This window comes from Epibacterium ulvae (genome assembly GCF_900102795.1).
In the GTDB taxonomy this organism is placed as follows: Bacteria; Pseudomonadota; Alphaproteobacteria; order Rhodobacterales; family Rhodobacteraceae; genus Epibacterium; species Epibacterium ulvae.
This window is the reverse complement of sequence record NZ_FMWG01000004.1, coordinates 284,351-342,021: the sequence shown is the minus strand read 5'-3', so window position 1 is coordinate 342,021 and position 57,671 is coordinate 284,351. Positions and strand designations below refer to the sequence as shown.

The window sequence follows — 57,671 nt, the reverse complement described above, 5'->3', positions numbered from 1 at the left end:
TATTGATGATCAGGTTGGCCGGATTATGAACACCTTGCGCGAGCTTGGATTGGATGAGAACACCTATATCATCTATTCCGCTGACCACGGCGATTGGCTGGGCGATCATGGGCTCGTTCTAAAGGGGCCGATGTTCTACGACGGGCTGCTTCGTATTCCATTGCTGGTAAAGGGTCCGGGCGTGCCAGAGGGGCAGGTGGTGGATGAACCTGTTTCAAACATTGATGTTGGCCCAACCTTGTTTGATCTTGCCGGGGTTGCCCCACAGCTGTGCCAGCATGGGGAAAGCCTACGCCCTTTTCTGGAAGGGAAAAGCGCCACCCGAGATTACGCAATGAGCGAATGGGAACTCTTGGCGAACCGTGCCGGTATTGCCCTGTCGATGCGTGTCGTGCGGACCAAAACCGATAAGCTATCGATGAATATGGAGACAGGAGAGGGTGAGATGTATGATCTGGTGAACGATCCTGATGAAATGATCAACGTTTTTGAAGACCCGTCTTATGCGGCGCGTCGTGCCGAGTTGGAAGAGTTTTTGGCCCAGAGACCAGATGATATTACGCCAAATCGCGTACCGGTTGGACCTGCGTGACGATGGATTATCAAAATCAACTTCCTTCAATCTGGCACATGGCAGAGCGGGCAAAGCGGCGCATCCCATATTTTGCCTGGGAGTATCTGGACAGTGGCACCGGCATGGAACGGTTGGTTGACCGCAACCGTGTCGCGCTGGATGAAGTCGAGTTATTGCCCCGCGCTTTGGGAGGGCGTTTCACACCTGACCTGAGCACCACACTTTTTGGGCAGACCTATTCTGTGCCGTTTGGCGCTGCTCCGGTTGGCATGTCGGGCCTTATGTGGCCCGGTGCGGAGCTGGCTTTGGCAAAGACAGCACATACCAAGAATATGCCCTATGGTTTAAGCATGGTTGCGAATGAATCCATCGAGGCAACGGCAGCATTGGCCCCTGATCATCTGTGGATGCAGATCTATTGCCCAAAAGAGCCAGAGGTCTTGGACGATCTTATTGCGCGCAGCAAAGCGGCAGGGGTGAAAACACTGATCATTACGGTTGATGTTCCGGTGGGCAGCCGACGTGAACGCCAACTTGCTGCGGGATTGACGGTGCCGCCTAAAATGGATCTCATAACTTTGTGGCGGGTGGTAAAACGTCCGCATTGGGCCTTGGCAACCGCGCGGTATGGGCAGCCGCGTTTCAAAACCATCGAAACGTATTTTCCGCAGGATCAGATGCGCGAAGGGGCCAAACTGATTGGTAACATCGTGGATGGTCGCCCGGACTGGGAGTATTTTGACCGTATCCGAGAAAAGTGGGCGGGAACCCTTGTGATTAAGGGTATTATGCACAGTGTTGATGCCGAAGATGCTATTGAACATGGCGCGGATGCTGTGTGGGTATCCAACCATGGTGGCCGTCAGTTTGATGGTGCTCCTGCGGCTATTACGGTGCTGCCCAAGATTGCTGAAATTGTGGCAAAACGTGTGCCAGTCTTGTTTGACAGTGGTATTCGTGGAGGCCTTGATATTGCGCGTGCCCTCTCGCTGGGAGCGGATTTCTGCTTTGCAGGGCGCGGTTTTCTTTATGCGATTGGCGCATTGGGCGCAGTAGGGGGGGATCATGCCTATGAGGTGTTACGCGGCGACTTGGAAAATAACATGATCCAGTTGGGAGCAAAAACTATCCCTAATCTCAGAACGACAAACGTCTAACGAAAGAGACAGCCTAATGACAAAAAATGTGTTGTTCATTATGTGTGATCAATTGCGGTTTGACTATTTGGGCTGCGCTGGCCACCCAACCATCCGCACACCGAATATTGATGCCCTGGCCAAGCGTGGCGTGCGCTTTAGCCGGTCTTATGTACAATCTCCGATCTGTGGACCTAGCCGGATGAGCACCTATACGGGTCGCTATCCAAGAAGTCATGGATCTGACTATAATAACGTCCCGCTCCGGGTGGGAGAATGGACGCTTGGCGATCATCTGAACAGTTTTGGTGCAAAAGCGGTCTTATGCGGTAAAACCCATGCTCGCGCTGACATTGAAGGGATGGTGCGTCTTGGGATCGATCCCAAAAGCGAAAAAGGCGAGCATATTGCTGAGGCCGGATTCGAAGTTTGGGATCGGCTGGATGGGCTGCACCCAAGCAAAGGAAAGAAACCGAGCCACTATAATGAGTACCTGCGTTCGAAGGGGTTCGAGGGGGAAAACCCTTGGGAAGAGTGGGCCGCATCTGTTGTTGATCATGACGGATCCATCAAAAACGGCTGGTTGAATCAATATGCGGATCGTCCTGCCCGGATCCCCGAAGAACACAGTGAAACGGCCTATTCTACAAACAGGGCCATGTCGTTTATTGAACAGGCAGGTGACACGTCCTGGTGTCTGCACCTTAGCTATATCAAACCCCATTGGCCTATTGTTGCGCCGGCGCCCTACCATAATATGTATGGGCCTCAAGATGTAATCCCAGTGGTGCGATCCGATGAGGAGCAAGGTCACGAACACCCGGTTTATAAAACCAAACGCAGCGTTAGATACTCGACGATATATAAACGACCGGGCGCGCGTGAGAAGATGATTGCCACCTATATGGGGCTGATCACGCAGATCGACGATCACATCGGGCGTTTGACCAAATGGCTGGATGAGAGCGGACGTGCCGAAGACACAATGATCATCTTTACCTCTGATCACGGCGATTATCTGGGGGATCACTGGATGGGGGAGAAACAGTACTTCCACGATCCCTCCGTCAAAGTTCCATTGATTGTGGTAGACCCCTCGCCAGAGGCAAATGAAACTCGTGGAACCGTAGACGATCATCTAAGTGAAGCCATCGATCTGGTACCAACAATTATCGAATACATGGGGGGCGAGCTGCGGGAGAATATTTTGGAAGGTCGCTCCTTACTACCTTTGCTGCGCGGACAAAAGACGCCTTGGCGTGAGTGTGTTTTTGCAGAGGCCGATTACAGCCGGTCGGCAACACGAGCAGCTTTGGGTCGCACACCACAAGAGTGTAAAATGGTCATGGCCTTTGATGGGCGCTGGAAATACATCCACACGCAAGACCTCCCCCCCATGTTGTTTGACCTCAAAGAAGATCCGGATGAGCTGATCGATCTGGGGCAGCGGAATGGGTACGAACAGATCCGGGCAAGCATGGATGCTAAGATACGGGATTGGGCGGTTGGCAGCAAAATGCGGATCACACAGAGTGATGCGTTCATCACAGCAAAGGGGCCTGAATTTACCAAGGGTATTCTGATTGGGTTTTGGGACGAGCCAGAGCTGGAGCAAGCTTTGCAAGAAGTGGCGATATCAAAGACCTGATCTCGTTAAAGTAGCAGCACGGAGTAATGCAAGACCCGTGCTGCGACACGTATCCTGCTGACCCAGCCCAAGCCTGATGGCCACTGCGCTATACCAGAAAATCCTGCGCCAACATGGCCCCCAATTTTCAATGTCAGACAAAGGAAATTTCTGGAGTACAAAAGCCGATTGGCTTTCGAAAGAAAGGCAGCTTAAATGCGCACGCGGATCGGAACTTAATCGTGACAAGTCCAAAGTGCCAAAACTGTGACTTTGATTTTTCACGGCACGTGCTCGCAACATAGTTTTGCTGAGCGGGCTTAGCGGTCATTGCCTAGTGGTTTTGGGGTCTCTACAACACCGCACTTTCGCCACGCCGCTCATCGTTTCGAAAGACGCTGATCTGGCCGACAATACATTGACGATTAAACCGGGCCACCGGATGAGGATCTTCCAAGAGGCCTTGGTTTAGTCAACCGGAAGTTTTGAGATTACACCCTCAGCATCTTCTAGGATCGTGGCAACCAACGTGCATAGCTGGTCGAATTCAGACTTTGAAAGCGATTGAAATAACCGATCGTTCACGTCACGTAAGGTAGGTGCCAAATCATCGATCATGACGAATCCTCGCTCCGATACCCGTAAGAGAACGCTGCGACCATCATCGGGGTTTGGACTCTTCTCTATCAAGTTGACTCGCACGAGTTGATTCACCTCTTGGACAACATGTGGACTGGACACACGAAGTGCCGTCGCAACCTGACCAGTTGTCAAACCAACGTCTCGCTGATGTTGAGCTATATAAAAAAGAATGTTGTACTGCGGCCGTGTGATTCCGAAGTGCCTTGCGAATGTCGCACGCATGGTTTCGACCCGATCAGCCAAAGCTGTGATTTCATACAGAAGTTTGCGGAACTTCGCGTCAGAATCCTCAAACAGTAGTTCCTGTCTTGTCACCGTTTTTGGAAACTGATGATCCATTGGCTTATTTCCCTTCTGTTTCTGCATTTTGTCTATCGCAACGTCAGTCTAGGCGCGTGCACAATAGTGCTCGTCTCGTTCAAGTAAACTTGATTACGTGTGACTAGACGCAATATAGATAATAAACTTACATAATTTTATTATCAAAATACAGCTAACCATAAACACTAACTTCTAGGAACTTCTCATGTACAAAACGATCACAAAAGCTGTTCTCGCACTCCTGCTTTCCTCGACACTTGCTTTCGCTCATGATGGCGAACGCCCAACGGAACACAAAGGCGTTTCCGTGAGTGATAGAAATGCATTGGAGCTTGGGGCCCAAATCCCAGCGATGGAAGGGTTTCAAGTGCGAATTCGCACAGTAACCGTCGAGCCGGGCGGCATTGTAGCCGCACATGACCACTCGACCCGTCCCGGTGCATATTTTGTTGTTCGTGGTGATGGGATTAATGAGTATCGCGCTGATGGCACAAAGGTACTTGTCCCAGCAGGTACTGCTGTACTTGAGGGACGAGAAGTCGACCACTGGATCGTCAACGAAGGCGGTGAGGCAGTGTTTTTCGTATTTGACATCGTACCAGTGGAATAGACGCCCACCAGTGATGGCGACGAGTGAAGTTCGTTGTCATCACGGATCAATTGTAACAGCACAAAGCCTTGGCTGTGACAAACATAAAGGACAAGAGAATGCGAGCTCTCCTTGCAATCGCCACGGTAAGTCAATTCGTGGCATCTTCCCCGGTTGTTGCGTGCGGAACTGATACCGACTGTCACATCGGAGATCGGCACTATCGAGTACGAATGCCTGTAGACCATGCTGTTGACGAGAGGATTGGTGCGATTGTGTTCGCGCATGGTTTCGGGGGATCGGCAAGTGGCATATTGAGAAACCGTAGGATGATTGAACTTGCCGATGAACTCGGAGTCGCGATCATCGCTACAAAGTCAGCGGCGAAGGACTGGTCAATACCCGGCGCGCCTTCGGCAGTCACTCAAGAAGGCGTAGACGAGTTGGCTTACTTTGATACGGTTATCAGAGATGCCACGGAGAAGTTTCTTATCGATGAGAACCGTCTAATGATGTCTGGCTTTTCCGCGGGCGCAATGATGGTTTGGAACTTGGCATGTTATCGAAGCGATATGTTTGCTGCATTTGCGCCCATTGCTGGAACCTTTTGGAGGCCCGAACCCCTAGCATGTGACACGCCGCCAGCAAGCATTGTTCATATTCATGGCGAGAGTGACAAAACCGTTCCTCTGGAGGGTCGACCAGTGCTGGACACGCACCAGGGCAATGTCGCAACTGTGATCGATTGGTATAGTAACTATGGAAGTTACGCACCAACGGCACCGTTTGAAGTTGCCGATCTACGTTGCAAAAATAGTCGTAACGCAGCTGGGAGAATTCTTGGCTTTTGCCTATTTTCAGGTGGCCACTCGTTCAATCCCGATCATGTGGGTGAGGCTTGGAAAATGTTTGAAATATCTGGACAGCTATGAAGGCATTCATTGGGTCGATCGCGGAAGCACACGATTGTTTGCTACATACAGGTGCGTATACTGAGCGCATTGGGAACTTTCTCACGAATTTTATGGGTTAAGATATTGTTTTAATGATAACATTTATGGCATCTTTGGAATTTTGGCTATTGTTCCGTGATCCAAATTGTCTCGGTACCCGAACGTAAATAACGACACTTTGGGACAAGGAACAGGACGAGTCATGTTACCAACATTCAGGGCTGGTGCTGGCCAAAATCATTCCGCTATCAACTGCGTCACCAACCTTTTCAAAGGACGTACCATCTAGTGTTGATGGCGAAGCATAAGCACAGATTGATATTTCAGGCGAGTCGTCGATCACTACCGAGCAAGCATTGCTTTTCGCTCCGTCTGAAGGTCGTACGCCAAACGCCGCTACCGTCAAGATAGAGAGCATCAGAGCACAATCCTCAGTACGTGGAAATTATTGGGAACCCTCTTCCGAAATGAAGAAAAAACCTATGTGGCAACGCTCCTTCAGGACCGCAGCTTTGACCTCTACAAAGAGTTTGATGAAAACGGAGAGAATCCGGCCTTTTGGGCGACTTTACAGCCCCTCAGGATGTTGAGTTTCCTGAAATCTATTTGGGGAATATCATGACAGTCGTTGAGACTTTCAATCCAGCTGATACGGCCAAACCGCGTGCCATTGTTGAATACGAAGTCTGTGACCCACCTGAGCAAAGCACTGAAAGCGCGATTTTCCACCATGCCGGGCATCCCATCCAGCGGATTGATCAGCCCCATCTAAGTGGCCCAATTTGATTGTTGTTTCATGATAGGCCTTCGATCCATCGGGATTATGGTTTCCGTAGTTGGTGGGTGATAGCCCAACGCATTGTGTGGGCGTTTTCCGTTCACACGGATCGTCAAACATTCTCGACTATATTCATCGATAATATTGTGCGTTCGGAGTGCTTTCCTATCATCCGTATGACAATGCAACGTAATCATACAATCGGACGTGATTGCGGGGCTCGGAGCGCAGTCGGACACAGGATCCGGCGTTTAGCCAGAACTGCTCTTTCTTGGGTTGTTTCATTAAGCCCCTCACGTTGCCAAAGCCGTTCGACGCGTTTGTCATTGGCTTGCCAGCCAGCATTTTACAGCACGGTCTGCACGGCATTTTGAACTCTTCAGCTTCGATCGCGCTAGATTAATCAAGCTCGACGACGTGCAGAGCTTAGAAATTTTCCTTGGCTGCCGCCGCAAGGATCAACCGATCCGCAGCCATGCCACCATACTTTTTCTTACAGCGGTAATAGGTTTGTTCAATGACACGGATGTGCCTGATCGCATCCAGATACGGGACATGCCCGGCCCCATTAGACCTTCAACCTACTGCAACGTTAAGATAATCTCTTCCGGTTGTGGTCGCTTCTGTGACATTCTTGGTCTTCCGTTTCCTATACATAGCGGTGGAGCACTTAGATGCGGGAGGATCACAAAGCAGCGGAAAAATCGGATTTCGAACTCATTTTAACCAAAGCTGCGCTTTGTATGTACGTCCGCTTTTAGAGTGCAGCGCATAATAAGGGCCGGGTAGGTTGACACAGGGAGGACAACCTAAAGAACATATTCTGTTCGCTTTACGGACGCCGCGCAGCGGCAGATTCAAGCATGCAGGAAATTTGCACCTCCGGCCTTCAGACTTGCGTCCAGCAAACGTAGACCATTGGAACACTTGCGCCGTAGATCAGGCAACTACAATTGACGCAATCCAAGTTAACGATCTAAATCGCCAACTTATGGACGAATATCGCTGATCGCAAAGCACTTTTTGATGTAAACTGGAACGTACCATTCGGTACGTAGACCCGCTTCCATCACAAAAGAATCCCCAGCTCGAATGATACGCGTGGAGCGATCTGCTAAGTTCGTGACCTCTGCTTCACCTTCTAGGATGTGGCAAAACTCGGTGATGCCATCCATCGTTGCTCGGAAACGGCCGGCATTGCATTCCCAGATGCCAAATTTGGATCCACTTTGTGTATCATTACTGTAAAGCCAAACGCCTTGTTCTGCCTTACCAGAGATCAGATTTGCACTGTCATCCTTGATTGTACGGGGCACTTCTGGAGCACCAAACAAAATAAAGCTGGGTTGCGTCTGGGTGTGAATGAAGTTCTCAGCATTCATGTGGATTATTCCGAATTGTTGAAGGAAAGGGACCGGGCTTTAAAGAAAGCCCGGCCTAGTGAAAGCCAATTCATTACAGGTGAGATCAGCTTTGTATGTAGACCATGTGTGTTTGGGTAAATTCATAGAGCCCATGTTTCCCGTCAGCTCCACCGATGCCTGACTTACGGACACCCGCGTGGTAGCCTTGCATGGCTTCGAAATTGTTGCGGTTGATATAAGTCTCACCGAATTTCAGCTCGCGGCAAGCTTGCATCGCAGAATTGATGTCGCGGGTGTAAATCGATGAGGTCAGGCCAAATTCGCTGTCATTGGCACGGGTGATGGCTTCGTCGATGTCTTTGACTGCGTTGACCGGGAGCACAGGGCCAAAGACCTCTTTCTGCATGATCTCGCTGTCTTGAGCGCAACCTGTTAGAATCGTTGGCTGGAAGTAGTTGCCTTGCCCCAGATCAGCCACTTCACCACCTGTCACAACTGAAGCGCCGACCGCTTTTGCGCGATCAACCATACCTGCAACTTTATCTAGACCGGCTTTGTTGATCATTGGCCCATAAGCCACGCTGAAGTCTTCAGCAGGGTTGCCGAACTTTTGTTCAGACATTTTCTGCGACAGTTTCGCGACCAATTCGTCTTCGACGCTGGCTTCCACATAAACGCGCTCGGCGCAATTGCAGACCTGACCCGAGTTGATGACGCGAGAAGCGACAATCGCTTCTGCCGCCAGATCCAGATCGGCGTCTTTCAGCACAATGGCTGGAGCCTTGCCGCCCAGTTCCAAGTTTACCTTTGTGATGTTTTTTGCCGCGGCGCCCATGATCCGAGAACCTGTTTCCACCGAACCGGTGAAGCTGAGAAGGCCCACATCGGGATTTTCGCAGAGCGCAGCACCTGCGACAGCACCACGGCCATAAACCATGTTAACAACACCTTTGGGCATGTCCGTTTCTGCAAGCAGATCCATAAACATCGCTGCGTTGTTTGGCGTTTCTTCTGAGGGCTTCAGAACGATGGTGTTGCCAGTCAAAAGCGCAGGCGCAAGTTTGCGAGCGATCAAGAAAAACGGGAAGTTCCAAGGTAAGATGCCACCTACAACGCCAATGGCTTGGCGGAATAGGAAGATGCTTTCGTTCGGGTTGTCAGACGTTACGATCTCACCTTCGAGACGACGCGCCCATTCCGCCATGTAGTCGATATAATCGGCAGTGAAGTTCACTTCGACTTCAGCTAGACCCATGGTTTTGCCTTGTTCTGCCACAATAGTTTTGGCGAGTGCAGGCACGTTTTGACGAATCTTCGCTGAGATTTGACGTAGGTAACCCGCACGTTCGATTGGCGCTTTTGCTTCCCAGCCTTTTTGAGCTGTTTTTGCCGCCGCGATAGCATCAGCAACCGCTTCAGGTGACGTTTCTGGAATTTCAGACAAGACCGCACCAGTCGCGGGATTAAGCACAGGAATAATACCCTGCGCCTTTGTATCGACAAATCCGCCGTTGATGAAATTTCGGTGTTGAATCGTCATTCTTTCCTCCCGATTTATTTAAAGTTCTGACTTGCAGAACTAAGCTATTGTAATACGATATTTGATTTCGATTTCGATTCTGTCAACTACTTGCGATGCACAAATAAAAAAGGCGCGGTAAAACCGCGCCTTACACAGGAAGTGAGACCTCTTATCGAGTCTCAAGATAGTCTAGTAGCCGCATGAACCAGATGGCCGTTCCCATCCCAAACATCTTACTGCGCCGGAATGGCACAGTTTTGATCTTTGAAACCGGAAGGGACAAAGCATCGGGGCTCGCACCTAAAACCCGTTCGGAAAGGACGCGGCCAACAACCATCGACATCGCGACACCGCGGCCATTATAACCAAGCCCAGCCAGTAGGCCCGGTTGAGGCTCGTGAAGGTGAGGCAAGTGATCATCAGTGATCGCGATCCGCCCGCCCCATTGATGGGACCATTCAGCGCCTTGTAACTGAGGGTAGATACGCTCTGCGTCTTTTCGCAGCCAATTGAAACCAGACAGAGTTTCCCCTGGTCCTGGGCGCCCCAACCCACCGTAGACCAGCCGATTATCCGGCTCTCGGCGCGCATACATGATGACGCGCCGACTGTCAGAGATCGTATGGCCTTCCGGAAGGATTGAATTGATCACGGCCTCCGGCAGGGGAGCTGTTGCAATCTGGATAGGGGTCAAAGGTACAATGCTTTTTGATAACCCCGGCAGAAGGTCGTCGGAATAGGCGTTGGTTGCCACAACAACCCAATCAGATTGGACAGATCCTGTTGGTGTCTTTGCGACCCACTTTTGTCCATTCTTTGTTAGCGACAGCACGGGGCTTTCGCCAAAAAACTGCGCGCCGCGTTCTGACGCGGCCTTTGCCAACCCTTGTGCGAACATCTTTGGATGAACTGCGCCACCTTTATGCGCAATGACGCCAGACAGATACGCTTTGGTTCCAGCAAGACGATTTAGTTCGTCTCCCTCTACCACTTCGGCGGTGGACCCATGCGCTCGCCAGTTCTCAATGTCTTTAAGCGACGCGTTATGCGCTTTGGTACTATGATTGACGCGTAACCAACCGTTTTGCCGCGCCTGACACTCGATTTGGTAGGTCTGTACCAATTCGAAAAGCTCATCTGCCGAATTCAATGACGCTTCTGTGACTCTCTCGAAATAGGTATCGCCAAGCAGGCGATGCAGACGTTGTGGCGAATTGAATGGCAGCAATGGGTTGACCTGTCCTCCGGTCCGTCCCGAGGCACCCCAGGCCACATCGGCAGCATCCAGAACGACAACTTTTGTACCTGCCGCGGCCAAGTTCAGCGCAGTTCTTAATCCCGTGAACCCGGCCCCGATAATTGTGACATCGGCCGTTATCGCATCCTCTAAAGGTGCGTGAGGTCCATCGGGCGGCGCCGTTGCCTGCCATAACGATTGTGGGACCATTGGTGCAGGCGGAGTATTTTGAATCATATTAGTCTCATATTGCAGAACGCAACTATTAATATGTGGGACTACATGCTGGTTAGTCAAGCCACCGATTAACTCGGTCGCCAACCTATGATCTTGGACACTTCCTCTGCAGCCGCGATCACCTGTTCAGATTTCGCAATGACTTCAGCAGAGGTCGCAGCCTGCTCGAGTGACCAAAGAGACATGCAGGCGACCACATCGTCTTGTTCGTTGAAAATAGGCGCAGCGATACCAGTGACTTGCAACACCTCTTCTTTGACTGCACGCCCGTAGCCGTTGGTTTTGGTCGCCCAGAGTTCTCTTTTGAGTTCCTCTGGAGAGGTCAGTGTGAATTCGGTGAATTTCTCATATTCCAGTTGCTCAAGCAGATCGTGTCTTTTCTGTTCTGACATAAACGCAAGAAAGACCTTTCCTGCTGCGGTGCTATGCAAAGGAGCATGATCTCCGGAGTGTGCGGCATAACGGACGGGGACATAATCTGCCGTGCGCAAGTAAAGAATTGTCTGACCATCCAAGATCGACAGCGCCGCATTCATTTTTGTCATTTCGCTTAAGCGGTTCATTGGTTCAGCAGCGACTTGCTGCAAGTCGATTCTCCGCCAAGCAGACCGCGCCCATTGATGTAACCTCGCCCCGGTTCGATAAGTTCTAGAGGGTTTGTCGTAAGAAATAAGTTCTTCCCCCAGCAGGACCGCAAGAATGCGGTGGCAAGAACTCTTCACAAAGCCTGTGCGATCCACAATCTCTGAAAAAGCAAGGGGTTGGCGCGCTTCAGACAAAACATCCATCACGATAGCGCATTTTGTGACAATCGAACTTTCTGTGGGTCGGCCCATAATTTCCTGCCTTCAACTACTGCATTGTAGAACTATCGATACCTTTGCTCATTGGCAAGAATGCTAGCTTTTCCAGAAAAAATAAATTTATTGACGCCACTTCGTACATCTTAATACTATCGTTATGCAGAACATTTGTTCTGATATACAATAGATTATATAAGCTGCGCCTTGCAGCAGTGACCTAACAGGAGATGAAACATGAAAAAGTTGATGACAGCGCTGGTCACAGGAACCGCCCTAAGCGCATCTATGGTGCCTGCGCAGGCAATGGATGAGATTACGATCGCATACTTCCTCGAATGGCCGCTTCCTATGATGGAAGCGAAAGCGTCCGGCGCATACGATGAAGCGCTCGGCATGAAAGTGAACTGGGTTAGCTTCGACACGGGTACGGCGATGAGCGCGGCCATGGCATCTGGCGATGTTCAGATCGCGGTAAGCCAGGGCATTCCACCATTTGTTGTTGCGGCGTCTTCTGGTCAGGATTTGCAAGTCGTGGATGTGGCTGTAACCTATTCCGAAAACGACAACTGTGTTGTCTCCAGCGGTTTGGAAATCGACAAAACCAACGCTTCTGAATTGGCTGGTAAAAAAGTCGCTATTCCGCTCGGCACAGCCGCTCACTATGGTTTCCTTCGTCAGATGGATCACTTCGGTGTAGAGATTTCAAGCTTAGAAGTTGTCGATATGGCGCCACCAGAAGGTGCTGTAGCACTGGCACAGGGCGCGATTGATTTTGCATGTGGTTACGGCGGTGGCCTGACCCGTATGAAAGACTACGGAAACGTACTTCTGACTGGTGCTGAAAAGGAAGATCTCGGTATTCTCGTATTTGACGTCACGTCCACCCCTTCTGCTTTTGCTGCACAAAACCCAGACGTGGTTGCAACCTTCCTAAAGGTAACGGCAGAAGCGAATGCCCGCTGGACCTCAGGCGAAGGTGGCGAAGAAATGCTCGCCGTTCTTGCGAAAGAATCCGGTTTGGATCTGGAAGCGGCGCGTGACGCGATCAGCACCATGGGCTTCCCTAGTTTGGAAGAACAGCTCTCCGCAAAATGGATGGACGGCGGCATCCAGTCCTTCATGAAAGGTGTGGCAGACGTCTTCGTAAATGCGGGTAGCATTGGTGCTTCGCAGCCAAGCTATGAAACCAACGTGAACATCGAGACCATGCGGATCGCCAACGAAGGCTGATTTGTCTTACCAGCAGAGCCGACTGATCCGGCTCTGCTAACTCTCATTCATAGACTTTATTCGATACCTTTTAGGGTCTGCATCTATCTTTTCTGGGAGAAGATATGAAGGGACCATCGATCCAGAATATCTAGTTGTGTATTGACTTGCCAAATTGCGGGTGGACCTGTCTCGTATTCGTGTCGCCGCAGATGCTCGCTTAGGCCACTTTCCGTTCGAAGGCGACTGGGCTTTTCGAACCCAATGCTGAATGACGGCGGTGTGGATTGTAGAAGCTGTTGGCGTATTCGAAGATAGCGATTTCAACATCCCGCTGCGTTTGCCATGACTCTGGCCAGATCAGTTCTGCCTTAATCGTTTTGAAGAACGTCTCGACGGCGGAGTTGTCATAACAATTGCCTTTGCCGCTCATCGACACCTTGAACCCGTGCTGGCGCAATATTTTCTGGTAATCATGCGAGTAATATTGCACCCCACGATCCGTGCGGTGGATGCAGCCCTTGGGCGGTTGCTGTAGCGCGATAGCCATCTTCGAAGCCCGGATCGCGAGATCACGCTTCATCCTTTTGCTGACAGCCCAGCCAATGACACGCCGAGAGTGTAGATCAAGGATCACAGCAAGATAAAGCCATCCCTCACGCGTCCAGACGTAGCTGATATCGCCCGCCCATTTCTGGTTTGGCAGCTCTGCATGGAAGTCTCGGTTCAATAAGTTAGGTGCGATGTTGAAGGTATGGTTGCTGTCGGTTGTCACCTTGTATTTCTTGGAGCGTTCGACACGGATACCATTCTTACGCATCAATCGGCCGACGCGCCGATGGCCGATGTTCAGACCCAATTCCTCGGTCATCCGTGGGCGGCCGTAGCTGCCCAGCCAATCAAAGACAGCGATCTGACATGGTGGTCCTAGCGCACATCAAGGAACAGTTTAACCAATATAGGTCATCATGTCCTTCCTTGTGATGCAACAAAGTAGCAGGTTTGTCGCTACTCTAATTAGAGTGCATGGAGTATTGTAATGTGCATTATGTTAAATTGTTTGAATCGGAGTTGGTATAGAACTCTGTCGAAGTTGACGCCACGCGTGTCGACGTGACACCCCGGATTCTATAACCCGCTCCGCTCCATTACCAACCGCTAATAATATGTCACAACTGGCTCATCTTCCAACGAAAGCAAGCAACACGGCCGTCACGCTGACCTCCTGAATGAACGCCAGATAAGCCAGGTGATGCTGTCGACTGGCCCATTTTTCCTGCAAAAAAGCCGAGAGTTCCTCAAATGCGCTGTCTTTTGCCTATTGACCTCACGCTGCCGCAGAATCTCGGCGGCTGCGAGTGTGGCGGATCTGGGTTGCTGCATCTGCGGATTGATGCACCGGGGTCCAGGCCGAGGGTGAATCAAACGCTCGCAAGCATAGCAGAAGTAAAAAGCGCCTGTGGTGAACGCTTCACTTTGGGGTGGATGAAAAATACTGGGATTCAGCGGGGTCGAGATCACGACAAGCAACGTCGGCGACGCCCCAACACTGCCCGACCTGTTGGCGCAAATTCCACCGGATCAAAAGATCGCCCCGACCACCGGCATTGGGGCCTATGACACGCGCAGATGCCATTATTCCTCCGCGTAAGAATGCGCAGCTTTGGCAAGCCAGCGACAGCTGGCGCTGTTGCGCCAAACTAAGCCTTAAGAGCCTGCAAATATCTAGAGCAGGCTTTGTGGCGAAAACTAACCGGTTATCACCGTCCAAGCCACGCAGAGAAAAAGGTGAACTGCGTCAAACTTCTTGGCCTTTTTTGGTCAGTCCCAATCGCCGCGAGCGGTCATCTGTTTCCTCGAAACTTTGCTCAATCAACCCGTCATTGCGCACTTGGAGCAGTAGCAGCGATGTGGCTTGCCTTGTGATGCCAATGTGATCAGCGATACCACTCGGTGTACAGATGTGTTTCAAGCCGACTCCCGACAGAGCACACGAGTCAAGACGTGAGACCCCTAGTGGGGCTAGATTCATGTCTAACCGGGCTTTCATAAGGTTTGAAAGACGCCTCAATCGATAGCCAAGCCGTTGATGCAAGGCGTATGCGCCATGGATATAAATTTTCGACATCATTTTTGAATATAAAATAAGTATCTGTAATCGTTTAACTAATGTGGGTGATCTTTGGCTTTTGTGCGCAGGTCTTACCAAACATTGAGGCGAGTGTAACTGCCATTAGTTGCGAATGTAAATAATTTCTTGACGTAACTAATCTCTCTAGAGATAGTTGCGTATGATAACTATATGACCTGGAAACCAGGCACTCCCCTCGCTTGAAACCAACAGTTGGAGTACTGAAGATGAAAAGAGTGATGAGAACAGCGGCACTTGTGACGGCCGTTCTAGCAGCGCCTCTTGCGCAAGCAGACACGCTTTCTATGGCTTATTTCATGGGGACCAATCACCCGATGGCAAAAGCCTTCCTGACACCTTTCAGTGAAATGGTTGAAACGGAAACTGGTGGGTCTTTGAAGGTGCAGCATTTTCCGGGGGGTGCATTGAATGCCAGCCCTCCTGCGCAATATTCTGTTCTGCTGGATGGGGTAGCGGATGTTGTGTTTATGTTACCAAACTTTTCAAACCGTTTGTTTCAGAAGACATCTGTGATAGGCCTTCCGAACCTATGCGAGACGGCAGAAGAATGTACAAATGCGGTACGTTCCGCCCGCGATGAACTCGAAGCGGAATTCAAAGGCAAGGTCTTAGGTTTCTGGACGAATTCGCCACCTGTCTTGATCACACGTGACAAAGCGGTGCGTTCGGTTGAGGACGTGAAAGGCATGAAAATTCGCGTTTCTGACCCGACCGCAATTCCATTTGTCGAAGCGCTTGGCGCCTCCACAGTTGCAATCCCGGTGACCGAAGTGAACCAAGCTCTTGCAAATGGGATTGCAGACGGCGTGATGATTGATCCATCAGGCATTCTGTCGTTCAAACTGGACGAGCCCGGAGAGTTTGTAACCACTTGGTTCCCAGGCGGGCCGTCTACTTTCGTCGTATTGATGAATCAAGATGTCTATGATGGTCTGAGCGATGACGAGCGCGCAGCGATCGATAAGATCGCGGATTCGGATCTGTCAATGAAGGCGGCCAAGACATATGCGGCCATCGGTCAAAAGGCTCTGAAGCATGCGACAGAAAAAGGTCTTGAAGTGATCACCCTGTCTGATGACGAGCGCAGCAAGATGGATGCAATCGTTGCAGAGGTTATGGAGGCGGTGAAAGCCAACCCAGCGGGTGACACAACCATTGGTGATGTGATCGCCAAACTGGGCAAGGACTAAGCCCATGTCAGGCCACGATACGGAAAAACTGCCGCTTGCAGGCATAATGAACAAACTGGGTGCTATCGCCTGCTTCATTGGAGGTCTGGGCATCTTTTTCATGATGGTCCTGACTGTCGTCAGCGTCTTCTGGAGGTATGTTCTGAACGATGCCTTGTTTGGTATCGAAGACTTGCAGGTGCTGGGAGCTTCTGTGGTCGTGGCCTGCGCAATCTTTTACGGGGCCCTCCATGGGGCCCACGTAACAATCGAACTCATAGAACGGCACGTATCGGCACGCTTTCTGCGTTATTCGGATATTGCTGTGCACTTTCTCTCTTTTGCCATTCTGGCAACGGCGGTCCGTGCCCTGGTCAAAAAGGGTGGCTGCGGATTGGAGTGTGGTGCAATTACGTCGAACCTCGGGATCGAGCATACGCCGTTCTATTATATCCTTGCCGTCGCCTGCGCCCTAACTGCGCTTTTCTTTGCGCTGCGCACACTACAATTTCTCTTAGGAAAAGGCGCTTGATCATGGATCTTATTACGCTTGCTATACTCGGGTTCGTGTCGCTTCTGATCCTGCTTTACTTACGAATGCCTGTAGGCATCGCCATGATGTTGGTGGGAACGGTTGGAATTTATATGGTTCGTCCGGCTGCTGCTTTGCCAAAACTCGCGGGAGAGATTTTCTCTGAGGCCACGTCTTATCCCCTAACAATCATTCCCCTGTTCGTGCTTATGGGTAATTTGGCCGGGGTGTCTGGGATGAGCCGAGAAATCTATGGCGCAGCCCATGCCTGGCTTGGGCGCTTTCGTGGTGGGTTGGCCTCTGCAGCGGTTGTGGGCTGTGCTGGTTTTTCTGCTTTGTCAGGATCGTCTTTGGCCTCGGCGATGACGATGGGACGTGTGTCGCTGCCTGAAATGAAACGGTTTAACTATCATGATGGGCTGGCGACAGGTGCGATTGCAGCGGGCGGCACGCTTGGGATTTTGATCCCTCCCTCTGCTGGGTTCGTTGTCTATGCGATCCTGACGGAAGAAAGCATTGGACGGCTATTTCTCGCGGGTGTTGTGCCAGGGCTATTGCTGACCCTGCTTTTCATTGCCGCAATTTGGATTACCGTCACGCTTGACCGCTCGAAGGCACCTGCGACAGATGACACGATGAGCGCCTTGGAAAAATGGAAGGCTCTTTGGGCTTCATCTACCATTGTCGGGATCATATTCCTGACCATTGGTGGAATCTATACCGGTGTGTTCTCCGCAACCGAAGCCGCCGGGTTTGGAGCGTTTCTGGCCTTTCTGGTGACTGTCTATCGCCGCAGAATGACTCGCGAGAACATTGTGCAGGTTTTTGGCCAAACTTTACGCGCTACAGGCACGGTTTACTTGATCCTGTTTGGTGCGTTTGTGTTCAAAACCTTTGTAGGGTTCACAGGTGTTACCTATGCGCTGTCGCTATGGGTAAACGAACTCGGTTTGACAGGCACGCAGGTCGTAATCGCATTTCTCTTAATGTTCATCATTCTGGGTATGTTCCTGGATGGGTTTGCGATGCTGGTGCTGACTATCCCGTTGGTGCAACCTATCCTTGAGCCTTTGGGTGTAGATATGATCCTGTTTGGCGTCCTTGCTGTGATCGCCCTTGAGATGGGTTTGATATCACCACCTGTTGGGATGAATGTGTTTATCGTAAAAAGTATTGCACCCGACGTACCAATCAATCAAATTTTCCGCGGGATCTGGCCATTCTGGATTGCGATGTTTGCGACGCTAATCATCTTGTTGGTCTTTCCGTCCCTCGCGCTTTATTTGCCCAATTCAATGTTTGGAAGCTAAAGATTTTTCAAAATGGGAGTGACGTTTTGATTTGCCAGAAGTGCCTGCATTTGAACTGCTGATTGTTCAGCGTCCAGATGCAGGAGAGATCATCATGAATACTATGGGTGATCATCGCGCAATGTTCGATGCTATTTAAGGTGGTTTGGTCAACAAATCAGTCGCCGCTGCAACTGGTGTTGCCAAAATGGACGGTTCATCTTGCGGCAACTGGATCACGATTACGATGTATATGTGCGTCTACTTCCGCTTGGCCTGATTGCTGCGATGTTAGTTGAGGTTCTGGAAACGGGTATGGCACATTTTGATAACAGGCAAGACTATGCAAAAAAGGCTTACCGCAATCCATAAAACCATGATGCGGTCGAACCAAAAACATCCTCAACGTCTGCTTGAGGAACGAGCGTGCGATAGTTTTCCATCAGCACATCGTAGTTTGCATTTAGTGAATCCACAGGAAAGTTAGAACCGACCATGCAGCGCTTAGGAGAGAACTGCGAAAGGATCGTTTCAACAATCGGTGCAACGCTTTGCGCGTTCCAGTGCGGCTCAAACATGCCAAGTCCGGACAGTTTGCACGCCACATTCGGCAGCTCAGACAGGTAGGACAGCTGCTGCGCCCAATAGCTCAAGCCTTCTGGGCTGCGATCATGTGGGGATCCCGCGTGGCACAGAGCAACCTGAGTATCAGTTGCGCGGGCCATCACCGCTGCGGTTTGCTGCATCAGCTCAGGAAGCAATTGTAGATCAAAGCTCAACCCGCGCTTTGCCAAACCTTGCAATCGCGCTAAGAACATAGGGTTGTCTAGCAACGCATTGGTGCCCGTCACCGCGTCTTCGCCGGGGGCACGTCCGATAATTTGGCGCACGCCGCGCACTGTTGGTAAATCCTGAAGCGCGTCCAACTGCGCTTCGGCGTCTGGCGCCGTGAGATCACAAAACGCAACCTGTACCATCGGCCAGTCTGGATTGGCGTCGGCAACCGATTGTACCCACTGCGCCTCGGCCAATGGATCGGCAGAGCCAACCTGAATATGAACGGATCCTTCAAACCCTTGCGCTTTGGCATCCCGTGTAAATTCTTCCAGTAAGTAATCGCGTTGAATTGGCGCTGGGTCGCCAAAAAATCGCGGCTCGCCTTTTGCCATCAACCATGGGTAATGGACGGCGTTCAGATCCCAAAGGTGGTGATGCGCATCAATTTTCATATCGTTGAAATCCCCGTTGTGCGTTCCAAAATATCGACACCCTGTGATTTCCAAAAATGTAGCAGATCTATGAATACCCAGTTCTCTTTCAGCTTATCTCCTTCGCGCCGATAGATGTCGATGACGCGGAACTCGCCGGGCTTTTCCGTGGCCGGCATGCCCATGAACCCACCTGTGGGCACTGCAGTGAAATTGGGCCAGCCAAAGAATCCTCCGTAGTGGCCTTCGGCAATTCGGCAGATATGCCCGGTTCCTGATCGATCTTTGAACCCGGAACGAAACGGACCTGCATGCTGTCGCGCGTATCGCGGAATGGTGTAGGTTGCGCCAATGCCGGTCGGTCCCCACCACAGCATGTCGGGGTGCCATGTGCGCGCCAGCTCTTCCTCCAATGGCAGACCCGATTGCCATTGGCCAAGATCTGAGACCATCGCATTGATAATCGCCAGCGTTTTCTCAGCTTCGTGCTGAGGCTGGTTATCAAACATCAATCCATCATGGGTGGCAGGACCAGGCTGCACCAATTGTGCTGCAGTTTGTACCGGGAACGGCAGCAATCCCGCCTGCTCCATCAGATGTGGCAGATCGAAATACATAGCCGTTTCGACAATCTTATCGCCGTCAACCCGGTGAAACGCACAAAACCGGAGAAAAGCCAGTTTGCCCGTGGCAGGAATGCCCAGCCACGGTTGATCAAACAAGCCCATCAAATGGCCCATGGTCACCACCCAAGTACCCCCGGGTGTTTCATACATGTTTTCGCCGGACATAAACACGTCCAAGCGGTGTGTCAGTCCCGTGAAGCTTGCCTTTAAGGGGCGCCAAAACTGTTCCGATACCGTCTGAATATCGCGAATCTCGTTGAACGGATGATACCCGCGCCAGTGAATATTCTGCGCACAAGACGCTTTACAAACGGCGTCCACGTCTTTGAGTTGAGCCTGATCCATTTGCTGGATAAAGGCCCGCACAATTTTTTTGCTTTCCTGAACGGACACCTATTTTTCCTTTCGTCTCAGCACCTAGCCCTCCACCAGATATGCTGGAGACTCATCTTTTCCAGACTATTTTTGCATACGTATGCAAAAATGTCTTGCCTGAAGTGTTGCTAGCACATTAGCATTTTGCAAACGTATGCAAAAATACCGTCAGGGAGACGACATGGCTGAAATTCAACTGCGCAACGTGGGAAAGCGTTGGGGATCTTTTGTTGGTGTCGAAAACTTTGATCTGACGATTGCAGATAAAGAGTTTCTGGTTCTGCTTGGCCCATCCGGTTGCGGCAAGACAACGACGATGCGGATGATTGCCGGGCTTGAGGATGTGACCGAAGGTGAGATCTTAATCGATGGCACTACCGTAAATGATCTGGAACCTAAAGACCGCGATGTGGCGATGGTGTTCCAGTCTTATGCGCTTTATCCCAATATGAACGTTTATGAGAACATTCGCTTTCCACTCAAAGTGCGCGGGATCGACCCAGCCACGCACGATGCCAAAGTACGCCGTGCCTCAGCCATGGTTGAGCTGGACGAATTTTTGCACCGCAAACCCGCTGAACTGTCTGGCGGTCAGCGACAGCGTGTGGCCCTGGCACGTGCGATTGTCCGTGAGCCAAATGTGTTCTTGATGGATGAACCGCTGTCGAATCTTGATGCCAAGCTTCGCGTATCTACGCGTGCGCAAATTAAGAACCTGAGCCATGAACTGGCGGTTACCACGATCTATGTGACCCACGATCAGATTGAAGCGATGACATTGGCGGATCGTGTGGTTGTCATGAAAGGTGGCGTGGTTCAGCAAGTGGGGTCTCCGACTGAAATCTATGATCGCCCCGCCAATGCTTTTGTGGCCAGCTTCATCGGTTCACCCGCCATGAATTTGATGAAGGGGACCGTTAGTGCCGGAACCTTTATCGCAGAACATGTTGAAATCACCGGATTGAACGCGCCAGATGGGCCGCTCACGCTGGGCTTCCGCGCCGAGGATGCATCTTTGGCGGGAGAAGCGCAGGGGCAGATCAATGCTCCAATTTACACGCTGGAACTTTTGGGCGATGCCACCATGGTGTCGGTCCGTGTTGGCGAAGCGCTGGTGTCGGTTAAAGCGGATAAAACCTTCCGTGCGGCCATTGGCGACACTGTTTCGATCCGTATTCCGAGTGAGATTTGCCATCTCTTCAACGCAGAGGATGGCGCGCGATTGGGGGGTTAACACCCCAAACAAAAGTCTTCGTGTGTACAGCGAAGGCCAACCGGGTCATTTGTGCAAATTTTGATCCAGAACAGGGAGACAGAAATGTCTATTCAAAAAGTTTCAATGATAAGCGCTGCAGCTATTCTGATGGGTACAACCGCCTTTGCAGGCTGTGGAATTTCAAATGGTAATGTCAGCATCCTTGGCAACGAATTTGCAGCAATCCAAGCTGTTACCGATGGCGCAAAGGCCTGCGCAGACGATGGTGTTACCGTTGAAAGCAACCTGAACAAAGATTATCGCGAACTCCAGGTTGCCGCCTTAACAGCAAATCCCGCGCAATACAGTGCTGTCACCACCACAAACGCCGCAATCGTACCTCTGCTGAGCGACAATCTGATCCGGCCGCTGGACGATTTGATCGCGAAGCACGGCCAGCACCTGAGCAAAAACCAATTGATCACGGTTGATGGTAAAGTCATGGCGATTGCCTTTATGGCAAACGCGCAGCACCTGTTTGTACGCGATGATATTCTTGAAAAGGTCGGCCTGGACGCGCCTGAAACCTATGAAGAAGTCATTGCTGCGGGCAAGGCCATCAAAGACGCAGGCCTGATGGACCATCCCTTTGCCACCACCAGCCAAACGGGTTGGAACCTGGGCGAAGAATTCGTAAATATGTACTTGGGCCACGGTGGTCAATTCTTCAAATCGGGCACTGCTGAACCTACAGTTAACAACGAAGCCGGTGTTGCAGCGCTGAATACATTAAAAGCGCTGACCGAACTGTCCAACCCCGACTATTTGACCTTTGATTCCAATGCGGTTCAAGCGTCATGGGAAGCAGGTGAGATCGCAATGGCACATCTCTGGGGCTCACGCGGGACTGGAATTCTGGACGATGAAGGATCGTCCGAAGATATCGTCAGCAACACCTCGTTGATTGCATCCCCAACTGTTGGAGGCGGTGACATTCCTGCATCAACCCTATGGTGGGATGGGTTTGCGATTGCGAGTAACGCCAGCGATGAAGACGCTGAAGCCAGCTTTGTTGCGATGCTGAACGGCATCAGCACCGAAGTGGTCAAGGCCAATAACGACGCAGCGGTTTGGCTCGTCGAAGGTTATGAGCCCGCGCCTGCGTCTGCCGGTGTGTTCGCAACAGCCGCAGGCAAAACAAAACCTTACCCAATGATCCCTTTCATGGGGCTGATGCACACCGCATTGGGAGATGAGCTGACAGACTTCCTGCAAGGGAAAGAGACTGCGGAACAGGCGTTGGCAGATGTTGAAGCGTCATACATCGCTGCTGCGAAAGAAAAAGGCTTCCTGAACTAAGCGAAGCTCAACGGGCAAAGCGCCACAGCGTGCTTTGTCCAATTCACACGCGAACCGGACGGATCTTTCATGCGACATAAAACCTTCTTTTGGTTTATTCTGCCCAGTCTGGCAGCAATGATCCTTTTTATTGCGCTGCCCCTTGTGTCGGTGGTGGTGCAGTCCCTGCACATCGAACATGAGCAGGTCATTGTCGTGACCGAAAACTGTGGTCCGTTTGGTTGTACTGAAGAAAGCTCAGTCGATACCGAGGCCACTGCGCAACTGCGTGCAGAACAACCCTTGGGCCGGTTTGCTGGTCTTAGCACCTATTTTGATCGTGGCCATCTGGCGACCGCCGAAATCGCCGAGGCCTGGCGCAACCGTGATGGGTTTGGCGGTTTTCTGTCAGAACTTTACAATCTGCCTTTCTACAAGGCGCTGGCCTTTACGTTGACCTATACGTTCCTAGTCACGCCTTTGGTGATCCTGCTGGGGCTGCTGATCGCACTGGGGGTCAACCGCCTGCCCAGCCTGCTCAAAGGTCCCACGATTTTTGTATCCTTGTTGCCGATGATCATCACGCCGCTGATTGGCTCGCTGATCCTATTCTGGATGATAGACGCACAAGGGGTCATTGGTAAAACACTGCAATGGGTGTTTGACGATCCAGAATTGTCCCTCAAAGCTTCACCAGCTCTGACGTGGATCACCCTGATGGTATATGGGGTCTGGAGTTCTGCGCCTTTTGCCTTTGTGGTATTTTACGCAGGCCTACAGACTGTCAACTCAGATTCCCTAGAAGCCGCTATGATTGATGGCGCCACCCGCTGGCAGCAAATACGCTATGTGGTAATCCCACATCTGATGCCGCTGGTGGTCTTTATCTCACTGATCCAGCTGATGGATAACTTCCGCGTCTTTGAAGCCATCGTCGGCTTTTCGGCACAGGCCAATGCGACCTCGCTCTCTTACATCATCTACGCTGACATGCGCAGTGACCTCACCCGGTTCAATTCAGCTGCCGCGACCTCGGTCCTGACCGTGATTGGTGTTGCCATCCTGTTAACCCCGGTTCTGCTGCGCACCTGGCGCGATTTCAAAGGAAAGGCTGTCTGATGTCCTCTGCACTCGACCGGTCACCCCGTTCTGTCATTATCCTCTCCTCTGCTTTTGTGCTGCTTTGGGTTGCTGTCGCCTCTTTTCCCTTCATTTGGACCCTTTGGGGCTCGTTCAAAGTGCAGGGGGATTTCTTCTCCAAAGCCGATTGGCGCAATGCTTTGTGGGGCACCCGCACTTTGATCGAAACCGGCAGCACATTCACGGGGGCCGGCTATGATGGAGCCTGGGTGCAGGAAGAGTTCTGGCGCGCGGCCATCAATACGCTGATCGTTGTGTTTTTTACCGTAATCATTTCGCTGACTTTTGGCACACTTGGCGGTTATGCGCTGGCGCGGTCTGGGCGCAAATATGCTTTTGGGCTGTTGATGATCGCCCTCGTATTCCGTGCCATGCCACATATCACCTTGGTATCTGGCTATCTGCTGCCGTTCTTTGAATGGAACCTGTGGGGGCATTTGCCGACCTCGATCATTGTGCTGGTGGCGATCAATCAACCCTTTACACTATGGATGCTGCACTCGTTCTTTTTGAATATTCCAAAAGATCTGGACGAAAGTGCCAAGGTTGACGGCTGCACCCAATTTCAAGCCTTCCGCCATGTGATCATCCCCGTGATGTGGCCTGGTGTGATCACCACTGGTTTGTTCAGCTTCTTGTTGGCCTATAACGACTTTGCCGTTACATCGATGCTGCTAAGCGAAGAAAACCGCACCATGGTTCCAGCGATCGCAGGCTTCCTTGGCTCCACGCTGGAAGAGGGCAATGTTATGTTCGCCGTCGCCGCCGTGGTCTCGGCTACTGCTCCGTTGTTTGTGTTGGTTATGTTCTTCCAGCGCCAGATTGTGTCTGGCCTGACCGCCGGAGCCGTCAAAGGATGAGCGCAAATGCACGACATGGCGCGATAGCTCGCCATCCAGCCCTGAACAGGATGCCGCGGGATTTTCTGACCTAAAAGGGAAACCTTCTTCCCCATTGTTAGAAAGTCCGCAACACCTGAAAGGAATAACGACATGAAAGGCTCACGCCCTGAACAGGCCGTCCTGACCAAGGATACCGACCTAAGCAAAACAGACGAAACTCGCGCCGTGATCGAAAACATGGTCGATGGGTTGAACGACCACCGCATCACTGACATTGGCGAATTCTTCTCGCAAGGATTTCGCTGGATGGGCAATCAGGGCTGCGGTACCAAAACCGGGCTGAAAGAGTTTCAGGACAATTGGCAACGCCCCTTTCAGGCGGCGTTTTCCGACAAGGTATGCATCGACGAAGCCCGGCTTTATATGGGCGAATGGGCGGCTGCCTTTGGCCGCCAGGAAGCCACCCACACGGGCGAGTTTCTGGGTATAGCCCCCACCGGCAAGCGGGTTGAAATTCGCTATATGGACTTTTGGAAAGTGGTCGACGGCAAGATCGTCGACAATTGGGTGAACGTCGATTTCGCCCATGTTGCGGCCCAGCTGGGTGTCGACCTTTTCAACGGCCAGGGCTGGGAAGCATTTGACCGCGGAGAGAAATCGCCTCCGCGCCCCGACAACTAAGGATCCTTGCAATGACCATCGATTATCTCAAACGCGGTAAATCCGACGCTGATCGCGCCGAGGACGATGCCAAGACCCGCGCCGTGGTGGAAGCCACACTGAAAGACATTGAAACCCGCGGCGACGCAGCGGTTCGTGAATTGTCGGAGAAATTCGACAGCTATTCGCCTGCCTCTTTCCGACTGAGCCAGCAAGAAATAGATGATCTCATTGCACAGCTGTCTGAGCGTGAGCTAGCTGATATCAAATTTGCACAGGAGCAAGTGCGCAACTTTGCACAGGCGCAACGGGACTCGATGCTGGATATCGAAGTGGAAACTATGCCGGGTGTGATCCTTGGTCATAAAAACATCCCCGTACAATCGGTAGGCTGTTATGTGCCGGGTGGTAAATTCCCTATGGTCGCCTCGGCACATATGTCAGTGGCCACTGCATCAGTTGCTGGTGTCCCCCGCATCATCGCCTGCACGCCCCCGTTCAAGGGTAAACCTAACCCCGCGGTGATTGCAGCTATGCATCTGGGTGGCGCACATGAGATATACGTCATGGGCGGCATTCAGGCGATTGGCGCTATGGCACTGGGGACAGAAACCATTGATCCCGTGCACATGCTGGTTGGCCCCGGCAACGCCTTTGTAGCTGAAGCAAAACGTCAGCTGTTTGGCCGTGTGGGTATCGATCTCTTTGCGGGCCCCACCGAAACCATGGTCATCGCAGATGAAACCGCGGCTGACGGCGAACTCTGTGCGACCGATCTGCTAGGGCAAGCGGAACATGGCTACAATAGCCCATGCGTTCTGCTGACCAACTCCAAGAAACTCGCCGAGGACACTCTCTCAGAAATCGATCGTATTCTCGGCATTTTGCCGACGGCTGACACCGCGCGCGTCAGTTGGGAGGAATACGGCGAGATTATCGTTTGTGACACTTATGATGAGATGCTGCAGGTTGCAGATGATATTGCCTCAGAGCACGTTCAGGTCATGACCGACCGGGATGATTGGTTCTTGGAACATATGACCTGTTATGGCGCGTTGTTCCTTGGGCCGCGTACGAATGTCTCAAACGGGGACAAGGTGATCGGTACCAACCATACACTACCAACCAAGAAGGCAGGACGATACACGGGTGGTCTGTGGGTTGGTAAGTATCTGAAGACCCACAGCTATCAAAAAGTCACAACGGATGAAGCAGCAACGCTGATTGGCGAATACGGCTCTCGCCTGTGTATGCTTGAAGGTTTTGTTGGTCACGCAGAACAGTGCAACGTTCGGGTCCGGCGCTATGGGGGGATCAATGTCCCCTACGGCACCGGTGCGCCTTACCGTGACCCCTTAGATTAACATAAGTTGAGAGCCCTATTAGGGGCTCTCCTTTCCTCTAATCGACCGAACTCTATGGATCAACACAGCCAACATAAAACCCTGATCGCCCCTCTCCAGGCAGCGATGTATGACTTTGCCGAAAGCCCGGTTCGTGCGGCTTTGGAGCGGATTTTTACCGGTGATGCGATTGCTCATCTGTGTCACCCATTCGGTGATTTGACCGGTCCAAAAGCACTGTATGAAACGGCTTATAAACCATTATTTGCAGCCCTGCCCGATCTGGAGCGGCGGGACTACATCGTCATGTCTGGCCCCGACGAACAGGGCAATGATTGGGTTGGCTGTTGCGGCTACTACACCGGCGTATTCACGGCACCCTGGCTGAACATTCCCCCCACAGGCCATCAAGTCGCTATGCGGTTTCACGAATTCTTTCGGTTCGAAGATAATCGCATTGTTGAAATGCAAGCCATCTGGGACATTCCCGAAATGATGATGCAGGCCAAGGCTTGGCCATTGGCTCCATCGCTAGGGCGAGAATGGCTTGCGCCGGCGCCTGCCCCCCAAAACGGCCTGATTACAGGCCCGCGTGACGTTGAACAAAGCACAACATCTTGTGGTCTGATCATCGACATGCTGAACCACCTGATCCGCCATCCGGCCCAGGGCGGTCCCGAGGTGATGGAACTTGACAAGTTCTGGCATCCTCGAATGAACTGGTATGGTCCAGCAGGGATTGGCACGGCGCGCGGCATTTCTGGGTTTCGCAATTGGCACCAAATACCGTTTTTGAACGCTATGCCAGATCGTGGCCAATTCCCAGACGAAAGCACCCATCACTTTTTTGGCGATGGCCCTTATGCTGCGGTTACGGGTTGGCCCAACATGGTTCAAACTCTATCCCAAGCAGGCTGGCTGGGACTGCCACCTACGAACCAGAAAATTTCTCTACGGTCGCTCGATTTCTGGCGTGTCGAGGGTGGTAGAATTCGGGAAAACTGGGTGCTTGTGGATCTCTTACACGTGTATGATCAACTGGGCATCGATGTCTTTACCCGCCTCAATGAATTCAACAAGGCTCGCACGATTGTGCCCTTGTCTTTACCAGATGGCCTGAAATGATGACAAATCTGCCGCGCACCCCTTCGTTTGACTTAACCGGGAAGAAAGCGTTGGTCACCGGCGCCTCATCTGGCATTGGGCTTGGGTGTGCCATTGCCTTAGCCGAAACAGGTGCTCATGTGGTCTGTGCCGCGCGCGGAGCCGAGCGACTAAATGCGGCGGTGGAAGCTATGAAAGCTGAGGGCTGGAGCGTCAGTGCCCTGCCGTTAGATCAAGGCGATATAACCGCTGTGGCAAATGTAATGGCGCGCGAGGCCTTTGATGTGGTTGTCAATTCCGCAGGCGTTGCCCGCCACAGTGCCGCCGTGGACACCACGCTTGACGATTTTGACACCGTGATGCATGTGAATCTGCGCTCGGCTTATTTTCTATCCGCTGAAGCTGCCAAAACGATGATGGCTGCGGGTAAGCCCGGATCAATCATCCATATCTCCAGCCAGATGGGTCATACAGGTGGTGTTGATCGGGCGCTATATTGCGCCTCAAAACACGGGCTAGAGGGCATGATCAAATCCATGGCGATGGAATGGGGCAAATCCCGCATTCGTATCAACTCGATCTGCCCAACCTTCATCCGCACGCCTTTTACAGAAGCGACATTCGACAATCCTGAACGGCTGGCGTGGATCCTGAGCAAAATCAAACTGGACCGTGTCGGTGAAGTCGAAGACATCATGGGGGCCGTGCAGTTTCTGGCCTCGGATGCCTCAGCCATGGTAACAGGAACCTCTATGTTGATAGATGGGGGTTGGACAGCCGGTTGATGGCAGCAAAGATCACATCCCTACAGGTCGCTCAAAAGGCTGGGGTCAGCCAGTCTGCCGTATCGCGCGTGTTTACACCGGGTGCGTCGGTTTCGCAGAAAACTGCCGACAAAGTACGCGCTGCAGCGCGTGAACTGGGCTATCGGCCCAACGTGTTGGCGCGCGCCATGGTCAAAGGTAAAAGCCGGATCATCGGGCTTGTAGTCGCCTATTTGGAAAACTTCTTTTACCCAGAAACGCTGGAGCTCCTGTCAAATGCTTTGCAGGAACAGGGCTATCACGTGCTTGTTTTCATGACCAAGCAGACCGCCGACAACATTGATGATGTGATGGAAGAGATTCTGGATTATCAGGTGGATGGCATTGTCATGGCCTCGGTTGCCATGTCATCTGACATTTCCGCGCGATGCCAGCAAGCTGGAGTGCCAGTGGTTCTTTTCAACCGGGGCCAAGATATCGAAGGCATCACCGCGGTGTCGTCAGACAACCATGCAGGTGGGCGCACAGTGGCCGAATTTCTCATCGCGGGAGAGCATCAACGGATCGCCTATATTGCGGGCTGGGAAGGTGCATCCACTCAACGCGACCGCGAAGCCGGGTTTCGTGCGGGCCTTGCAGCGGCGGGGCATAAGCTTCATGCCTATGCCGTGGGAGACTTCAATACTGAACTGGCCCGACAAGCTGCGCGCGACTTGTTTGATAAACCTGCCAACCTGCGGCCCGATGCGGTGTTCGTCGCCAACGACCACATGGCGTTTGCCGTGATGGATGTATTGCGGTTTGAGCTGAACCTGCAGGTGCCAGAGGATGTATCGGTCATCGGCTATGACGATGTGCCTCCTGCTGCATGGCTTGCGTATAACCTAACCACAATGCGTCAACGCGCCAATCTGATGGTGGCAGAGACAGTAGACGCATTGATGGATCTCATTTCAACCCCAGATACGGCCATGCCCAGGCGTGTGGCTATAGACAGCCCTTTGGTTGTGCGCACCTCTGCGCGCATGCCGAAAGGATGGAATACCAAAGGATCTACCAATGAAGGGTTTTAACCCCAAATTCCGCGACTTCCCCGACTATATCGTTGGGATCACCAAAGAAATCTGGGAAGATCGCGGCCTTGCAACCCTGCACGAATACTACGCACCAGATATCGTCGTACGTATGCCGGGATCGGTATCGACTGGTAATAAAGGGGTGATCGGCGCCACTATGGCGACGCTGGCAGAATTTTCCGACCGCACCCTCTTTGGTGAAGATGTAATCTGGTCAGGGACACCCGAAGACGGGATGCTAAGCTCGCACCGGATTCTATCAACTGCGACCCACACAGGCGACGGTGCCTTTGGGAAAGCCACAGGTGCCAAACTAACCTATCGCATTTTGGCGGACTGCCATGCCATCGACAATGCCATCAACGACGAATGGCTGATCCGTGACAATTCCGCTGTGGTGCGGCAGATGGGCTGGGACGCAAAAGAGTTTGCGCGTGATCAGATCCTTCGCGAGGGTGGGCCCGAAGCCTGCATCAAACCGCTGACACCTGCCAATGATCTTGAAGGTCCCTACAAAGGGCGCGGCAATGATAACGAATGGGGTGCGCGCTACGCTGAGGTGCTCAATCGGATCATGACAGCGGATCTTGCTGTGATCCCAGAAGCATATGATCGCGCCGTCCAAAGCGAATATCCAGGCGGTGAAACCGGCCACAGCTGGCAGCCAGTAGATACTTTCTGGATGAGCCTGCGCGCCGCCTTTCCAAATGCTGAATTCACCATCGAACATCAGATTGGACGCGATGATCCCATGATGCCGCCTCGCGCTGCGATCCGCTGGAGCCTGAAGGGCAAACACGAAGGCTGGGGCGCCTTTGGTGCGCCGACCGGTGCCGATGTGTATGTGCTGGGCATCAGCCATGCCGAATACGGCGCGCTGGTTGCGGGTGAGCCGAAGATCCGCCGCGAATACACCCTGTTTGATGAAATCGCAGTGTGGAAACAAATCCTCTTGCAGACCGAGACGTTTTGACATGTCGACCTGCACCCCAAAGCCCGTCGCGCGCGTCGGGCTGTATGAAACGCAAGCGATGCGCCGCTATCACGCGCATCGTCAAAGCCTGCGCGCGCGCAGGCTTAACCTGCATCCGCCGGGGATGATGTGACGTTTCCAAACTTGGACCCAACACATCATTTCTACGCTTAGGACAAACACCATGACCACATCTTCCATTTCCTCTCGCATCGTTCGCTATGGCGAACTGCGCCCCTGCAAAACCGCCTTTATCGACGCCCACACGCCGGGCAGCGATCAAAAGGAAAACTTTACCATTATCGGTGGAGGTGTCTCTGAAAGCCCCGACCAGCACGTACATCTGACCGATAAGATCGGTTTTAACATTGGTGCCGCAGGCCAGCCTCCGAAATGCCGAAACTCCCTGCACAGCCACACCACAGCCGAGGTGTTCTTTGTTCTTAAAGGCCGCTGGCGTTTTTTCTGGGGTCGTTATGGCGATGCGGGAGAATTTGTGGCCGAAGAAGGCGATATTTTCAACATCCCCACCGGGATTTTCCGGGGTTTTGAAAACATCGGCACTGACTATGGTATGATCATGGCCATTCTGGGCGGTGATGACGCAGGGGGCGGTGTCACTTGGGCGCCGCAAGTGATTGAAGAAGCACAATCCCACGGCCTGATGCTGGGCGAAAACGGTGTGCTTTATGACAGTAAAAAAGGTCAGAAGCTGCCCCATAACGTTGGTCCCATGCCGTTGTTGAGCGAAGAGCAGTTGAAAGCTTTTCCTGAGACCCCGGTTGAAGACGTGGTGCCCTACTATGTTGCGCGCTACTGGGACATGATGGCGATGGCTGGGAAAAAGCCTGCCAAAGTGATCGGCGCTGATGCTATGCTGCGTGACAAACCGGGATTTGAGGTCGACTTCCTGACACGTGGCTCCCTTGGTGCTGAGATGATCACAGCGATCCAACCGACTGTGTTGATGCCCATGCGCGGCCATTGGCATCTACGTTGGGACGGGGGATCCGAAATTCTCAACCCTGGCGACACCAGTCTAATCCACGCAGCCGAGGCCTATAGCCTTGAACCGGCAATGACTGGTGAATGCAGCCTGTACCGTGTAACTGCAACTGACGACGTCCCCGGCATGACCTGGACCGGCAACTGACCAAGCGGAGAGCCCAGATGACAAAAATCAAGACAACCCATGTGGGCTCTCTGCCCCGCACGCAGGACGTGGTGGATTTCATTTTTGCGCGCGAGAATGCGCAGCCCTATGACATGGGCGCCTCTGACAGCTGCATGACAGCTGCGGTTGCAGCAACCGTCCGCAAACAGGCCGAGGTTGGCGTAGACATTATCAGCGACGGCGAGACTTCAAAAATCTCATACGCGACCTACGTCAAAGACCGCTATACAGGGTTTTCCGGTGATAGCCCGCGCAATGCGCCCGCGGATTTGAAGATGTTTCCAAGCTTCCTGAAACGTCTGGCTGACGGCGGCGGCACCCCGCAATATGCCCGCCCCATGTGCACGGGCGAGGTGCGCTCCAAAGGGCAAGATGATCTGAACAAGGACATCAACAATCTGAAATCCGCCATGGCGGATCAGGGTCTGGAGCATGGTTTTATGAATGCGGCCTCACCAGGGGTGGTTTCGCTCTTCCTTCAAAACGACTTCTACCCAACGCGCGATGCTTATCTGGCCGCATTGGCGGATGCGATGAAGGAAGAATATGAAACCATCGTTGACGCAGGTCTGGATTTGCAACTGGATTGTCCTGATCTGGCTTTGTCTCGACATATGTTGTTCAACGATTTGTCGGAAGCCGAGTTCTTGAAGATTGCCGATATGCACGTTGAGGCGCTGAACCATGCGCTGCAAAATGTACCGGCTGAAAAAGTGCGCGTGCATATCTGCTGGGGCAACTACGAAGGCCCGCATTGCTGCGACATTCCAATGGACAGCGTGTTTACGACATTGATGAATACGAAGGCACAGTACCTGCTGTTTGAGACTTCAAACCCACGCCACGCGCATGAATGGACAGTGTTCCGGGATCGCAAAAGCCAAATCCCCGACGACAAGATACTGGTGCCCGGAGTTGTCGACACTACTACTAATTTTGTTGAGCACCCCGATCTGGTCGCACAGCGCATTGAACGCTTTTCAGGAATTGTCGGCGCAGACCGCGTGGTCGCGGGCAGTGATTGTGGTTTTGGCACGTTTGCCGGTTTTGGCGCGGTTGACCCAGACATCGCTTATGCCAAGCTGAAATCCCTGTCAGAGGGCGCAGCCCTAGCCTCCAAACGCCTATGATGCCCCTCCTTCTGTTGCCGGGCATGATGTGTGACGCACGGCTGTTTTCCCCCCAGATCGCCTCGTTGTCGGGGCGTGTGCCTCTTGTGTCCTATCCGCTGGTTGGGCACGACAGTGTTGCAGGGCTGGCAGCGCAGATCCTAGCCACCGCACCGCCGCAGTTCGCCCTCGCAGGTTTGTCGATGGGGGGAATAGTGGCCATGGAGATACTGCGGCAAGCGCCTGAGCGCGTAGAAAAACTGGCCCTGCTCGATACCAACCCATTGGCTGAAAAGGAAGAGATCAAAGCCCGTCGCGACCCACAGATGCAAGCCGCGCGAAACGGTGATCTACGCCGTGTTATGCGTGATGAGATGAAGCCCAACTATCTGGCAGAGGGCCCCAATATGGGAAGCATTCTGGATCTGTGTATGGCTATGGCAATGGATCTGGGCCCTAAAGTTTTCTTGTCCCAGTCGATCGCTTTGCGAGACCGGCCAGATCAATGCGACACCCTGCGCGCCTTTGAACGCCCCGCGCTTGTCCTCTGCGGGCGCGACGACACGCTGTGCCCGATCGAACGTCATCACTTGATGCATGATCTTCTGCCCAATAGCACATTGCATATTATTGACGGCGCAGGCCATTTGCCGACGCTTGAACAACCGGAACAAATAACCGCCGCGCTGCTGCGCTGGCTTGAGAGCTGACATGACCCCATCCTTGATGAAACTGCTTCAATCTGTCGATACCCCCACTGTCTGCAATGCTATCGAAGTGGCGCAGGGCAAACGCGGGTTCAATGATTTCACCCGTGGCACCATGCTGTGTTCTGCCCCTGATGAAGGGGCGATCGTTGGCTATGCACGCACCGCAAAAATTGCTGCGGTTCATGCGCCAACTGAACCTGCTGATGTTATCAAGGCGCGGCGCATGTCCTATTATAAACACATGGCAGAAGGCCCGCGCCCGGCAGTGACTGTGATCGAAGATCTCGATTTTCCGGATTGCATCGGTGCGTTTTGGGGTGAGATCAATACAACCATTCATAAGGGATTTGGGATCTCTGGAACCCTGACCAATGGTGTGATGCGCGATTTGGGAGATGTCCCTGAGGGCTATCCGGTGATTGCAGGCTCGATCGGTCCAAGCCACGGATTTGTACATGTAAAAGAAATTGGCACAGCGGTTGAAATCTTTGGCATGACAGTTCGGGATGGCGACCTTGTGCATGCTGACCAACATGGTGCCATTGTGGTGCCTGATGATGTGATCCCAGCGTTAGAAGCCGCCATCACAAAACTATTAGACACAGAAAGCATCATTTTAGATGTCGCTCGGGAAGAGGGCTTTGACTTTGCAAGCTTCGAAAAGGCCTGGGGCAAGTTTGAACAAGCGCGCACATGACAGACCGATTGATATCTGGTCGTGGAGGATCCTGATTAGCATCGGGTTCCGTTGCCCCAGATCGCCCGGTTTTCTGAACAAAAGCCTAGAGTGTACAACGATCCATGCGACGGCCACATGGATCGTAAATCCCATATGACTTTTTTGAATAGAGGTCTTGTGGCATCACGCTGCGACAACATTAGGGAAAGTAACTAGGACATGAGTGCAGTCGATAAAATTGTGCTGTGATCAAGGCTGACACGGTGTTCGACGATCTTGGTCTCAAGGTTGCAACGGCCGACGCCGTAACGGCAATACCAGCAGGCAGATCAGCGCCTTGACCTCACCAATGAGATGACGCGGCTTGAAATCAATCATGACTGTCGCTCTCACGACAGATCAAGTTCCAAAGTGCCCTCATGCAGTAATCTATGCAACAGAGCCTTAGAAACTACTTATAAACAAAATTTATCTGAATTTTCGACAAACTCGATCTAATTTTTCTAGTGTTATTCCTTTTACATTTCTCACCCTTGAGGCAGCTTTTATGGACGCGACACAGAATATTGCAAGATCCGATAGTCGAACATCTTCAGTGGGCAGCGCCGTGGATTCTCCAAATCCAAGTACCGCGCCTCGTCTTTCGCTGGAATTGCCAGCGGCACCGCTTCCTCCATCCGCCGATCTCGCTCCTGTGACGTATCAACAGCTTCAAGCTGAAGCCGCTGCTGCTGATCAGGCTCAGGGTCAAACGCAAAGTTTGTCGCCTTTGCCTCAGCAGGCTCAAGATGTTCAAAATGCTGTTCAGGCTGAAACCGCGGAACTTCAACCGCTTGATGAAACTGAAGCGCAGGAAGAGATTGTTTCTGAAAGCGATGCAGGTGAGCAAGAGACCGTCAGTGAACCAACGAATAACACACCTGCTGGCCTATCCGTTGCCGAACGGCGCACGCAGCTTGAAAAAGCGATTAAGGGTGCCAACCCAAACGTTTTTGAAGGGGCCCAAAAAACAACATCCGAGTTGCGATCTGTTTTTGAGGGCACTGCTGCGAGCCAAAAATCAGAAGTGCCTGCGACACCGCTGCATTCTGTGACTGATCGGCGCACAACGTTTCAGGATGCTGGTCCTTCAAACAATGAAAATGTTCTCCGGGAACCGCAAAAAACAGCGTCGGAATTGAAGTCGGTTTTTGAAGCTGGCGATGGAGCAACCGGCGCGAAAAGTGAGGATGCGTCTGCCAGTGCCAGCGTGCCAGAAAGACGTGTGCGTTTTCAGGATAATGTGCAAACAAACGGTGGTGCTGTGGTGCAAGAGCAGCAAAAACCTGTTTCAGAATTGCACAGTGTGTTTTCACGACAAGACCAAACACGCCCGGCATCCGTTGAAAGTACCACCCCAGCCGTGAGAGATGAAGCTGCGCAGGCGGCGCCAACTAATGAGGCTCAGGCCACACGGGCTGAGCCCTCACAAGCGGCCCCGACAGATGAGATCCGGCCAGCTGGCAATCAAGCGGTGCAAACGCAAACGGCAGAAGATACTGAGCCAGAGACAGATACATCTGAAATACAGCCTCAATCGGGTTTGCGTCGCAGCCCTAGTTATACAGAACGTCTAAATGTAGCAAAGTCTGATGAGGGCTCGGCTGAATTGCCGGCGAGTAAGACACGCGCTCCAGATGAGATGACCAAGCCGCTTGTAAAAGATGCAGATATCGCGCCGATGTCGTTACCTGTCCAAAAGGCGGCGGATAAGTTAGATTCTGTTATCGTGTGGGCGCGTCCCGACGATACGCATCAATATCATATGAAGCAGGGTCGTCCCGCTGCAGACACCCGTATCATTAGTGCTGCGGAATCGACTGCTGGGCCAACGAAGGCTTTGTTTCTGACTGACCCTACTTTGGGCTCTGGAACCGTTCCGATTGAACAGCAGAAAGCCAACATTGGTGCATCAACCGGCGAAGGAGCCGGGACGGTACAGGTACAGATTGATCTGGAGCGGCTGACAGATCTTGAAAAAGAGTCTGAGATTAAATTGGCGCAAGGAAGTTCTCTTAAGGTGGAAGAGAATGTTGAGAAACCGCCGATCACCTTTACAGCAACTTACCCCAATCGCAAAGACGATGTTACGTTTGTTGCTAAGCATGATCAAAACACGGGCCAATATCGTCTGTACGAGAAGGCGACTGAAGCATCGCTTTTGCGTGATGACAAACCGATCATGGCATTGACCAATATTCCCGGTGATTATCAGGCGCTTTCTCATAAAGACGCAGCATTTTCTGGGCCTGGTTTGTTATCGGCCTCTCCTCACAGTGATCACATGAAAACGGATGAGAGTGGCCGACAGGAAATTTCGCTACAAAATGCAAAAGGTGAGCAAGAAAGCTTTAGCCTTGAACGCCCACGACCATTTGTGACACGCCATGCTGGACCGGCGACTGTCACGACTCTTGAAACAGAGGCTCGGGATGCACGTACAGCACATGCAGAACACTTGGGCAGTACGACAGTTGGGACGCCTGCGCAGAAAAATCTGACAGAATTTGAAGTCCATGTAGGGCAAACTTTATCTAAAGCTGCAGAACAGATTTCCGAAGACGGAAATGAGTTAGGGTTCAAGGCTTTTGTTCCTGATGGGCAAATGGATAGTGCGAATGAAGCCAGTAAAACGGCGTATTTTCCCATTGCGGCAACTATCCCGTCCGATCGTGTCGCTGCATTTGCCGGTGAATTTGTGCCGCAGGTTTCAGAAAATGGTGCCTATTTGCTTGAAATTCCAGATTTGGAGGCGCTCAAACGATTTGATGCAGCTGCCAAAGAAGCTGGTTTTGAGACCAATATGATCAACCCTGCTTGGTTGAATGCAGCAGGTGAAGCGGTCGCTACCAAAAATGATGATATCTTGGTTGATGTTGCGCCCGCTGACCTTGGCATGGATACAAATGATGTCACCATGCAGCATATTGAACGGCTTGATCTTGCATTGGCGCGTGTGGATGGCGCGATCCGACAGAACGATTTTGTTCGAAAACCTGAGGCGGATTTGCCCGTGGTTGTGGATGGTATCGACACCGAACCAGGTGAACGTACCTTTCGCGACGAAAAGATTTCTGAACTTACCAAGAATGCCGAAGATCTTGAACGTGCTCTACCTGCACTTGAGACTGTGGCACGTGCTGCGTTACACGCTTCTAAAAATACGGATATTGGCACAGCGATGTTGGGAAAGCTGGACCGCATACACGCCATTCTCACGGATGTGGTATTGGACAAGATGCTGTCGTCAGAAGTTCCCAAGATGCGTGAAGTTGGTCAAAAAATTGATGCGCAGATAGCCACCTATGAGAAAGAGATACGTGCCAATATGCGGGATGTCAGCGAAGATATCACGCAAATGCAGGACAAAGGGTATACTCTTGCCACCGAAGGCAAGACAAACCAGCGTGCGCGTCGTGCCGCCCAGGCAAATCTGCGTAACAACGAGCCCCTGCAGCAAACCGAAGGGCGTAAATCGACGCAACAAAAAGCAATGCGGCTTAGAAATCTGGCGACTGGTTTCCTCAACTTTGAACAGGGTCAGCACAAGCCAGTGCTGACCGTTGAGCTAATTCGCGAAACAGATGCGACTGAACAAAAACGCAGCCGGTTACGAGGATTGAAAAATCGGATGAAACCGAACATTCAGTTTGGCCAACAGGGTGTGAAGACCCGGCAGCCAACACAAGCGGAGCTTGGCCAGCTGCTCAAGGATCAGCTGGTGGAACTGGGGTTCAAAGCAGAGGCTGAAGAGATTCCCGATGACGGGGTACTGACGTCTGTTTCGGATGCACAAGATCTCCTAACTCGCATCGAAAAGCTGGGCAAAAACCTGTTGGGTGCGGGTGTTGCTGCTGCAGGGTTGAGCACTGCTGTAGATGATAAGAAAAAGAAAGAAACCGAAGAGCTAGATCAGAAAAAGCAATATCAGGCAGCTCATGCCGCAATGGAGATTTTAGGTCTTGCACGTTATGGAAAACTGTTGCGTGCATCTGACAAACAGGTCCGTGATCTTGTTCAGGCCAAATTGCCTCAGACCGAAATAAAAGCGATTTTACAGAAGGCGATCGAGCACAAAGTTGCGCCAGATTTGTTGCCGGCAGACACTAAATTGGACGATATGTCCAAACATAAGGCTGAGGAGATTTTGAAACAGCTGGTTGTCAATATGACTGACAAGATGCTGGAAGACAAAACCTTGGGTGTGAAGGTCGATGAACTTGAATTGAAGAAGGATTATACCACGCAAAAACGGGGTAAGGTGCTTTGGCATCGTCGCATTAAAGCTCAGCAAGCTAAGCAGGAAGAGACACCTGCGCAGACTGCACAGCGTCAAGAGAACCGTGCGATCCTTGCTTTGCAAAAACTGGGCTCCCGTATGAAAACGGTAGAGCGCAATGCAAAAATTCGTGCTCCTCAAAATGATGCGGAAAAACTGCAAAAGCTCTCTGAGCAGATTGATCAACAGGTACAAAAGGGTCTGAATATCCCGTTCAAGCGCTGGCCGGCGGATCTTCAGCAACGCGCACGTGATATCATTCCTGCTGCGCTGATACCTGACACTGAAATTGGTGGGTTCTTTGATAGAAACGTCCCACGTGACGGGGATACGGGGGCACTCCGTGAACAATCGGAGTGGCCTGAAACATTGAAGCAATTTGTTGCTCAAACAAATGTATCGGCTGATGATTTGCAGACTTTGCTCCAAGATGTCGCTGTTGAAGAGAAAGATGGAGAGATCCAACCTCGCAGTAAGAACATACCGCGTGAGGAATGGCCGCGTGAACTTCGTGTAGCTGCGGATAAAGCGATGCCAATTCCTGGGGCAGCTACAAAAGCGCGCATTGGACTGCGGGCCGCATATAACGCCACGTTTAAGCCAGTGGATTCTGATGCACGCGTTCGTGGTCTTGTTCAAGGCGCTGCGGGCAATGTCGCGAATAGTTCAGCGCTCACCGGTCAAACCGTAAATGTTGTTGCCACCAATCTGGGCCAGAACGCTGATACTTCGTCACTGACATATGCACGTCGTGGTGCCCAACTCGCAGGTGCTGGACCTGCTGCTGCGACGCGCAATTTCAACGTGGCTGAAAAGTATCAAAATGCTGGTCTTGAAGTTCGCAACGTTGCGCAAGCCGAAGCGCGGGATAAAGCCACAGATCTTGAACGGGAATATCAAAACATCGAAGGTACCGTGGCTAAAGAGCGTTCGAAAGTTATGCATTTTTTGAGCGAACGCTTGCTGGACAAGGCAGAAGGGCGAGCCAAGGAAAAAGTGTCTAAGACCATGGCACCTATCAACAATGTTGTAGGCAATGTTGGCGCAATACAAGGCGTTCAACTCGCAATCCGCGGGGTTATAAGAACCAGCAACAATCAGCAGGCCACAGCAGGCATTCTTGAAGATCTGAATGCGGCCCGCCAAGCGTTTGCTGAATCAGGTGCAGGAGCGTTGGTGAATCAAGCTATTCCTGGTGCATTGGGGACGGTATCAGCCTTGGCATCTACTCTCCAGCTCGTTCAGGATGCCCATACGCTTTACAAGACCACGGAATATCGCAACCAAATGCAGGACGGGTATGAGAAAGCTGCAGATCTGGTCGCTCCTGACGAAAAGATGCCGGAGTCTGTAGAGAATGCCAAATACGCTGCGTCGCAAACTTTGGATCGTAAAAAACAAGTCTATGATGGTGTTTCGACTCTTTTGGATACTATTCGGGATGTCTCCGCTACAGTTGGGTTTGTAAGCACAGCGGCTACACCCGGTGGGGCGCCTGCTGCCTTTGTAACGACTATTCTGGCCTACAACGTGGTGAGCGGTACAAACAGTTTGATTAAAACCGGGCTTGAGGCCAATCGCCAACACAGTAAGGACCAGGTCCGTCATGCGCTGCAAAACTATATGAGTGAAAATATCACAGACAAGCAGATGACCCGGTTGCAGAACAAATATAACCTGCCTCCCAACAGCGAACCTGAGAAACAGAAAGAAGCTGTTGTGAAGATGATTATTCAGCGCGAACCTGCATTGGTGGTGGATCAGTTGCTGCAAGATCTCAGGGCTGAAATTCCGCGTGCAACTGCACAGCAAATTAAGGATCGTGTTGAAGCGCAGGAAGAATTGGCAAAATTGCAAGCAAAGCCAGAGAAAACCGCAGAGGACACCGCAAAGATCAAGGAACATGAAACGACCCTACTGGTGGATGCAGGGCGCTGGTTGGGCAAGCCGGTTGCGACCTTCTTGAAAGACGCACTTGGTGTTCCTGCTGAGCATCTCATGGCCATTGTCGATGCCAAGCAAACAAAGGACATGGATAAACACAGCGTTGAATTGCTGATGAGCCAGATTTCGAAACGCATCAAAGCCACAAACTAAATTCTCGGATCCCCCGCCAATTTTGATCTGGCGGGGGCGACTTGACGGTCAAAAATAAGATGAGTGGTCATGACCAAATCAACCCAAGCCGACACTTATACGGATCAAGACCTTATTGAGTTGTGCAACGCAGGTCATTTCGATGAGGTCAAGCGTATTGCTCAATCACATGAGGTCGATCATGAACGAGCCTTTGTGCATCTTATTCTCGGCTATTCTCATGCGGCGACAAATGACCTGAATGCCGCGATTGTATCATATGAAACTGCTGTACATATTCAGCCCGATTATGTTGATGCTTTGAACAATCTTGGTCTCCTGCTTATTGATGTAGGGCGTCCGGCTGATGCGGTTTTAAAGTTTCATCAGGCGCTACAGTATAAGCAGAGTGAGGACATCCTATTTGCGAATATGGCAGTTGCGCTTTGCGCGGTTGAAGAGACGGATGGTTTGGGTGAAGCCAGCGGTTCTTTGGCCCGCCTTATGCAGCAATCTTCTTTGTTTCGTCCTGCTGATGTCAGTTTTGCAGTAGCAAAGATCGCGAAACAGTCTCAAGTTCTGCAACGCTATATTCGAGCTATAAAATCAGGATTTGGTCTGAATTTAGAAGAGGTTTTGCAGGATCTCGGAACAGAAGAGCTGCTGCTAAATTTCATGAAGATCTGCCCTATTCCGGATCTGGAGATTGAAGCGTTGTTGCGGCAGTTGCGCATGCAGTTGTTATTCTCTGATATTCCAAATGCTCTGTCTGAAGTGATGTTTCGCACGGTTGAAGCTATCGCGCTGCAATGTGATGTAAATGAATATGTTTACTTTGAAACGCCCGAAGAGACAGCCCGGCTGACTGAACTTGTAGCAACGATCGATGAAGTGGGAAGTTGTTCAACTTGGCAACTTCATATCTGCGCAAGTTACCGTTCATTGCACTCCCTTGGTTGGGGATCTGAGATTGCTGTGCAGCATGCCGACTGTGAGGTGGTGAAACGGCATGTCCTGCATTTTGAGCACGAGCAGCGCTTATTGCAAGATATACCCTTTACTGGCGAGTTGGAGAATGAAGTTTCCCAAAAAGTTTCAGCGCAGTATGAAGAGAACCCCTACCCTCGTTGGATCAGTACCTATCTACAACCCAACGCATTAACTTTGCCACAAGTCTTTTCCAATCTGGCTATACAAGTACCTTATCTGAATGTGCGGGATGGATCTGCGTTGAAGGTTCTTATCGCAGGGTGCGGCACCGGTCAGCAATCGATCAGCGCTGCGAAAAAATATGCAAACAGTCAGATCACAGCAATAGATATAAGCCGACGCAGTCTTGGCTACGCTATGCGTAAAACAGAAGAATTTGGCATTGATACGATTACTTACAGACATGCAGATATTTTGGATCTCACCAATTTTGAAGAGAGATTTGATGTAATTGAATGTGTTGGTGTTCTGCATCATATGGAAAATCCAGCGCTTGGATGGTCTGTCTTGCGGGAGCTTTTGGTTGAAAATGGACTTATGCGGATTGGGTTATACAGCCGCACTGCACGGTCGGCGATTCATCAAGCCTGGGATAAGATTGAGGGCCAGCGCAAGAACTATAGTAACACGGAGATCGTAAAGTATCGCGACGATCTTGCACGGAGCGAAACGCTGCATGCAAAAGAACTATTTTCTTTCTTAGATGCATATTCCACAAGCGAACTTCGTGATCTTATCTTCAATGTTCACGAACATAATTTCTCTATAGATGAGATCCAATCCATTCTTACTCGATTGAAGCTGGAATTTTGCGGTTTCGAAATTCAAAAAGACACAGTGAAGAGTGATTTTATAAATAGAAATAATAACTTGGAATCTTGGAAGGCATTCGAGGCAGAGAACCCCAATACTTTTTCCGCAATGTATCAATTCTGGTGCCAGGCAAAATCTTAGCAACAGTGTTTCTCGTGGGTGTGTGTGTTTCCCCGAAAATTTAGGGGTGTCTGAAGGTAGAATTTTCTCGAAGATGGAAGAGGAAATTCTGATGAAGAAATCGAAATACAGCGACGCGCAGATTATGGGAATCCTGAAGCAGGCAGAAGGGGGCGTACCGGTTGCCAATCTGGGCCAAGAGCATGGGACGATTGTCTGAGATCAGTCCCTATTAGGTTCCAATAGGGGCCATTTGATAAGAGAGAGTTCTTGGTTCATCGCAACCACTGAGGAGTGGACGATGAGAAAGATAACCAAGAATTCTGGCGAGAAAATCATCAAAGACACAAAGCGGGCGACCCGCAAGCCGCATTCTTCGGGAGAGAAGATGGGGCGCGTCTTGGATGGTTTGTTGGGTGGTTAAGACAGTATTGCTCTGAGCTTTGCGGTCGTGAGGGCGTTTCCTACAAATGCTGAAAAGACTTCATGGAAGCTGACAAGCGGCGTTTATACAGATCACGGTAGTCAGTGTTGTTCTCGTAACTATCAGAAGCTTCTGCGCGAGCATTGCTTCCGGGTATCGACGAGTGGAGCAAGGGATTGCTACAGTAACAACGCGATGGAAACGTGCTTCAAAACCATCAAGGTTGAGCTGCTGGGGCAACGGTTCTGAAATCCATGATGTAGGCCGAGGTTGGAAGAGTCCTTTGGCGTTCGAAAAAGTCGCTCAAGTGAGCAACCGAAGTCGCATCAAATCGCGAGGCGGTCATGTTGTTTATCTCCGACGCTTTTTCTCAAGCGCAAATAGAATACGGGCCATACCCTTTGCGACAGTCGTGTCAGTTATGTATTTTCCGATTTTGGCCACTCGATAAAAATCATGTGCTACCGACGGCAAGTTCACACATTCCGCGCCATGTGATTTAAATTTTTGGACCAGTTTAAGGATGCCCTTCCCTTTCACCTTCATAACAACATATGGCGCAGCACCTTCATAATAAATGACTGCCACAAGGTGCGAATTTGAAAAAACCACATGGGTCACTTCGTTCATTGATGGCATTTCGGCATCTTCACGCGCGATTTGTTTGCGGGTTGACTTGATCATTGGATCACCCTCTTGGCCCTTGTGCTCCCTTTTGACTTCGTCCTTGGTCATCTTCATTTGTTTCATGAACATGGCTGTCTGCGCTTTGAAATCCAGAAATGCGAGTACAACCTGCGTTGATAATATAACGGCTACTGTTGTTAATATGATTGGTATTGCGAACTCTATGATGCACCGCTCTCCGCAATAGCTTGCTTGCACCATGTTAGGTATATTTCGCTTTATCATGAAATATAGGATAAGGCCGCATACTATAAAATAACTGAGTGATCGGCCGAAGTTATAGAGAGTGTTTTTTGAGAACATCCCTTTAAGCCCATTGACGGGATTGAATTTCTCAAATTTTGGTTGGAGTGCTTTTGGTGCGAAGTTAAATTTGTTCAAAAGAAGAGTAACAAATGTGACGAGAATAGCTAAAACAATAGTAAGCGCCATCGTATATGTAAAGGGCCCGGGCGCAGCCTCTAGGATGGCAGTTTTATTTTCTTCAAGACTAAGGTGTATGCCATCAAGGGACGCGTCAAATACGTCAGATAAAGCCCGGCTGGTTCCGTTCCACATAGCGTATATGCCCAAGAAACCGGTGATTAATATCAAAGCTTCAAGGATATTTTTTCTAGGAGCAACTTGGCCCTTTTCTCGTGCGTCGTCGAGCTTTTTCTGAGTTGGTTCTTCTGTCTTCTCACCGCTCATAAGATAAAACATCCTCTAAGTGATTGGTTGCATCCATGAACATTTCAACTAAGCGCGGGAACGCAACATCCAAATAAAAAATCAGCAAGATCGCGGCGACTGCAGATTTAATCGGCATGCCAAATGTAAGGGCGCTTAAAGTTGGTGCGGAGCGTGCGATGTAAGCGATCACAATATCAGTTAAAACCATAAAAAAGGAAATTGGTAAAACAAAGGAAACTGCGGAGAAGATTAATACACCCGCGAGATTTATAAATATGGGAGCGGCCCCTATTTGTAGGTCTGGAAGCGTTTCAGCAAGAGGCCAGATTTCAGCACTCGAAAATAGCACAGTGGCGATGATTTTTGTGCCTCCTACAGCAAAGAAAAAACCGCTAAATAGTTGTAACAAGAGCTGTGCAGTTGGCATCGTTTGTACGCCAAAAATTACGTCCATCCCCATCGCTTGTGTGCTACCACGCTGGGTGTCGATGAGAACACCCGCCAATTCCAAGCTACGGACCGGCAGCCACATCAATACCCCTAGCAGTAACCCAAGTAAGATTTCTTTAAATATTAATGCTACAAATACCTGAGCTTTCTCCGGATCAGTTTGGAATTCAATATAAACTTTAGGCGCGAGCAAAAAGCTTAGGGACAGAATGACACCAAGTCTAACCGTGCGCGTCATCGCTGATTTTCCGAAGAACGGAGATAAATACAAAAAGGCTTGGATTCTTGCGACAATCAAAACAACAGACATTAAAAGCAAAGTCAGGTCGTCGATGTTTTGAAATGCAGTAAGCACGTTTTTTAACCCGGAAACCCGATGCGGAACAGAATTTGATCATAAAAACGCATTAATTCTGCCGACATCCATGAGCTTGTTAGAGCGATCATCGCAATAACCGTCACAAGTTTCGCTGCAAAGCCAAGAGTCTGCTCCTGTAGTTGGATCATTGTCTGCAATAGCGCCACTATAAGGCCGACTGCAGTGGCCGCGGCAATGATTGGCATTGAAAGATAAAAGACGAGCAAGATCGCACTTTTACCAAGATATAGGACTTCACTTGGTGGCATTTTTTCCTCATGCATAACTTAGGATTAGGCCATGCAACAGACGCGCCCATCCATCTACGGAGACAAATAGAAGAATTTTCAAAGGCAAGGATACTAGCATGGGGGGGACCATCATCGCACCCATTGCAAGAAGCACGTTTGATACAACCATATCAATCACGACGAATGGCAAGAACATCATAAATGCGATCTGAAATGCGCGAGTTAGCTCAGATGTTACATGCGCGGGAAGTAGAATAAAGATGTTTTCGCGGTGAATAGAATCGTGCAGGTTTTCTGGCCAAATTTTCCGCGCAGCGTCCATAAAAAAACTAACTTCGTCCTCATCGGCAAACTTCTTCATGTATTCGACAAATCCATTTGAGATCACCTCAAACGTAGCAACGGTAGTTTCCCAATCACGCAATACGAGCTCGCGACTGGATAGTTCAGAGAAAATTCCCTCTAGAACTGGGACAATGATAAATATTGTTAGTGTTAGTGTAATTGAATTGAGAACCAAACCAGAGGGAGCTTGTTGCACGCCCATGGCGTTTCTCAAAAGCATTAGAACGATTGAAATTTTCGTAAATGCGGTGGCCATCACAGTGAAGAAAGGTAAAAAACCTAACGCAGAAACAGCCAGAATAGTTGGTAGAAAGGAGGGGAGATCGTCAAGCACGTCATTCTCCGGACGGCCATTGTTCGACCTGGACACCTATGCGATGACCTATCTGAATAAGGCGTCCTGTACCGTATTTTTTCCCATTTACCTTGATTTCTACTTCTCCATTTAAATCTATATTACTGTCAAGGAAATATCCTTGGGTGACCCGTGCGAATTCCATCATCGAAACTTCTTCAGCGGCCAGGGTAAAGGTAAATTGTACCGGTAGATTTAACATTTCCTCGGGTACAGGTGCTGGCGAGGGTGTTTCCGCTTCCTCATATTCCTGTTCGCCTTCGTATGTTTCTAGATACTCTTCAGTCATCGATCATGGGCTCATCTGTTAATGGGTGAAACTGTCCATCTTGGTTCAAGACGCCTGCTACGCTTTCGCCATAGGCAAGCAATTGAGATGCAATAGTATCTGGATGGGCATTTGGCAGAAAGACAATATCGCCAGCTTCTAGACTCGTTAGTGTGTCGGACTGGAAGTTTAGTGATGCTAATTCAATTTTAGCATTCACAGGTAAAGACCAACAAAGCTCTTGAGAGGGTAGCTCTGTGGGGATGCTATACCTTTCGAATACATCGACTTGACACATCAATATAGACATTTCCCCCGATCCGGTTGCACCACTATGATGCAGATAAAAGCTGAGGGAATCTTCTTTGTGCTCTTGAAGGGCAATAGGTGAAAATTCAAACCTTACATTTTGTGCTACTGCCCAATCTTCCTGTGCGACACGATGCGCCAATGCCAAGCAGCTCCATTTTCCAGTTGCCGCTATGTTCGGTTCTTCGCGCCATCCCGGCAATATTGCATCACATAATATTTCCAAACAGGTTTGGTCCAACGATATTTCAAATGATCCAATGTCGCAGTCTAATCTGAATGTGATTGCCATTTCCGGCAATGCCAGGCCTGCGCGGGGTATAAAGTATGCGGGTTCTGCGGACGTATCGGGGGATATGGAAAATGGGATTTCGCCTGAAAACCTTAATAGGTTGTTGAAAAGAGTGCTGTTCGCCTGATCAATACTCTTTAGGGTGGAGACATCAATCATCAGAAAAATCCGTTGGAAGATGGTGAGAATGAATCCATGAATTCATCTTGTTCGGCATCTTGCAGGCGGTTCATTTCTAATCTGCGTTCATTCTCCATCAAGCGATTTAATTCTGTCACCTTGTTTAACTTCGCCTGAGCCTGAACGCGTTTTGCACGTGTCTGGCTCGCTTCCTTTTCCGTGGCTTCCAGTAGCCTTTGAGCAGCTTGATAGCTCGCCGCAAGTTCTTGTGCTTTTTGTTCGGCTTTCTTTAATTGACCTTCTATGCCGGCGATATCGATAGCACGCAGTTCTGTTTCCAAAAGCTCGTTCAACAAATCAATTTCCAATGTCCGAATTTCTTCGGCATATGCGTTCATCGCAGCAAACGCTTCCTGCGTCCTGTTGCGCGCCACAGCACAGGTAATTTGAATTTCCCGTTCTTCTTCCTTCAAGGCATTCAGTTTGCGATCACGTACCGCAATGATGGGTGAGAAATTATGCATGGCCCACCGCCTGAAACAAATCGGCTAGCGTGTTGGTATAAGTACTGTGTTCATCTGTACGTTGACGTAGGAATGCATCCACGGCTGATTTGCGGCTGATCGCTTCATCAGCTTCTGGATCTGAGCCGTGTGCATATTCACCCATGCGGATCAGCAGTTCATTCTCTTTGTATTTCGCCAATACACGACGCAGTTTGAGCATCGCATCTTGTTGAGATCGGTCGGTAATCGCGTTGAATATTCGACTGGCGCTAGCCGCGACATCAATTGCGGGATAGTGCCCAGATGCTGCAAGGTCACGTGACAAAATGATATGCCCATCCAAGAGGGAGCGTGTTTCATCTGCGACGGGCTCGTTCATATCATCACCTTCGACCAAAACGGTGTACAAAGCCGTAATGGATCCGCTTTCCGTGCGACCACCGCGTTCCAGAAGGCCTGGAAGTTTCTCGAAAACCGAGGGTGGGAAGCCGCGTCGTGTTGGCGGCTCGCCCGAACTTAAGCCGATTTGTCGTTGAGCGCGGGCAAAACGTGTCAAACTATCCATCAACAAAAGGACATTCTTGCCTTGATCGCGAAAATACTCGGCGATCGTGGTTGCGGTATATGCTGCTTTCACCTGTTCAATTGCGGGCCTGTCAGACGTAGCGATGACGAGCGCAGATTTCGCCATCCCTTCTGCGCCTAGGCTGTGTTCAACAAATTCACGCACTTCACGTCCACGTTCGCCAATCAGTGCGATCACACAGACATCACAGGCCGCAAATTTGACCAACATGGACATGAGTGTGGATTTACCACCGCCCGCCGATGCAAAGATACCCATACGTTGTCCGACACCACAGGTCAGGCAGGAGTCTATTGCGCGAATGCCCAAAGGAAGTGGTTCGGTAATGACAGGCCGCGTCATTGGATTTGGAGGGGCCCGCATGGCTGGATATTGTTCAGTGATTCCAGTTAAGGGTTTTCCATCAATTGGGTTCCCGACTGCATCAATAACGCGGCCGATCAAGCCTTCGCCAACGCCAATACTGAATTCAGGTTGATGTGAGGTAATGCCGGACCTATGGGAAACACCATCAAGCACACCATATGGTGCCAAAATGGTTTCCTCGCCCGAAAACCCGACGACTTCAGCCATCAAATTCTGATGACCCGGACGTGAGATCGAACAGATTTCTCCGATACTAAAGTTTCCGCGAGCACGTATCTGTGGTCCAGCAGCAAAGCTTACGCGCCCACTTTTTCGAAACATGGCCGTAGCGACGTGCTCAGGTGTCTCATTGGTCAAAATCCATGTCCTCCTGGCTGAGCGCAGCCTGAACAAGTGCTTCTGTTTGCAAAGTGATATTCAGATCAATGATTTCGGATGCAGTGAATATTTTGCACTCTGATTCCAGTAACTGCGGATCGACTTCCACCAAAAAGTTGCCCTGATGCTGTGGAGCCAACAAAGCGCCAAAGGCTTCGCGGATATCAGCGTCTTTTCCAGGGGCGCAGGTCACTGTGATTTCTGCTTCTTTTTTAAGTTCATCAATCACAGGTCCAAGGCTTGCTTTAATAAGCGCGTCTGCATCGACCGCAGTCAGCAGGTTTTGCACAACGCGCTGTAGAATGACCTGAAAGCGTTGCTCTAACTGATTGATAGATATGTTATACGCTTCGCTTGCATCCCACAGCATATTCAACGCTTCGATGTAGGCGTCTACATATGCGTTGCGTTGAGCTTCCAGAATTTGCACCTGCAGATGAGTAATCTTCTCATTACAGATATTCTCAGTTTGCTTGAGGATATCATTTGATGCACGAATCTGATCAATTTGGGCCCGTTTCATTATCGGTGTGTCATCCAACATCACACCTTCAACCACCTCAATCTTAAGCATGATTTTTAGCTAGATTAGGAGAGATTGCGATAGCGATTTCAATCAATGCGCGAAAATTGTCTTTGTCTGTGGCGTCCCAACTGTCCAACGTATCGATCTTTAAGGTCGAGGCAGGAAACCGAGAAGTGAAATGTGATACATAGCTATGTGGAAGTAACCCTAAGAGGCATGCTTTCAAATAGAGTGTGTAATGGTCAAGAGCATCGTTCTCCAATTCTTCAAAAGAGTTCATAGTCGAGATGGAGGGGACCGTCTTATCAAAGCAGTACTTTACGACATCTCTGGAGCCACAATAGTCAGACACTCGTCTTAGATAGTCTCCTCTCAAAGAACTTTTTATCGCTTGTGCTTGAGTCAAAATACAGACAACTTTTGCCATCTGTTCAAGACCAGTCTGGTCTAATCCAAGAAGGAAGATTTCGACACTGTTGGTTATTTCGTCCAGTTCTTCGAGCTCAGGAAGTTGCTGTTTGATAATTTGAGCGATATCGTTTTGGATTTCTGGAACTTCCAGAAACACCTCTAACATATCGTGGGATACTATACCTACCATCTGGGCTATATGTTCGGTCAAAACATATTCCAAAGGGGTTTCATTGTATGGATCAGGTATCACGTCATGCTACCCTTTTACCACGTGTTTTCAATATGAGAATAAATGCTCCCATTCCGCAAACAGTAAGGAAAAGGGCAACGATTGAGCCAAGTAATGCTTTGATCCAGACTTCGCTGTCGGGGTGAACTAAGATGCCGCCAACGTTCACCACCGGTGGATTAGAACTTGCAACATCTGCCATGGTTGAGACAATTACCCCAACTCTGTCATATTCAACTTCGGGATGAGAGAGAGCAACTAACTGCTTGATTTGTGGAACAAACTCACGTGTCATTATGCCTTCTTGGACTTGAAGTAAGACAGATACGCTTGGTGGAATTGGTTCATCAAATGGGCTGTCAGAGCGGTTCTCTCCAATATGGACATCAGCCTTCACCACTCCGGGAATAGAGCTCAGCGAGGCGGATAGTTCTTGTGATCGCGCATAGTTGAAACGCGCCCATTCTTGCATTGGGCTCGCGACAAGGCCATCGTCATTAAAAAGTTCACCGACGGTATTGTACTTCTTATTTGGCAAACCTTTGCTGTTCAAAAGCTCGACGGCTTCACCAAACATGCGTTCTTTGACCATAATCGCGATGCCATCCTTGCCGGTTTTCTTGGTTGCAGGAATACCTGCCATCAGTAAAGCAGCTGTTACCTCGTTGGCCGCAACTTCATCGAGATTTGTATATAATTCGACCTTACAACCCGCGACTGTAAGGAGCAGACACATCAGGAAAAGAGATCTTACCATAGAACGAAAAAGGAGTGACACGTGCGAGAGCACCTTATTTTTATTGAGCAGACAACAACTGTTGAATGCCTTGAGTGGTTTTGCTCACGGCCTTCATCGCCATTTCAAGTTTCGCTTTTTGGGCGTTATCGATGACTTTCTCTCGAACATAATCTCTATTGGAGTTCGTGAGTTCCAAGACCTGACGTTTTACTTTTTCCACCAATGCTTTGTCTTCGGGGAGGTTGAATGTGTTGTCCCATCGTTCAAACTGCGCCTTGACATGATCGGGCACGCTCATCAACGGGCTATCGTCTGCTAAGCCAACTTCAAAACTCTTACGAATTCGGTTTTCATGGCTTTCAATGCTCTCACCGATGCGCTCAAAAACGTCGGAAACACTTTCTTTTTTGGCTGTAGGATTCCCGGATACAGATTCAATTTCCATATCGATTGCCTTTAACCTTCAATGTCTTGCAAGATCGTGCGGACAGCATAATGTGCACTTTCCGATGTAATCGCGTTCGTTGCCAAATAGTGGTTTCCCAGTTGGCGGATACGCGCGGTTTGACCATCGGCCTGAAGAAGCAGTAGGTGAAATGCGAGAGCTTCGTCGCGATTCTTCTCAGCGCTCAACGCTGGGGATGCTTCAAGGAAAGCGATTGCTTCTTTCACCTTTCCGCTGGAAAAAAGGTGAATAGACTGCATGAGGAAGCCTCCTGCATTGTCTGCGCATTCTGTTTGAATAAACTCTAAAGTCTTTTGAACCTTGTCCCCTAATCCATAGACAACCGCGTGCGCGCCAAGCTGGCTTAATACAAAGATATCATCCAGGGATATGTACTTACGATCACTCATTGTAGTTTCAATTCCTCAGTCTTACCGTGTCTACGGACTTCAAGTAGGTTACTATGTTTTATAGTTACGAGTTCCACACCGGGGGCTAGTTCTTGCCCGGCGCGTATTTTCTTCCCATCAGAAAGCGCAACGTAAGGATGTTGACCAGTCCAAACCCCGATCACGTTTTCCAGCATTGCGAGCTGCTGTTCTTTTGCGGCACCTGTGAACTGAACATCTCGTACGCCGGAAACATCGGCCATCAAGGCCATTTTCAAACGCTCTTGCATGCTTTGATCGTCGGCAAGACCTGAGACTTGGATGACCCCGCGATCAATTTTATCGATCGACGCGTCGGCTTTCATGGCATCAACAACAATGCTGGCAGCGCTCATGATTTCTTGGTCAAGAGTTACCTTAAGTTGGGTTCGCGCTTCTGTGCTTCGAGTTAACCGTTCTAAGATTGCCTTTTCTTCCATATTGCGTACATTAAATTCTGCGCGCAAAATGCCATTATCACTTATTATATTTTCTGGTTTAAAGCCACTTGTTTTGAAGGCGTGTTCGAATTGTTTGGAATCTATTTCCGCCCATGAATATGGATCATCAGAAAGTGTTTTTTCGGTGCTAACAGCAGCCGAGAGAGAACTCGCATGAGCTTCCTGTACTGGCATTGCATGCATAAATGTAAATGCGAGGTATCCCAATATTGCTGCGCTTAAACAAACGCCTGCAATTCGTGCATGCTTTAGTGTCTTCATAAAGGAATATTTTGACTTTTCTCCTTCAATGGTCAATTTATCAGAAATCGAGATATATTTATCGCTCGTTAAAAAAATTTCGACAGGGCCGATAATTAAGGAGCCTCTAAAATTCCACTTAGCACGATCATCCCCAACTAATGGACTTATCTTTTTCGATAAAGAAAACCCTCCTGTGCATCCGGTCGCCATTTGTAGAATGACGTCCTGATCACGGCGTTCCAACAGAAAGTGGTAGGGTGCTACGCCATCGTCCATCAGAGTAACATCTACATCAAAACCACTACCAAAGGTCGTCAGATCTTGATCGATAGAGATGATTTGATCATCTCTATCGTGGCGCTTCACAGTCGCGAGTAACATTAGTTTAGGCCATCACATTTGAGGCTTTATTTGTATTTTCTACAATGTTTTCAAATACATTTAGAACTTCCTGAATGGATTGTATCGCAAGCATAAGTCGCTCATCGTCTTCGGAGGGCAAGTTAGGTCCATTGTGGATCCGCTGCAATTGAGACTTTCTCATTTTCAAATAAGCTTCTAACCCATTCACGCCGCCAAGCTTCTCCTCATTGAGAATTTCGACCAGTCCAACATCTTTTCCGTGATATAGTTCTTCGTTCATGGGTATCCCGCAATTTCACTTTTTCAACATTTTATGATTAGAAGGTTTCTAATTCACGCTAGGATTAGTTAACTTTTATGTCAACGACATTTTAATCACTTTTTTACGACGCCCGCGCATGATTGATGCGTGCATAGTATACAATTAAGTCTTTCATCAAGCATTGTATAGAATATAGCACAACTAGATATACGTCATAAGCACCAATTTGCTCATGAGTTTCTGCTCAGTGATTGGCTATTGCTTCCTACGTGATTAATTTTCCGTCAAAAACTCTTACTAAGTTTATAATAGATCTACACGTAGAGAATCAATTTCTGATGAGAGAAATTTGTTTCCCTAACGTCAATGGAAATTACTTTCCCTTAGGTCAACTACATTAACTTCGAATAATTCAATGCAAGATTCTGACCATTTGGAAATTTGAGTGTTGAGATGATTTACGTTTACATCACTTAGGCGTGCTTAATTTTTGTGCAATGATCTGTTGCCTTAAGATTGAGACTTAAAAAATTTCAATCTTGATGGCTTTCCGGCATAATAAATGCTGTCGGGTAAACTACGGTTTGTGGTGACACTTCCTGATAGGCCAAGACTGGTACATAGTGCCCATGTTCATGTAAGACGTTCCTCAACGGCCGACGAATGTCTTGTTGAGTCAGGATAACGGGATCTGTACCACGCTTGAAAGAATCCCCGTAGAGAGACTTCACTTGCTTGGAGATTGATTTTGATATCTCACTATCGACGATCAAATAGGTTTCGTCTCCAGAGTTTCGAAAGCCCTCACGTATGAAACTCTCCAGAGTCGGAGCGATAACGACAGCAGGAAGGAAGCCATTGGGGGCAAACCGGTTCGTAATGAAATCACCAATGGACACGCGCACATGCTGCAGAACTTGCTGTGGATCCGGTTTTTTGGGCCCCCATTGAAGGATCGCTTCGAAAATACGGTCCTGGCTCGTGATAGGAATACGTTCCTGAACAAATATCTTTATGACTGCGCTGATTTGATTCACAGACAGATTATCTTTGAGATCAGCGACAAGCGCGGGGTTCGCTTTGCTAAAATCATTCAAGATCTTCGTTGTGGCCTCAAACCCAACAAGCATATCAAGATTCACCGAAACGGACCGTTTTACCTCCATGAAAAAGATTTCGAGGTAATCCCAATGCTTTATGCGCTCTTCGCGAATTCGACCAGCTTCTTCGGCGGATATAAGAACACCCTCCTCAAAACCGAAATGCTTTTTATAGGGTATACCCAGCGCATCAATATAAGACACATTTGCCCGCACAAAGACGACGCTTGTATCCAATTCGATTGTGGAGACTTCATCATTGTTTATGATGATTTTGGCGGCGGTTTCAGAAAAGTTGTCGACTTCAAATGCCCAAACCCCCATTGGGATACCAAAATCGCGCTCAAGTGAGTCGCGGACATTATAGAGCATCTCGGTAAAACGAGTGGCCTCATCCTCAAAGACACAAACAGGTAGGCGTATTCTGAGAGTAGGATTCGTTCCACTTCGACTTTTGATGTCATCACAAAGCTGTTTGTTCTGAGTTAGCGCACTCGACCAACTATGGGCGTTCAGGTCGAATTCTCGCTGTTTTTTCCTTTGGTTCCAATACACACCCCCAGCCATTCCAATGCCTACAGCCATGAATATGAATGTTGGGAAACCTGGGATTAGCCCGAAGGCGGCGATAACAAAGCCAGCAATAATAACCGTGCGGCTGTTCTCGGTGACCTGTTCCGCAATCTCTGTGCCAAGATCCACACCTTTTGGGTTTGTGACGCGAGTGACCAAGGTGCCTGCTGAAACGGAGATTAGCAAAGCAGGAATCTGAGCGACCAAACCATCGCCGATGGTCAGGATAGAATACAGCCCAAGAGCTTCACTGAAGGAATATCCCAATTGGAACATCCCAATTGAAACGCCGCCGATAAGGTTGATGGCTGTAATGATTAAACTCGCCATGGCGTCGCCTTTGACGAATTTCATAGCGCCGTCCATAGCGCCAAATAGTTTTGCCTCACGCTCGACCAGTTCGCGTGCCACTTTCGCGTCGACTTGATCCAGATTGCCAGCGCGGACATCTGCATCAACACTCATTTGCTTGCCTGGCATACCGTCAAGAGTGAAGCGAGCGCCAACTTCAGCGACACGGTCTGCGCCTTTAGTGATGACCATGAATTGCACAACGGTGATGATCATAAAGATCACCAAGCCCACGACGAGATTTCCGCCGACTACGACATTGCCGAACGTTTCGACGACTTGCCCGGCATCGCCTTCAATAAGAATCAAGCGTGTTGTCGAGATCGAGATTGCGAGTCGGAAAAGAGTGGTAACCAGCAAAAGTGATGGGAATGTCGAGAATTGTACTGGATTATGAAGCTGTAGTGACATGAGCATGATCATAATAGACATGCTCACATTTAAAGTGATCATCACGTCCATCAGGATCGGCGGCAATGGAAGAATGATCATGATCAAAATCGTTGCAAAAACGATGATCAGCAACAGATCCCGCTGGGTCGCGAGTCTATTCAGAAAACCGACAATAGCGGACACACAAGCCCCCTCACTTAGTTATTTTCCAGACCATCCCGGTCCAAGTTGATTGGAGCTGCTTGATTTGGACCCGCTGAGGGTCCGCGTATTACGCCCGTCTTTGCCCGCTCTGAATTTTCTGCCGCCTCGATCGCATTCCCAACGGTGTCCAGATATTTCGTTGGTCCAAGTGCCAAGAAGGTACGGCTGCGCTCGTCATAGCGATGAGAAAACTTATCTTGAAATATCCCAAGCGCCTTAAGCATTCGTATCGTTTCCGAGCCGCTAAAATCTGATAAGGAATAAATGCGTGTTTCAACATCAGTCTGTGGCGAAATATTGAGCTGAGCGCCGTCAAAGTACCAAACAAAATCAAATTCATTAGCTAAGAAATCGAGAAATTCGATGCGCGATAAAGGGGTCGTCAAGCCCCCCTCAAGGTCTCCTGAGATTCCCTCTTCAACAGCTAGGCCTATGCGTAGGTTACGTGTGTAGAAGTCTAAAATTGTATCCAGAGAAGATCTCTGAGTTGTAAATGGGTAGGGCGTCTCATCAATTGGCGACTCCAAATTTGTTTGCGCCCATGCCCAGCTTTCAACGACACAAAAGGAAGCGAAAATGGTTAAAAGCAGATTTTTCAGTTTATTCATCAGTACTTAAATCCAGCCACTCCGGTGGGAATTCCCGACAGCCAGGCGCCTTTACCGGGCTGTGTTGTCGGGTTTGAAAGGATATATTTGAGGTTATCCACATGCGTATCGATGCGCTCGCGAATATTCAGCTTGGGATCATCAGTGAGATGAGCAGTCACAATAACTACAATCTCTTCTTGTTGTGACTGTGTATTGTCGGTTCCGAATAGGCTGTTTACAACCCGGGACACACGACTCTCCTTCGCTGATCTTAGATCTGCAGATGAGGAATTACGTGACAGACCAGCGATAACAAATGACTGTTTGTCCAGCAGATCAACCTTTGTGCTAAATTCGCGCGTGTTTAAATTTGGAAAACTATCTCCAGAAATCTCTGAGGTGTTTTCCTGAATGGTTGAAAGAGTACTATCAATAGAAAGGCGTAGCTTGTTACCCGCGACAAAGTCTGGTGTAAAGGTCAGCTCTGTTCCAATGAATCTAAAGTCTACTCCGAAAGTTGGAGTGTCATCGTTCTGAACTTCATTGATGAATTGTGGAATAGGAATCTGCGACCCCACCGCGAAACGCGCGGGTTCTCTCGTGACGGTGGTCAAAACAGTCTCTTGAACCAAGGTCGCGATGTTTTCATCCACCAAGAGGTCAACGGTTGCGTTGATCTGGCTCGATCCGCTGCCCTGATCGGTTAGATTCAGTTGACCGCGATTGCTCGTCTCTAGGAACAAACCGTTTGTCGCGAATGTTGCATCCCAGTCCACGCCGAAATCTTCAATTTTTGAGCGGCTTACCTCAAGAACACGCACGCCGATACGCACTTTGTTTGAGCCGGTAACGCTGAGTTCATCAATAACAAGAGTGTCTGGTTGGGCGGCTTGAATGGTTTCAATCGCACGTTGACGTACCTGATCGCTCGAGACAGCACCTGAGACATATAAACTGCCTGTGGAAGAAGAGATTGAAATATCCTCACCAGGAAATCTCTGCCCCAGTGTTCGGCGCATTTCTGACAGGCTGTGAATAATTCGTATCACATACGTAGTGCGTTCTCCGCCACCAAGACCTGTCGCGATTAACGTGGTCCGCCCGGGTGTTTTCCCAAAAAGAAACACCTCATTCCCCGGAGAGATTGTGGCATCAGCGATGGCAGGATCAGCCACAAAAACCGTTCCAATATCATTGGCAGAGGGGAGCAATATGC

At 50.1% G+C, this 57,671-nt stretch carries 54 protein-coding genes and 5 pseudogenes (2 of these 59 running past the window's edge); 32 read left to right on the top strand and 27 right to left on the bottom strand.

What is annotated here, in order from left to right; translation table 11 throughout:
* The 3 genes in view from BLP79_RS08720 to BLP79_RS08710 are tightly spaced (at most 16 nt apart) and all read left to right on the top strand, a layout consistent with a single transcriptional unit that may run on beyond the window.
* On the top strand, positions 1-592 hold the 3' end of the coding sequence (locus tag BLP79_RS08720; RefSeq protein ID WP_090218161.1) for a sulfatase-like hydrolase/transferase. The gene continues 938 nt to the left of window position 1, outside the view; 592 of the gene's 1,530 nt are visible here — the last part of the coding sequence; its start codon lies beyond the left edge, outside the window; its stop codon occupies positions 590-592.
* Positions 593-594: 2 nt separating this feature from the next.
* Entirely contained in the window at positions 595-1,731 is a 1,137-nt protein-coding gene (locus BLP79_RS08715) for an alpha-hydroxy acid oxidase (protein ID WP_090218159.1), read from the top strand.
* A 16-nt stretch (positions 1,732-1,747) separates the two neighbouring features.
* The gene (locus tag BLP79_RS08710) at positions 1,748-3,358 is read left to right on the top strand and encodes an alkaline phosphatase family protein (protein WP_090218158.1); all 1,611 of its coding nucleotides are present in this window, start codon (positions 1,748-1,750) and stop codon (positions 3,356-3,358) included.
* A gap of 447 nt (positions 3,359-3,805) precedes the next feature.
* Here BLP79_RS08710 and BLP79_RS08705 read toward each other — a convergent pair whose 3' ends face one another.
* Entirely contained in the window at positions 3,806-4,318 is a 513-nt protein-coding gene (locus tag BLP79_RS08705) for a MarR family winged helix-turn-helix transcriptional regulator (RefSeq protein ID WP_157843979.1), read from the bottom strand.
* A gap of 187 nt (positions 4,319-4,505) precedes the next feature.
* On the opposite strand from BLP79_RS08705, the gene BLP79_RS08700 reads away from it, so the two are divergent.
* The 3 genes from BLP79_RS08700 (at position 4,506) to BLP79_RS19670 (ending at position 6,628) form a co-directional block, all read left to right on the top strand.
* The gene (locus tag BLP79_RS08700) at positions 4,506-4,910 is read left to right on the top strand and encodes a cupin domain-containing protein (protein WP_090218155.1); all 405 of its coding nucleotides are present in this window, start codon (positions 4,506-4,508) and stop codon (positions 4,908-4,910) included.
* Between the two features lie 308 nt (positions 4,911-5,218).
* Positions 5,219-5,821 (top strand): CE1 family esterase, encoded by a 603-nt coding sequence (locus tag BLP79_RS08695; RefSeq protein ID WP_408607941.1) that lies wholly within the window; start codon positions 5,219-5,221, stop codon positions 5,819-5,821.
* Positions 5,822-6,460: 639 nt separating this feature from the next.
* Entirely contained in the window at positions 6,461-6,628 is a 168-nt protein-coding gene (locus BLP79_RS19670; protein ID WP_157843978.1) for a hypothetical protein, read from the top strand.
* Between the two features lie 93 nt (positions 6,629-6,721).
* Here BLP79_RS19670 and BLP79_RS08680 read toward each other — a convergent pair.
* The 5 genes and pseudogenes from BLP79_RS08680 to BLP79_RS08660 all read right to left on the bottom strand — a co-directional run.
* A pseudogene (locus BLP79_RS08680) lies at positions 6,722-7,201 on the bottom strand (IS3 family transposase); the annotation flags it as partial.
* Between the two features lie 408 nt (positions 7,202-7,609).
* Positions 7,610-8,002, bottom strand: a complete 393-nt coding sequence (locus tag BLP79_RS08675; protein WP_090218148.1) for a cupin domain-containing protein — start codon at positions 8,000-8,002, stop codon at positions 7,610-7,612.
* An 85-nt stretch (positions 8,003-8,087) separates the two neighbouring features.
* Positions 8,088-9,524: an aldehyde dehydrogenase gene (aldA, locus tag BLP79_RS08670; protein ID WP_090218146.1), complete on the bottom strand. Its 1,437-nt coding sequence runs from the start codon at positions 9,522-9,524 to the stop codon at positions 8,088-8,090.
* Between the two features lie 151 nt (positions 9,525-9,675).
* Positions 9,676-10,980 (bottom strand): NAD(P)/FAD-dependent oxidoreductase, encoded by a 1,305-nt coding sequence (locus tag BLP79_RS08665; RefSeq protein ID WP_198511992.1) that lies wholly within the window; start codon positions 10,978-10,980, stop codon positions 9,676-9,678.
* Between the two features lie 68 nt (positions 10,981-11,048).
* Positions 11,049-11,816 (bottom strand): IclR family transcriptional regulator, encoded by a 768-nt coding sequence (locus BLP79_RS08660; RefSeq protein WP_198511991.1) that lies wholly within the window; start codon positions 11,814-11,816, stop codon positions 11,049-11,051.
* 201 nt (positions 11,817-12,017) lie between these two features.
* Here BLP79_RS08660 and BLP79_RS08655 point away from each other — a divergent pair, with 201 nt between their 5' ends.
* Positions 12,018-13,013, top strand: coding sequence for a taurine ABC transporter substrate-binding protein (locus tag BLP79_RS08655; RefSeq protein WP_090218142.1), 996 nt, complete (start codon positions 12,018-12,020; stop codon positions 13,011-13,013).
* Positions 13,014-13,212: 199 nt separating this feature from the next.
* Here BLP79_RS08655 and BLP79_RS08650 read toward each other — a convergent pair.
* Positions 13,213-13,887, bottom strand: a pseudogene (locus BLP79_RS08650) (IS3 family transposase); the annotation flags it as partial.
* Positions 13,888-14,354: 467 nt separating this feature from the next.
* Between BLP79_RS08650 and BLP79_RS08645 the strand changes: the two are divergent.
* The 5 genes and pseudogenes from BLP79_RS08645 to BLP79_RS19660 all read left to right on the top strand — a co-directional run.
* Positions 14,355-14,804, top strand: a pseudogene (locus tag BLP79_RS08645) (transposase); the annotation flags it as partial.
* 546 nt (positions 14,805-15,350) lie between these two features.
* Positions 15,351-16,334, top strand: a complete 984-nt coding sequence (locus BLP79_RS08640; RefSeq protein WP_090218140.1) for a TRAP transporter substrate-binding protein — start codon at positions 15,351-15,353, stop codon at positions 16,332-16,334.
* Between the two features lie 4 nt (positions 16,335-16,338).
* Positions 16,339-16,845 carry a TRAP transporter small permease gene (locus BLP79_RS19665; protein ID WP_170830473.1) on the top strand — a complete coding sequence of 169 codons (507 nt, stop codon included), beginning with the start codon at positions 16,339-16,341 and terminating at the stop codon, positions 16,843-16,845.
* A 2-nt stretch (positions 16,846-16,847) separates the two neighbouring features.
* Complete coding sequence (locus tag BLP79_RS08635; protein WP_170830472.1) at positions 16,848-18,155, top strand: TRAP transporter large permease; 1,308 nt, start codon at positions 16,848-16,850, stop codon at positions 18,153-18,155.
* A gap of 201 nt (positions 18,156-18,356) precedes the next feature.
* Positions 18,357-18,506: a hypothetical protein gene (locus BLP79_RS19660; protein ID WP_170830471.1), complete on the top strand. Its 150-nt coding sequence runs from the start codon at positions 18,357-18,359 to the stop codon at positions 18,504-18,506.
* Here BLP79_RS19660 and BLP79_RS08630 read toward each other — a convergent pair.
* Entirely contained in the window at positions 18,491-19,363 is an 873-nt protein-coding gene (locus BLP79_RS08630) for an amidohydrolase family protein (protein WP_090218137.1), read from the bottom strand. The two genes, BLP79_RS19660 and BLP79_RS08630, sit on opposite strands and share 16 nt — an antisense overlap.
* Positions 19,360-20,313: a nuclear transport factor 2 family protein gene (locus tag BLP79_RS08625; RefSeq protein ID WP_090218256.1), complete on the bottom strand. Its 954-nt coding sequence runs from the start codon at positions 20,311-20,313 to the stop codon at positions 19,360-19,362. The genes BLP79_RS08630 and BLP79_RS08625 overlap by 4 nt, the downstream gene beginning before the upstream one ends.
* Positions 20,314-20,524: 211 nt before the next feature.
* Between BLP79_RS08625 and BLP79_RS08620 the strand changes: the two genes are divergently transcribed.
* The 20 genes and pseudogenes from BLP79_RS08620 to BLP79_RS08540 all read left to right on the top strand — a co-directional run.
* Positions 20,525-21,577 carry an ABC transporter ATP-binding protein gene (locus BLP79_RS08620; protein ID WP_090218135.1) on the top strand — a complete coding sequence of 351 codons (1,053 nt, stop codon included), beginning with the start codon at positions 20,525-20,527 and terminating at the stop codon, positions 21,575-21,577.
* Positions 21,578-21,661: 84 nt separating this feature from the next.
* The gene (locus tag BLP79_RS08615) at positions 21,662-22,897 is read left to right on the top strand and encodes an ABC transporter substrate-binding protein (protein WP_090218133.1); all 1,236 of its coding nucleotides are present in this window, start codon (positions 21,662-21,664) and stop codon (positions 22,895-22,897) included.
* Between the two features lie 69 nt (positions 22,898-22,966).
* Complete coding sequence (locus BLP79_RS08610; protein ID WP_090218131.1) at positions 22,967-23,995, top strand: carbohydrate ABC transporter permease; 1,029 nt, start codon at positions 22,967-22,969, stop codon at positions 23,993-23,995.
* Entirely contained in the window at positions 23,995-24,876 is an 882-nt protein-coding gene (locus tag BLP79_RS08605) for a carbohydrate ABC transporter permease (protein ID WP_090218130.1), read from the top strand. The genes BLP79_RS08610 and BLP79_RS08605 overlap by 1 nt, the downstream gene beginning before the upstream one ends.
* 132 nt (positions 24,877-25,008) lie before the next feature.
* The gene (locus BLP79_RS08600; RefSeq protein WP_090218128.1) at positions 25,009-25,539 is read left to right on the top strand and encodes an ester cyclase; all 531 of its coding nucleotides are present in this window, start codon (positions 25,009-25,011) and stop codon (positions 25,537-25,539) included.
* An 11-nt stretch (positions 25,540-25,550) separates the two neighbouring features.
* A complete protein-coding gene (hisD, locus tag BLP79_RS08595) occupies positions 25,551-26,882 on the top strand; it encodes a histidinol dehydrogenase (protein ID WP_090218127.1) in 1,332 nt (443 codons plus the stop codon).
* Between the two features lie 54 nt (positions 26,883-26,936).
* The gene (locus tag BLP79_RS08590; protein WP_090218125.1) at positions 26,937-27,986 is read left to right on the top strand and encodes an ester cyclase; all 1,050 of its coding nucleotides are present in this window, start codon (positions 26,937-26,939) and stop codon (positions 27,984-27,986) included.
* Entirely contained in the window at positions 27,986-28,750 is a 765-nt protein-coding gene (locus BLP79_RS08585) for an SDR family NAD(P)-dependent oxidoreductase (RefSeq protein ID WP_090218123.1), read from the top strand. Before BLP79_RS08590 ends, BLP79_RS08585 begins: the two co-directional genes overlap by 1 nt.
* Complete coding sequence (locus BLP79_RS08580) at positions 28,750-29,802, top strand: LacI family DNA-binding transcriptional regulator (RefSeq protein ID WP_198511989.1); 1,053 nt, start codon at positions 28,750-28,752, stop codon at positions 29,800-29,802. The genes BLP79_RS08585 and BLP79_RS08580 overlap by 1 nt, the downstream gene beginning before the upstream one ends.
* The gene (locus BLP79_RS08575) at positions 29,789-30,778 is read left to right on the top strand and encodes a nuclear transport factor 2 family protein (protein WP_090218122.1); all 990 of its coding nucleotides are present in this window, start codon (positions 29,789-29,791) and stop codon (positions 30,776-30,778) included. The genes BLP79_RS08580 and BLP79_RS08575 overlap by 14 nt, the downstream gene beginning before the upstream one ends.
* 1 nt (position 30,779) lies before the next feature.
* A complete protein-coding gene (locus BLP79_RS20155) occupies positions 30,780-30,911 on the top strand; it encodes a hypothetical protein (RefSeq protein ID WP_269799315.1) in 132 nt (43 codons plus the stop codon).
* 51 nt (positions 30,912-30,962) lie between these two features.
* Positions 30,963-31,931, top strand: a complete 969-nt coding sequence (locus BLP79_RS08570; RefSeq protein ID WP_090218121.1) for a cupin domain-containing protein — start codon at positions 30,963-30,965, stop codon at positions 31,929-31,931.
* Between the two features lie 17 nt (positions 31,932-31,948).
* Entirely contained in the window at positions 31,949-33,082 is a 1,134-nt protein-coding gene (locus BLP79_RS08565; protein ID WP_090218119.1) for a cobalamin-independent methionine synthase II family protein, read from the top strand.
* Positions 33,079-33,771 carry an alpha/beta fold hydrolase gene (locus BLP79_RS08560; RefSeq protein ID WP_090218118.1) on the top strand — a complete coding sequence of 231 codons (693 nt, stop codon included), beginning with the start codon at positions 33,079-33,081 and terminating at the stop codon, positions 33,769-33,771. The genes BLP79_RS08565 and BLP79_RS08560 overlap by 4 nt, the downstream gene beginning before the upstream one ends.
* A 1-nt stretch (position 33,772) precedes the next feature.
* Positions 33,773-34,468 (top strand): RraA family protein, encoded by a 696-nt coding sequence (locus BLP79_RS08555; RefSeq protein ID WP_090218116.1) that lies wholly within the window; start codon positions 33,773-33,775, stop codon positions 34,466-34,468.
* Between the two features lie 529 nt (positions 34,469-34,997).
* A complete protein-coding gene (locus BLP79_RS08550) occupies positions 34,998-40,865 on the top strand; it encodes a hypothetical protein (protein ID WP_090218115.1) in 5,868 nt (1,955 codons plus the stop codon).
* Between the two features lie 69 nt (positions 40,866-40,934).
* Positions 40,935-42,788, top strand: coding sequence for a class I SAM-dependent methyltransferase (locus BLP79_RS08545; RefSeq protein ID WP_090218113.1), 1,854 nt, complete (start codon positions 40,935-40,937; stop codon positions 42,786-42,788).
* A gap of 91 nt (positions 42,789-42,879) precedes the next feature.
* Positions 42,880-42,975: pseudogene (locus BLP79_RS20210) on the top strand (transposase); the annotation flags it as partial.
* Between the two features lie 93 nt (positions 42,976-43,068).
* Positions 43,069-43,191, top strand: coding sequence for a hypothetical protein (locus BLP79_RS20150; protein ID WP_269799314.1), 123 nt, complete (start codon positions 43,069-43,071; stop codon positions 43,189-43,191).
* 84 nt (positions 43,192-43,275) lie between these two features.
* Positions 43,276-43,426, top strand: a pseudogene (locus BLP79_RS08540) (IS3 family transposase); the annotation flags it as partial.
* Between the two features lie 116 nt (positions 43,427-43,542).
* Here the strand turns inward: BLP79_RS08540 and BLP79_RS08535 are convergent.
* The 18 genes from BLP79_RS08535 to BLP79_RS08450 all read right to left on the bottom strand — a co-directional run.
* Positions 43,543-44,568, bottom strand: coding sequence for an EscU/YscU/HrcU family type III secretion system export apparatus switch protein (locus BLP79_RS08535; protein WP_157843976.1), 1,026 nt, complete (start codon positions 44,566-44,568; stop codon positions 43,543-43,545).
* Entirely contained in the window at positions 44,558-45,355 is a 798-nt protein-coding gene (locus BLP79_RS08530) for an EscT/YscT/HrcT family type III secretion system export apparatus protein (protein ID WP_090218107.1), read from the bottom strand. Before BLP79_RS08530 ends, BLP79_RS08535 begins: the two co-directional genes overlap by 11 nt.
* A gap of 5 nt (positions 45,356-45,360) precedes the next feature.
* A complete protein-coding gene (gene sctS / locus BLP79_RS08525) occupies positions 45,361-45,627 on the bottom strand; it encodes a type III secretion system export apparatus subunit SctS (RefSeq protein ID WP_157843975.1) in 267 nt (88 codons plus the stop codon).
* Between the two features lie 7 nt (positions 45,628-45,634).
* Positions 45,635-46,288: a type III secretion system export apparatus subunit SctR gene (gene sctR, locus BLP79_RS08520; protein ID WP_090218104.1), complete on the bottom strand. Its 654-nt coding sequence runs from the start codon at positions 46,286-46,288 to the stop codon at positions 45,635-45,637.
* A 1-nt stretch (position 46,289) separates the two neighbouring features.
* On the bottom strand, positions 46,290-46,598 hold the full coding sequence (locus BLP79_RS08515; protein WP_090218102.1) for a FliM/FliN family flagellar motor switch protein: 309 nt from the start codon (positions 46,596-46,598) through the stop codon (positions 46,290-46,292).
* On the bottom strand, positions 46,591-47,337 hold the full coding sequence (locus tag BLP79_RS08510) for a hypothetical protein (protein WP_090218101.1): 747 nt from the start codon (positions 47,335-47,337) through the stop codon (positions 46,591-46,593). The genes BLP79_RS08515 and BLP79_RS08510 overlap by 8 nt, the downstream gene beginning before the upstream one ends.
* Positions 47,337-47,822 (bottom strand): hypothetical protein, encoded by a 486-nt coding sequence (locus BLP79_RS08505; RefSeq protein WP_090218099.1) that lies wholly within the window; start codon positions 47,820-47,822, stop codon positions 47,337-47,339. Before BLP79_RS08505 ends, BLP79_RS08510 begins: the two co-directional genes overlap by 1 nt.
* On the bottom strand, positions 47,815-49,113 hold the full coding sequence (locus tag BLP79_RS08500; protein WP_269799313.1) for a FliI/YscN family ATPase: 1,299 nt from the start codon (positions 49,111-49,113) through the stop codon (positions 47,815-47,817). Before BLP79_RS08500 ends, BLP79_RS08505 begins: the two co-directional genes overlap by 8 nt.
* Positions 49,103-49,708: an HrpE/YscL family type III secretion apparatus protein gene (locus tag BLP79_RS08495; protein WP_090218097.1), complete on the bottom strand. Its 606-nt coding sequence runs from the start codon at positions 49,706-49,708 to the stop codon at positions 49,103-49,105. The genes BLP79_RS08500 and BLP79_RS08495 overlap by 11 nt, the downstream gene beginning before the upstream one ends.
* Positions 49,701-50,324 carry a hypothetical protein gene (locus BLP79_RS08490; RefSeq protein WP_090218095.1) on the bottom strand — a complete coding sequence of 208 codons (624 nt, stop codon included), beginning with the start codon at positions 50,322-50,324 and terminating at the stop codon, positions 49,701-49,703. Before BLP79_RS08490 ends, BLP79_RS08495 begins: the two co-directional genes overlap by 8 nt.
* A 1-nt stretch (position 50,325) precedes the next feature.
* Entirely contained in the window at positions 50,326-51,081 is a 756-nt protein-coding gene (gene sctJ / locus BLP79_RS08485; protein ID WP_139163187.1) for a type III secretion system inner membrane ring lipoprotein SctJ, read from the bottom strand.
* A 19-nt stretch (positions 51,082-51,100) separates the two neighbouring features.
* A complete protein-coding gene (locus BLP79_RS08480) occupies positions 51,101-51,487 on the bottom strand; it encodes a hypothetical protein (RefSeq protein ID WP_090218092.1) in 387 nt (128 codons plus the stop codon).
* Positions 51,488-51,498: 11 nt separating this feature from the next.
* Positions 51,499-51,897, bottom strand: a complete 399-nt coding sequence (locus BLP79_RS08475; RefSeq protein ID WP_090218090.1) for a hypothetical protein — start codon at positions 51,895-51,897, stop codon at positions 51,499-51,501.
* A complete protein-coding gene (locus BLP79_RS08470; RefSeq protein ID WP_090218088.1) occupies positions 51,894-53,000 on the bottom strand; it encodes a hypothetical protein in 1,107 nt (368 codons plus the stop codon). The genes BLP79_RS08475 and BLP79_RS08470 overlap by 4 nt, the downstream gene beginning before the upstream one ends.
* Before the next feature lie 4 nt (positions 53,001-53,004).
* A complete protein-coding gene (locus tag BLP79_RS08465) occupies positions 53,005-53,262 on the bottom strand; it encodes a hypothetical protein (protein WP_090218086.1) in 258 nt (85 codons plus the stop codon).
* A 515-nt stretch (positions 53,263-53,777) separates the two neighbouring features.
* On the bottom strand, positions 53,778-55,844 hold the full coding sequence (locus BLP79_RS08460) for a flagellar biosynthesis protein FlhA (RefSeq protein ID WP_090218084.1): 2,067 nt from the start codon (positions 55,842-55,844) through the stop codon (positions 53,778-53,780).
* Positions 55,845-55,858: 14 nt separating this feature from the next.
* Positions 55,859-56,473: a hypothetical protein gene (locus BLP79_RS08455; RefSeq protein WP_090218082.1), complete on the bottom strand. Its 615-nt coding sequence runs from the start codon at positions 56,471-56,473 to the stop codon at positions 55,859-55,861.
* Positions 56,473-57,671 carry the 3' portion of a type II and III secretion system protein family protein gene (locus BLP79_RS08450; protein ID WP_090218080.1) on the bottom strand. 142 nt of this gene lie beyond the right edge of the window, so the window shows 1,199 of its 1,341 coding nt (coding positions 143-1,341); its start codon lies off the right edge, out of view; the stop codon is at positions 56,473-56,475. The genes BLP79_RS08455 and BLP79_RS08450 overlap by 1 nt, the downstream gene beginning before the upstream one ends.

What these genes read in the sequence shown, in the direction of transcription:
- BLP79_RS08695 (WP_408607941.1), top strand. Translation starts at nt 5,219, where the DNA reads ATGATTGAACTTGCCGATGAACTCGGAGTCGCGATCATCGCTACAAAG.
- BLP79_RS08585 (WP_090218123.1), top strand. Translation starts at nt 27,986, where the DNA reads ATGACAAATCTGCCGCGCACCCCTTCGTTTGACTTAACCGGGAAGAAA.
- BLP79_RS08640 (WP_090218140.1), top strand. Translation starts at nt 15,351, where the DNA reads ATGAAAAGAGTGATGAGAACAGCGGCACTTGTGACGGCCGTTCTAGCA.
- BLP79_RS08550 (WP_090218115.1), top strand. Translation starts at nt 34,998, where the DNA reads ATGGACGCGACACAGAATATTGCAAGATCCGATAGTCGAACATCTTCA.
- BLP79_RS08470 (WP_090218088.1), bottom strand. Translation starts at nt 53,000, where the DNA reads ATGTTACTCGCGACTGTGAAGCGCCACGATAGAGATGATCAAATCATC.
- aldA (WP_090218146.1), bottom strand. Translation starts at nt 9,524, where the DNA reads ATGACGATTCAACACCGAAATTTCATCAACGGCGGATTTGTCGATACA.
- BLP79_RS08545 (WP_090218113.1), top strand. Translation starts at nt 40,935, where the DNA reads ATGACCAAATCAACCCAAGCCGACACTTATACGGATCAAGACCTTATT.
- BLP79_RS08505 (WP_090218099.1), bottom strand. Translation starts at nt 47,822, where the DNA reads ATGCATAATTTCTCACCCATCATTGCGGTACGTGATCGCAAACTGAAT.
- BLP79_RS08515 (WP_090218102.1), bottom strand. Translation starts at nt 46,598, where the DNA reads ATGACTGAAGAGTATCTAGAAACATACGAAGGCGAACAGGAATATGAG.
- BLP79_RS08495 (WP_090218097.1), bottom strand. Translation starts at nt 49,708, where the DNA reads ATGCTTAAGATTGAGGTGGTTGAAGGTGTGATGTTGGATGACACACCG.
- BLP79_RS08570 (WP_090218121.1), top strand. Translation starts at nt 30,963, where the DNA reads ATGACCACATCTTCCATTTCCTCTCGCATCGTTCGCTATGGCGAACTG.
- BLP79_RS19670 (WP_157843978.1), top strand. Translation starts at nt 6,461, where the DNA reads ATGACAGTCGTTGAGACTTTCAATCCAGCTGATACGGCCAAACCGCGT.
- BLP79_RS08665 (WP_198511992.1), bottom strand. Translation starts at nt 10,980, where the DNA reads ATGATTCAAAATACTCCGCCTGCACCAATGGTCCCACAATCGTTATGG.
- BLP79_RS08580 (WP_198511989.1), top strand. Translation starts at nt 28,750, where the DNA reads ATGGCAGCAAAGATCACATCCCTACAGGTCGCTCAAAAGGCTGGGGTC.
- BLP79_RS08630 (WP_090218137.1), bottom strand. Translation starts at nt 19,363, where the DNA reads ATGAAAATTGATGCGCATCACCACCTTTGGGATCTGAACGCCGTCCAT.
- BLP79_RS08660 (WP_198511991.1), bottom strand. Translation starts at nt 11,816, where the DNA reads ATGGGCCGACCCACAGAAAGTTCGATTGTCACAAAATGCGCTATCGTG.
- BLP79_RS08615 (WP_090218133.1), top strand. Translation starts at nt 21,662, where the DNA reads ATGTCTATTCAAAAAGTTTCAATGATAAGCGCTGCAGCTATTCTGATG.
- BLP79_RS20150 (WP_269799314.1), top strand. Translation starts at nt 43,069, where the DNA reads ATGAGAAAGATAACCAAGAATTCTGGCGAGAAAATCATCAAAGACACA.
- BLP79_RS08565 (WP_090218119.1), top strand. Translation starts at nt 31,949, where the DNA reads ATGACAAAAATCAAGACAACCCATGTGGGCTCTCTGCCCCGCACGCAG.
- hisD (WP_090218127.1), top strand. Translation starts at nt 25,551, where the DNA reads ATGACCATCGATTATCTCAAACGCGGTAAATCCGACGCTGATCGCGCC.
- BLP79_RS08705 (WP_157843979.1), bottom strand. Translation starts at nt 4,318, where the DNA reads ATGGATCATCAGTTTCCAAAAACGGTGACAAGACAGGAACTACTGTTT.
- BLP79_RS08655 (WP_090218142.1), top strand. Translation starts at nt 12,018, where the DNA reads ATGAAAAAGTTGATGACAGCGCTGGTCACAGGAACCGCCCTAAGCGCA.
- BLP79_RS08620 (WP_090218135.1), top strand. Translation starts at nt 20,525, where the DNA reads ATGGCTGAAATTCAACTGCGCAACGTGGGAAAGCGTTGGGGATCTTTT.
- BLP79_RS08635 (WP_170830472.1), top strand. Translation starts at nt 16,848, where the DNA reads ATGGATCTTATTACGCTTGCTATACTCGGGTTCGTGTCGCTTCTGATC.
- BLP79_RS08455 (WP_090218082.1), bottom strand. Translation starts at nt 56,473, where the DNA reads ATGAATAAACTGAAAAATCTGCTTTTAACCATTTTCGCTTCCTTTTGT.
- BLP79_RS08610 (WP_090218131.1), top strand. Translation starts at nt 22,967, where the DNA reads ATGCGACATAAAACCTTCTTTTGGTTTATTCTGCCCAGTCTGGCAGCA.
- BLP79_RS08510 (WP_090218101.1), bottom strand. Translation starts at nt 47,337, where the DNA reads ATGATTGATGTCTCCACCCTAAAGAGTATTGATCAGGCGAACAGCACT.
- BLP79_RS08600 (WP_090218128.1), top strand. Translation starts at nt 25,009, where the DNA reads ATGAAAGGCTCACGCCCTGAACAGGCCGTCCTGACCAAGGATACCGAC.
- BLP79_RS08625 (WP_090218256.1), bottom strand. Translation starts at nt 20,313, where the DNA reads ATGGATCAGGCTCAACTCAAAGACGTGGACGCCGTTTGTAAAGCGTCT.
- BLP79_RS08465 (WP_090218086.1), bottom strand. Translation starts at nt 53,262, where the DNA reads ATGAACGAAGAACTATATCACGGAAAAGATGTTGGACTGGTCGAAATT.
- BLP79_RS08560 (WP_090218118.1), top strand. Translation starts at nt 33,079, where the DNA reads ATGATGCCCCTCCTTCTGTTGCCGGGCATGATGTGTGACGCACGGCTG.
- BLP79_RS08475 (WP_090218090.1), bottom strand. Translation starts at nt 51,897, where the DNA reads ATGAGTGATCGTAAGTACATATCCCTGGATGATATCTTTGTATTAAGC.
- sctS (WP_157843975.1), bottom strand. Translation starts at nt 45,627, where the DNA reads ATGCCACCAAGTGAAGTCCTATATCTTGGTAAAAGTGCGATCTTGCTC.
- BLP79_RS08535 (WP_157843976.1), bottom strand. Translation starts at nt 44,568, where the DNA reads ATGAGCGGTGAGAAGACAGAAGAACCAACTCAGAAAAAGCTCGACGAC.
- BLP79_RS08480 (WP_090218092.1), bottom strand. Translation starts at nt 51,487, where the DNA reads ATGGAAATTGAATCTGTATCCGGGAATCCTACAGCCAAAAAAGAAAGT.
- BLP79_RS19665 (WP_170830473.1), top strand. Translation starts at nt 16,339, where the DNA reads ATGTCAGGCCACGATACGGAAAAACTGCCGCTTGCAGGCATAATGAAC.
- BLP79_RS08605 (WP_090218130.1), top strand. Translation starts at nt 23,995, where the DNA reads ATGTCCTCTGCACTCGACCGGTCACCCCGTTCTGTCATTATCCTCTCC.
- BLP79_RS08715 (WP_090218159.1), top strand. Translation starts at nt 595, where the DNA reads ATGGATTATCAAAATCAACTTCCTTCAATCTGGCACATGGCAGAGCGG.
- BLP79_RS08575 (WP_090218122.1), top strand. Translation starts at nt 29,789, where the DNA reads ATGAAGGGTTTTAACCCCAAATTCCGCGACTTCCCCGACTATATCGTT.
- BLP79_RS08590 (WP_090218125.1), top strand. Translation starts at nt 26,937, where the DNA reads ATGGATCAACACAGCCAACATAAAACCCTGATCGCCCCTCTCCAGGCA.
- BLP79_RS20155 (WP_269799315.1), top strand. Translation starts at nt 30,780, where the DNA reads ATGTCGACCTGCACCCCAAAGCCCGTCGCGCGCGTCGGGCTGTATGAA.
- BLP79_RS08675 (WP_090218148.1), bottom strand. Translation starts at nt 8,002, where the DNA reads ATGAATGCTGAGAACTTCATTCACACCCAGACGCAACCCAGCTTTATT.
- BLP79_RS08710 (WP_090218158.1), top strand. Translation starts at nt 1,748, where the DNA reads ATGACAAAAAATGTGTTGTTCATTATGTGTGATCAATTGCGGTTTGAC.
- BLP79_RS08555 (WP_090218116.1), top strand. Translation starts at nt 33,773, where the DNA reads ATGACCCCATCCTTGATGAAACTGCTTCAATCTGTCGATACCCCCACT.
- BLP79_RS08700 (WP_090218155.1), top strand. Translation starts at nt 4,506, where the DNA reads ATGTACAAAACGATCACAAAAGCTGTTCTCGCACTCCTGCTTTCCTCG.